Below are 56,122 nucleotides of genomic sequence, written 5' to 3'. Positions count from 1 at the left end.
GGAGCGCTATCCGCTCGGCGCCGCGCGTGCGCAGCTGCACGCGAACTATATCGTCGCCCAGACCGAGGACGGCCTGGTCATCGTCGACCAGCACGCGGCGCACGAGCGCCTCGTCTTCGAGACGATGCGCAATGCCCTGCATTCGCGGCCGGTCGCGGCCCAGACCCTGCTGATCCCCGAGATCGTCGACCTGCCGGAGGACGACTGCGACCGCCTGATCGCCCAGGCCGACAATCTGGCAAGGCTGGGGCTCGGCATCGAGCGCTTCGGTCCCGGTGCCATCGCAGTGCGCGAGACGCCGGCGATGCTCGGCGAAATGGATGCGGCCGGCCTGGTGCGCCAGCTCGCCGACGAGCTGGCGGAATGGGACACGGCGAGCGGGCTGGCAAACAGGCTCGAATACCTGGCGGCGACGATGGCCTGCCACGGTTCGGTGCGTTCCGGACGGCGCATGCGGCCGGAGGAGATGAACGCGCTGCTTCGGCAGATGGAGGCCACGCCGGGCTCGGGCCAGTGCAACCATGGCCGGCCGACCTATATCGAACTCAAGCTCGCCGATATCGAGCGACTGTTCGGGCGAAGCTGAAAATGCTGGAAATTGCGCCTGCGTCGCGATATGGCACACGAATGGTCGCCGCCTTCCCGGCAGGGCTGCGGCCGCATGGCCGCCGTGGCGGAAGATGAACGGATCGCGACGCCCCTTTCCAGCCGCCCGGCGCCGTCGCCAACAGGAGACGCGGACGATGAACCGACTTGAAGGAAACGGAAGCCGCGAGGCGAAGATCCGCTACCTGGATGCCGACTTCCAGATCCTGATGCCCGGCTCCTACGTTCTCTGTGCGGTCACCGGCGAGCAGATCCCGCTCGACGAACTGCGCTACTGGAGCGTGGCACGTCAGGAGGCCTATGTGGATGCCGCCGCGTCCCTGAAGGCAGAGCTGCAGGCCGGTAACTTTTCCACCAGAGGCTGATAAGCAGCCCCCCTCGATCCAAGACGCTCCCATCGAGTTGACGACGTCTCCGGCACCGCCGCGTCAGACGGGCTAGCGTCAGGCGGGCTTTTTCTCCTGCAGCCTGCGTTTGCGCGCAGACGCCAGTGCGGCGTCGATGATCTTGTCCGGCGCCCTCGGATCGTCGAAACGGATTTCGACCTCGATCACCCGGCTCCGTTCCTTCAGTTCGGCCGCGCGCCCATGCTCGCCGGCAAGACGGGCGCTGTCCTTCGCCGTCGTCACGATCGCATAGTCGTGCGCCTCGGCATGGTCGAGGAGTTCCTCCATCTCGTCTTCACTCAGATGATGATGGTCGGCGAAGCTGCGGGTGGCATAGAGGGTGGCGCCCGTCCCCTCGACGGTTCGGAAGAATTTCTCGTTGTCGGCAAGCCCCGACCAGGCCATCACTGCCTTGCCGGCAAGGTCGGAGACGTCGAGCGTTGCGAGGCGTGCGGTGTTCACCGCCTTGCCGCGCCGGGCAGCCTGCCGGATCAGGGCGTCGGCCGCATTGCCGTCGCCAATCACCAGCAGCGATGAGGCCTGGTGCATCTGTTCGGCGAGCGGTGCGCGCACGGGGCCGCTCGGCACCAGATAGCCGTTGCCGATGCCGCGCCGGGAATCGACGACCAGCAGCGCATAGTCGAAGACGAGCCGGGCGCTCTGGAAGCCGTCATCCATGATGATCAGGTCGACACCCTCCTCCACCAGCCTCCGGGCACCGCCGATGCGCCGCCGCGAGATGACCGTCAGGGCTTCCTTCGCCAGAAGCAGCGGCTCGTCGCCGACATCACGGGCGCGGTGCTTGCCGGGATCCACCACGGTGATGACGTCGAGCGAGCCGCCATAGCCGCGGCTCAGGAAACCGGGGCGCAGGCCGCGGGCTTTTGCGGCGCGGGCAAGCGCGATGGAGGTTGGTGTCTTGCCGGCGCCGCCGACCGTGAAATTGCCGACGCAAATGATCGGAACCGGCACTGTCGCCCGGCGCGCGCGCCGCATCCGAGCGCCGGCGACCAGACCGTAGAGCCTCGAGACCGGCCACAGCGCATAGGCGCGCCAGTCCGGCTTCGTCCACCAGAAAGGTGGCGCTTCAGAAACCATGCCGTCCCCCGATCCGCTCCGCCTTTCGGCGGCACACCCCCGACATCAAAGACCCGCATATCCCCATGCAGGTCTGGCCGCCGACAAGAATGCCCGGAAATCGAAGCAATGCAATGGCTTCAGGCCGCAGCACGGCGCGGCGCTCCGCCATCGGGGAGAAGTGTCGGCAGTTCGGTTATGTCATTGAGGCAATAGTCGGACGCTGCCGAAAGCGACTGCCGCGAACCGGTTCCGGTCAGCACCGCCACCGTCAGGCCTGCGCCGGCGGTCCGCCCCATGTGCAGGTCGTGATTGTTGTCGCCGACGACGGCGATCTCGTGCGGATCGAGGCCGGTCGCGGCACAGAAGCCAAGCACCATGCCCGGCTCGGGCTTGACGCCATAGCCGCTGTCATAGCCGGCGACATAGTCGAGATATTGCTCGAAGCCGAAGCGGCTGGCTGTCTGGCGGATCGACTGCTCGTTGTCGCTGGAGGCAACGCCGAGCCGGTATCCCTTGGCATGGAGGGCTGCGAAGAAGCCGGCGAGATCGGTCACGGCAACGGCCATGGACGCCGACTGGGCGAACAGGCCGTCGAACAGGACAGAGAGCTCGGAGACCGCAATCGGAGAACCTGCGGCCACCATGCCTTCGGCGATCTCGACCGTGTTGCCCGCCGCCAGAAGCGTATCGGGTGCGACATGACCGGTGTCCGGATCCATTCCGCCGGCCACGAGCAGGCGACGCGCCAGCTCCTCGTCGCCCATTGCGGCGATGCGGGCAAGCTCGTAGTTCACCGGCACCCAGCTCTTGGCATAGTCGAGCAGCGTTCCGTCCTTGTCGAACAGGATGCCGGAAATGGCGTTTGCCTTCGTCATGGTGCTGCCGTCCGTCACGTTTCGCGCGGATGCAGCCGCGCCTTCACCGTCAGGGGATTGAGGTAGGGTTCCAGGCCGCGAAGCGTGTCGACGAGTGCGCCGCGCATCTCGTGAACCGTATCCTGGCCGGCGTCGATCATGCGGCGGCGCATCTCGTCATGGGCGAGAAGATAACCAACGCCCTTTGCCAGCATCTCCACGTCGCGCACCATCTTGGCGCCCCCGCTCTTGGCAAGGCTCTGATAGCTGTCTCGAAAATTCTGGACGTTCGGTCCGGACAGGACCGCACAGCCGAGCATGGCCGGCTCGATCGGGTTCTGCCCGCCCTCGCCGAGCAGCGAGCGCCCGACGAAGGCGATCTCGGTCATGCGCAGGTAAAGTCCCATCTCGCCGATCGTGTCCCCCAGGAAGATGTCGGTGTCTGCGGTCAGCGGATCATTGCGCGTCCGGCGCGCGACCTTCAGTCCCTTGGCGACAAGCGCTGCCTCGATGACGTCACCGCGTTCGGGATGGCGCGGCACCACGATCGTCAGGAGGCCGGTGCGCTCCTTGAGCATCCGGTGGACGGCGCCGGCTGCGATCTCCTCTCCCTCGAAGGTGGAGATGGCGGCCCAGGTCTTGCGGTCACCGAGCTGGCCGAGATAGCCGGCCAGCGTGGCCGGATCGTAGGGCGGCGCGTCGGTCTCGACCTTGAGATTTCCGGTCACCAGCACCGGCAGGGCGCCGAGCGTACGGAAACGTTCGGCATCGACATCGGACTGGGCAACGACCAGCGAGAACTTCTCGAACAGGGCATCTGCGATCGCCGGGCGCTTCTTCCAGCGCGCGAACGAACGGTCGGACATGCGGCCGTTGACCAGCACCTGGGCGATTTGGCGCGCGCCGAGCTCGATGATCGTCATCGGCCAGATCTCGGATTCGGCCATGACCGCCAGGTCCGGCCGCCAATAATCGAGGAACCGGCTGATCGTCGGCTTCAGGTCGAGAGGAACATATTGGTGGATCACCGTGTCGCCGAGGCGATCGCGGGCAACGCGGGCCGAGGTCACGGTTCCGGTCGTCAGGATCACATTGATGCCGCGCCTGCGGACCTCCCGGATCAGCGGCGACACCGCGTTGGTTTCGCCGACGCTCGCCGCATGGAACCAGACCAGCGGACCGGCAGGCCTCTCGACGCTGGCGTGGCCGAAACGCTCGCGCCGACGGCCGCGCTCTTCCTTGCCCTTCGCCGCGCGGATGGCGAGATAGGGCCGCATGACCGGGTAAAGCCCGAATCCGACCCAGCGATAGGCCGAAAGGGCCACGCGCGCCAGAGCACTGCTCATCGGCGCCACCTGGCAGCAACGGTCCGTCTAGACGACTTCATGAAGGGGATCCGGTCATCGTTTTGCCCGCGGCGTCCGGCGACGCCGATGGGCGAAATGGGCTTCAGGCTTCTTCGGGATCGAGCAGCCGGTGCATGTGTACGATGAAGTAGCGCATATGGGCGTTGTCCACGGTCTGCTGCGCCTTGCCCTTCCAGGCCGCGAGCGCGCTCGCATAGTCGGGGTAGATGCCGACAATGTCGAGCTTGTCGAGGTCGCGGAACTGGACGTCCTTGAGGGTCGTCAGCTCGCCGCCGAATACAAGATGCAGGCGCTGCCTGTCGTCGCCGGTTTCAGTCATCTTCGTCTCTCAATAGTGATATTTTTCACACAGGGTTTGCGGCATCCGCGACTAAAGGTCAATGGCCGGAAAGGCCAGTCGACGAGCTTATCAACCTTCCGAGCCAGCCGCTCCCGGCGGCACACAGGATGCCGTGGCGAACGTCCGGGCGATTGTAGACCAGCGGCTGGCCGTCCAGCGTCACGAGGCCGCCGCCGGCATTGGCCAGGATGAGGTCCGCCGCGGCCAGGTCCCAGTCGTGGGAGTTGGTCTTGACCAGCGTCCCATCGATGCGGCCATCGGCCGCCATTGCGATGCGATAGGCGAGCGAGGGCACATGCGGCATGCGCTGGACGTCGCCGAGATGAGCCCGGTCGAGCCGCGAAAGCATATCCTCGGCGGCAGCAAGCCTGAAGACCTGCGCGTCCTGCGGGCTTGCCACGCTGATCTCGGTACCGTTCTTCAGCGCCGGACCGCCGGCAAAGGACGCATAGACCTCGCCGAGCGCAGGCGCGACGAGGACGCCGGCTACCGGGCGTCCGCGGTGAACCACCGCCGCGCTGACACACCAGACATCCTTGCCGGCGATGAACGAGCGCGTGCCGTCGATCGGGTCGATGACAAACAGGGTCTCGCAGGACAGGCGCGCGGGATCGTCGTCGGTTTCCTCCGACAGCCAGCCGTAACTGGGGCGGGCGGTCAGCAGCATCGCCTTCAGCGTGTCGTTGGCGGCGAGGTCGGCCGCACTGACGGGCGAACGGCCCTCGTTCTTCCACCACACATCCGGCTCGCGGCCGAAGAACTCCATCGCCCTGGCGCCGGCCGCATGCGCGGCGCGCTCCAGGAGGCGCAGGTCCTCCTCCCAGTGCGATTGCTCTCTTTCGGCGGCCACGTCCATCTGTCGGTTCCTTGCAGCGGAGCGAGGTTGCGGGCTCCACGGAATAAGATGACGCTCGAATAGCGCCAATGAAGGCTTATTCAAGACGAAACGCATGGACTGGATCCTGTTTACGCCCTGCCGGCGGAAAACCTAGCGTCCGGCCAGCGTCATGCCTTCGATCGCAAGCGTGGGGGCCGCGACGCCGAACTTGCGATCGATGTCGCTTGCCGGCGTGATGCGCATGAACATGTCGACCAGGTTCGAGGCGATCGTGACCTCCGAGACCGGGTAGGCCAGCTCGCCGTTCTCGATCCAGAATCCGGTGGCGCCGCGGCTGTATTCACCCGTCACCATGTTGACGCCCTGGCCGATCAGCTCCGTCACGTAAAAGCCGGTACCGACCGAGCGGATCAGCTCCGCGGGCGAAACCTTGCCCGGCTCGAGCGCCAGGTTGGTGCTCGCCGGACTGACGGACGTGCCGCCGCGCACGCCGCGGCCATTGGTGGAAAGGCCGAGCTCGTTTGCCGTCGATGTCGAGAGGAACCAGTGGTTCAGCACGCCGTCCTCGATCATGACCAGGCGCTCGCCGGTAATGCCCTCGCCATCGAAGGGGCGGGAGGAGGAGCCGCGCACCACCAGCGGATCATCGGTGACGGAAAGGCCGGTCTTCAGCACCTGCTTGCCCATCTTGTCGCGCAGGAAGCTCGTCTTGCGAGCGACCGACGCACCGTTGATCGCACCCGCAATATGGCCGGCGATGCCGCGCGCCATGCGGGGATCGAAAACGACGGTCACGTTCTTCGACGTCGGCGCCTGGCGCGGGTTCACACGCTTGATTACGCGCTCGCCAGCGGCCCGGCCGATTTCGGCAGGATCGCGAAGGTCGGCGAAATAGAGGCGGCTGTCGAAGTCGTAGTCGCGCTCCATCTTCGTCCCCTCGCCGGCGATAACGCTGACCGAGCGGCCGAAGCGGCTGGCGCTGTAGGAGCCGGAGAAGCCGTGCGAGGTGACGAGAACAAGGCCACCCATTCCGGCCGACGCACCCGCACCGCTCGAATTCATGACGCCCTGCACGCCGAGGGCGGCGGCTTCCATTGCAAGGGCCGCCTCGGTCAGGCTGTCGGCGCCGACTTCCGTCGGGTCGTACAATTCGAGATCGGGCCAGTTTTTCGCAAGGCGCTCGGGATCGGCCAGCGAGGCATAGGGGTCTTCCGGGGAAGCCTTGGCCATGGCAACGGCACGCTCTGCAAGCTGCTGCAGGTCGAAACCGGGATTGGCGGATACGCTCGCCACTCGCTTGCCGACGAATACCCGGAGCGAGAAATCGTCGCTCTCGGAGGCTTCCGTTCCCTCGACCTTGCCCAGCCGGACGGAAACGGAGCTGGAGCGGCCCCGCACGACCACCGCGTCGGCAGCCTCCGCACCGGCCTTCATGGCACGGTCGATCAGTTCGCCGGCGCGGTCCAGAAGGCTTTCAGAATCGATGGTCTCGGACATGATTTGGCCTTTCATTCCTGCCCCATTTATTGTGCAGTGACGGCGGCATCAAGGGCTGGCCAGTGATTCTCGCCTTCCGCCATCCACATATACCGGAAGGAACCTCTTTCGCATGGCAAACACGCATGCCCTGTTCTCCGAAGCATTGCTACTCCTCGGAGGAGCCGTCCTTGCCGCGCCGATTTTCAAGAGGCTCGGGCTCGGGACGATTCTGGGCTACCTTGCCGCCGGCCTCGTCATCGGCCCGATCCTGAACTACATCCGTGATGGCGAAGAGATCCTGGGGGTCGCCGAACTTGGCATCGTTTTCCTGCTGTTTCTGATCGGGCTGGAACTGCAGCCGTCCCGCCTCTGGCAGATGCGCCGGGAAATCTTCGGCCTCGGCTCACTGCAGGTGGTCGCCACCGGCATCACGCTGGCGGCACTCGCTCTGCTTCTCGGCGTCGAGGGGTGGCAGGCCGCGCTGATCATCGGCTTCGGGCTGGCGCTGTCATCCACCGCCTTTGCGCTGCAGATCCTCGACGAGAAGGGCGAAACCAACACCCGATACGGCCAGCGGTCCTTCTCGCTGCTGTTGTTCCAGGACCTGGCGATCGTGCCGCTATTGGCCTTGATCCCGCTTCTCGCCAAGCAGGCTCCCGAGGATACCACGACCGCCTTTCAGGACTTCCTCGTCGCCATCGCCGCGATCCTGTCCATGCTTGCGATCGGCCGCTACGTACTCAATCCGCTGTTCCAGATCATTGCGCGCACGGGCGCCCGCGAGGCGATGATCGCAGCCGCACTCTTCGTCGTACTCGGCTCGGCAACGCTCTTGCAGTACGCCGGCCTTTCGATGGCAATGGGCGCGTTCCTGGCCGGCGTTCTGCTGTCGGAATCCTCCTACCGCCACGAACTGGAGGCCGATATCGAGCCCTTCCGCGGTATCCTGCTGGCGCTCTTCTTCATGGCGGTTGGCCTGTCGCTCGATATCGACGTGGTGTTCCGCAACTACCAGATCATCCTCATCGCCGTTCCCGCCCTGATGCTGGTCAAGGCGATCGTGATCTATCTGATATGCCGCCTCGGGCACTCACCGCACAACGACGCCGTGCGGGTGGCGCTGCTTCTGCTGCAGGGCGGCGAGTTCGGCTTCGTGCTTTTCACGGCGGCGTCGGCTGCCGGAATCTTCTCGTCCGCCGTCGCCTCGCTGCTGGTGGTGATCGTCACCGTCTCCATGGCGCTGACGCCGATCGCCTCGCTCCTTTCGCGCTACCTGATGACGGAGGATGCGCGCGAGGAGATCGAGGAGGATTTCGAGGGTGCGGGATCGGACGTGCTGATGATCGGCTTTTCCCGCTTCGGCCAGATCGCCTCGCAGATCCTTCTGGCCAGCGGCCGCGACGTGACCGTCATCGACTATTCGGCCGACCGCATCCGGCAGGCTGCGAGCTTCGGCTTCCGCATCTATTTCGGCGACGGCACCCGCAAGGAGGTGCTGCGCACCGCCGGCATCGAGCGCGCCAAGATCGTCGCCGTCTGCACGCACAAGGCTGACATCACCGACAAGATCGTCGATCTCGTGCAGTCCGAATACCCCAATGCGCGGGTGTTCGTGCGCTCCTACGACCGCATCCACACGCTGTCGCTCAGGGCGCGTGGTGTCGACTTCGAAGTGCGCGAGACGCTGGAATCCGGTCTCCTGTTCGGCCGCAAGGCGCTCGAGGAGCTCGGCATGAGCGACGAGGAAGCACTGGCGATCACGAACGACATACGCCGCCGCGACGAAGCGCGACTGGCGCTGCAGGCAGCCGAAGGCCTTGCCGCCGGGCGCGACATGCTGCATTCGCGCCCGGTTCGCCCCGTACGGCCGGAACCGCTGATCAAGCCCAGGCACACCGAGCAGGTCGAGGAAGACGAAGACGAGGGCGGCATCGGGGCGCTGGCGGCCGGGCAGCCCACCGCCGACTGAGGGCCGATTTCCCGAGGCCCTGCCCCTATTCCTTTGCGCGGGCGTGACGCTCGAACTGTTCGTCGAGCGCGCGCTTGAGCTCTTCCCGCACGCCCGCGGTATGATCCAGGATTTCCCTGGCGCGCAGGAAGTCCAGCACCCGGAAGCGGCCGACCTCGGGGCGCAGGAAGATATCCGGGGCGCCCTGCTTCAACTTCAATGCGATCATCGAACGCATGGTCAACTGGCTGGCGCCGTAGAGGCTGTCGACGCTGTTGGGGATCTGGCCGTCGTCGCCGGTCGGCCGGCCGACGACGTCGACGCCGATCGTGATATCCGCCGTCCCTTCCAGATGATCGAAGGGCACGGGATTCCAGAGCCCGCCGTCGATCAGCACGTGCCCGTCGATCCGCACCGGCAGGAAGACTGCCGGGAGCGCCGCGGATGCGGCGAGTGCGGGATAGAGCGCACCGCTTTCGCAGATATGCTCGCACTGCTGGTAGAAATCCGAGGTGACGACCTTGAGGGGGATGCGCAGTTCCTCGAAACGGTCGGGAATGTCGCCATGCAGGAAGGCGCGCAGGATCCGCTCCAGATTGAACTGGCTGACGCGTAGTCCGGACGCCCAAATGTCCGAAAGGGTAGCGGGCCGCAGACCCCAGATCCGGGAGAGTGCCTCCGCCGGCTGCCCCACGGAAGCAAGCGTGTGCTCGCGGATTTCGCGGCCGCTGAGGTCGGCGGCCATCGCGGCCCCCATGAGGGCACCGATCGACGCGCCTGCGATCAACTGCGGCCGGATGCCGAGTTCGTCGAGCACTTCGATGACATGGATATGCGCCAGTCCGCGCGCCCCGCCGCCGCCGAACGCGATCGATACGGTGGGCGTCGCACCAGTGGTTGCTGCAGGGATATCGTCCGGCATCGGGTCTCCTTGCATGTCACAAGCGTTCACGATCGCCATGCCCCGCAAGGTGGGGACCGGCCGCTGGCCCCGACCACAGCAGGAACCCGCCCTCAGGCGGCACTGCCTCAGGCCGGCACGTAGCGATAGAAATGCATCCGCGTGTCGCCGAAGGTGCGCACCTCCAGCATCTCGTAGCCTTCGACCGCTGCCGGCGTCACGTCGGCGCGCTCTTCCAGAATCGCAAGCGCCCCCGGCACCAGCCAGCCGCCTTTCGCCGCCGCCTCCATCGCCTTCTCGCCAAGCCCGCGACCATAGGGCGGGTCAGCAAACAGCAGGTCGAACGGCTCCATGGTGCCGACCGCGCCGAGCGCCGTGGCATCGCGGCGGAAGATCTTGGCCTTGCCCTGCAGACCGAAGGTCTCGATGTTGGTGTGGATCAGGCCGCGCCCTTCCACGCCCTGCTCAACGAACAGCGCCGCGCGGGCACCGCGCGAAATCGCCTCGAGGCCCACCGCGCCGGTGCCGGCAAACAGGTCGAGGACGCGCGCGCCGTCGAGATGTTGTGCGTAGCCGTGACCGAGAATGTTGAACAGGCTTTCCCGCGTCCGGTCGGTCGTGGGCCGGATGTCGTCGCTCTTCGGCGTCGCCAGCGCGCGGCCGCGGAAGGTGCCCCCGACTATTCGCACGCGTCAGTTTCCCCGGCCACGCGGCTTACCTCCGCCCGGGCGCCCGCCACCCGGCTTGCCGCCGGGCTTTCCCCCTGCCCTGCTACCGCCGGGCTTGCCGAAGGAAGGCTTGCCGCCAAAGGATTTTCCACCCGGCTTGCCGCCAGCTGACTTCCCAAAGGAGGGCTTGCCGCCGAAGGACTTGCCGGCCGGCTTGCCACCGAAACCGCGTTCGCCGTCTCGACCGCCGCCGCCGGATCGGTCATCCGACCTGTCGCGGGGTGGGCGGTCGCCGAAGGACCGCTCCGAAGAGAAGGACCTGCCCCGTGACGGGCGGTCCTCACGCCCCCCACGATCTTCGCGCGGCGGCCGATCGCCGAAACCGCGCGGCCCTCTGTCACCGCCGCCACCGAAGCCTCCGCGGCCGAAATCACGGCCACCTTCATCACGCGAACGCTTTTCGGGCTCGCTGGCGCGAATCCAGTCGCCGCCATCCTCGGCTCCGAGAACGCGCGCCTTGCGCTCGCCGCGCTCCGCGCCCGGACGGGCCGCAGCGGCACGCCCCGGCGCCTTCTTGCGGTCGGGATCGAACTTGTGGGTCGATCGGGTGGCCTCGCCGTCGCGGTTGCGGCCGTATCGCTTCGACTTCGGCGCGCCCTCTGGCCGGACGCGAGGCTCCCGCTTCGCCGTTTCGTCGCCTTCGGCGGCGTGCGCCTTCTTCTCGGCGACGGGGCGGGCGCCGGGCGCCATCCAGACGTTGGACTTGCGCGGGCGGTTGCCCGGTTCGCGCTTCGGACGGTCGGAGAAACGGTCGTCGTCGCGGCCGTGCCTGTCGCCACCGTGCCTGTCGCCGCCTCTATCGTCGAAACGGTCGCCACCGCGGCTATCGCGCCGCGTATCGAGACGGGCGCGCGCCTTTTCGCGGCGATCGCCGTCCTTCTCGCGGAAATCGCGGCCTTCGCGCTCACTGCGGCCTTCGCGTTCGCCGCGGCCGAACCGCTCGCTCTGCGCGGGCCTGTCTTCCTTCTCGCCCTGCCCCTGGTCGAACAGCGGCGCCTCGAAATTCGCCTTGGCCTCATCGATCAGGCGCGGGCCAAGCTGGTCGCGCAGCGTGCGGCCGCGGATTTCCTGGGCGTGCCCCTCCGGCAGCTCGCCGAGCTGGAACGGACCGTAGGAAATGCGGATCAGGCGGTTCACGTCGAGACCAAGCGCGCCGAGCACGTTCTTGATTTCGCGGTTCTTGCCCTCGCGCAGCCCCATGGTGATCCAGACGTTGGAGCCCTGGACCTTGTCGAGCGTCGCTTCGATGCCGCCATAGAGCACGCCCTCGACGGCGATGCCGTCCTTGAGCTTGTCGAGCGCTTCCTGCTCGATCTTGCCGTGGGCGCGCACGCGGTAGCGGCGCAGCCAGCCGGTGGCCGGCAGTTCGAGCACGCGGGCAAGCCCGCCGTCATTGGTCAGAAGCAGCAGGCCCTCGGTGTTGATGTCGAGGCGACCGACCGACATGACGCGCGGCAGGTCCTCCGGCAAGTGTTCGAAAACCGTCGGGCGGCCTTCCGGATCGGCATTGGTCGTCACCAGCCCTGCGGGCTTGTGGTAGAGCCACAGGCGGGTACGCTCGATGCCGCGGATCGGCTGGCCGTCGACCTCGATCAGGTCGGCGAAGGTGGCGTTGAGCACGGGCGTGTCGAGCACGGTGCCGTTCACGCTGACGCGGCCTTCCATGATCATGCGCTCCACGTCGCGGCGCGATGCGACGCCGGCGCGGGCCAGCAGCTTGGAAATACGTTCGGGTGCGGCGGCGCCGCCATCGGCGGACGCGCGCTCTGCCGGTGCCGGCCGTGCCCTATCGGGCTTGCCGGAGCCGCCGCGCGCCTCCTTCTTCACGCCGGCCTTTGCGGGGCCGCGCTCGGTCTTGGAGAAGCCGCCGGACTTCGCGCCCGCTGCGAAAGGCTTCTTGCCTCCCGGCTTGCGGTCGCCGTCGCGTGGCTTGCGATCACGGTCGAAGGGCTTGGCGCCCGGCCGTTTGGGCTTGTCGTTGGATGTCATTTGTTGTTTGCCTAGCGTTTTGGCGTGTCGTATCAGGTCAGGCCGTCGGGGTTAAGAGGAATTCTGAGCGCGGATGACGAATAGCTTCATGGACGAGGCGCTGATCGAGGCGCGCGCGGCGGCGGAACGGGGCGAAGTGCCGATCGGCGCCGTCGTCGTGATCGACGGCGTCGTCGTCGGACGAGGCGGCAACCGCACCCGTCAGAACAACGACGTCACCGCCCACGCCGAGATCGAAGCCATCCGACAGGCCTCGGCCACGCTGGGACAGGAACGCCTGACCGGCGCCGACCTCTATGTGACGCTTGAGCCCTGCACCATGTGCGCCGCTGCGATCTCCTTCGCCCGCATCCGCCGTCTCTATTACGGCGCCGAGGACCCGAAGGGCGGCGGCGTCGATCATGGCGCACGCTTTTATGCGCAGCCGACCTGCCACCACGCCCCCGAAGTCTACTCCGGCCTGCAGGAGAGGGAAGCGGCGGCGATACTGCGGCAATTCTTCAAGGACCGTCGCGACGAGGATTGAGACGGGGGCGCGCTTCAGCGTGGACCGGGCAGGCTCAGGCGGCAGCCGAGTTGACCTCGCGCCCGTCGATGACGATGCGGTTACGGCCGCCGGTCTTGGCGCTGTAGAGATCGGCATCCGCCCGCCGGAACAGCTCCATGGGCTCGAACGGCCCGTGCCCGCAGGCGACGCCTATGCTCACGCTCAACGGCACCGGGCGGCTGTCGGATACGAGGATGGCGCTTGCGACCGAACGGCGGATGCGCTCGGCCACCTGAAGCGCCTGGGCCCGGTCGTGCCCCGGCAAATAGGCGACGAACTCCTCGCCGCCGATCCTGCCCCACCAGCAGCGCTCGCCGATCGCCCGGGATATCGCCGCCCCGATCCGTCTTAGCGCTTCGTCGCCAACGAGGTGGCCGAAAGTGTCGTTGACATGCTTGAAGTGGTCGGCATCGGCAATCAGGATCGCCACCGGCCCTGCATTGCGGCGGCTTTCCACATCGAGGTCAGAGAAGAACGCACCGCGGTTCAGCCCGCCGGTCATCGTATCCGTGCGTGCCCTCACCTGCAGGTCGGCATGCAACTCCTTCAGTTCCGCGTACGCACTCTCAAGCTTCACATGCATGAGAGCGAGCGCGTCGCGCTGCCTGACGATGGTCTCGCTCTGGTGGAACTGCCAGGCGCTGGCAGGACCGGCAATGACAAGCGGACAAAGGACGCTCATCCAGAAGCCCGGCCCGTCGGGATGCCCGCCGAGCATCGGCACCAGAAGCAATACGATGCCCACGGAAACGGCCACGGACGCCGCCGTCGCCGCCGCGGCCTTCATGGCTGTCTTTCGGCTGATCCTGAACATGCGAAGAGGGATAGCCGCCGGCGGTTAACGCCAGGTGAGCCGGATTGTGAAATCTGTCGGCATCTGGCTGACAACAGCTCAGCCGGCGGCAAATTGCTTCAGCTTTTCGCCGGAGAGCCGGTAGCGCGTCCACTCGTTCTGCGGCTCGGCGCCGATCGCCTCGTAGACGCGGATCGCCGGCTCGTTCCAGTCGAGCACGCTCCATTCGAAACGGCCACACCCCTCTTCGACAGCAATCCTGGCAAGGTGGCGCAGCAGCATCCTGCCAAGCCCCGCCCGACGGTGCTCCGGCGTCACATAGAGATCTTCGAGATAGAGCCCGTTGCGGGCCTGCCAGGTGGAATAGCTGAGGAACCAGACGGCAAAGCCCGCGGGCTCGCCAGCCTCGGTCTCGCAAATCACGGCGCGCGTGACGGAGCCTACGCCAAAGAGGGAAGTGGCAATGGTCTCGACCGTCGCCTCAACCTCATGCCCGGCCTTTTCGTAGACGGCAAGCTCGGTGATGAAGCGCAGGATGACGCCTGCATCCGCAGGCGTCGCGTTGCGGATGCGGTAGGTCATCGGGCTTAGAACGGCCACCACTTCTTCGTGCCGGAATTGGCCATCTTCGCCTCCTTCTTCCGGCGAATTTCCTTCTTGCGCTCCGGCTCGCCGAGGTCGGCCGCCGCTTCTTCCGGAAGCTTGCGATATTCGAGCGGCGGATCGCTCAGGTAGCGGCGCTTGTCGCTATAGAGGCCCTGCTGCAGCTTGCGCGCCTCGCGATACTGCTCCTGCTGTTCCTTGGTAGAAAGCTGGCGCATCGTGTTGTTCTGGCTCTGCAGCGGCGAGTTGTAGCCGATCTTGCGCTCGTTCTCGGTCGCTTCGGCCTTCAGGCGCTCGCGCATGTCCTCCGGGCTTTCCACCCACTGCGGATTGTCGGCGGTGGAGGCCAGCGTCTTCTGCGGCTGGATCAGCGTCGCCTCGTCCTTCGGCACGACCAGCGAGCCGCGCGGCTGATAGGCGATCTTCTTGTCGCCGTTCGGCGGCCGGAGCATCACGGCGTTGCCGAGGTCGTCCATCAGCTGCTCGCCGCTCGTCTTGTCGGTGCCGTAGGTCGGACCGCCAACGCAACCAGAAAGGACGGCGCAGGCGCCAAGCAGCGCTGCAGCGCCGGCCAGTCGAATTTCTCGCGTCATTGCCATGCAAACCCTTCCCGGCCGAGCCGGTGAATCGCGTCGATCATGTTCACCGAATGCCGTGCGGTGACGGAAAAATCCGACGATTTTCGGGCAGGAATACCGGATGAGGCGCCAAAGCGCAATTCATCCGGTAACTTGACCACCTTGTTCACAACCTTTCGTGATTGCGCCACCTCAGGCGGCGGCGCTGAAGCCGATCTCGCGAAGGGCTGCCGCATCACGCGCGGAAACGTCCGGATAGTCCGGATCGGAGCCGACATCGGTGGTGATCCGCCACGAGCGGGCGCACTTGGTGCCTTCGGCCAATTTCGGCTCGACAGCCACACCTGTGACCTCCTGAAGGCGGAAAGCCTCGTCAGGGCCCTCGCCGGACACCAGCGTGATCGCCGACGTGATGCAGATCTCGGCGAAGTCCTCGCCTTCAAGCGCTGCCATCAGTTCCGCATCGGTGACGTAGACGACGGGTGCCGCCTCCAGCGACGAGCCGATCCGCTTCTCGCGGCGCTCGATCTCGAGTGCACCGGTAACGACGGTGCGCACCGTGCGGATCTTCTCCCACTTAGCCTCAAGCGCGTCGTTCTTCCACTCGGCCGCCATTTCCGGGAACTGCTCGAGATGGACCGAGACCGCGTCGGGCTTGCGCGACAGCCAGGCTTCCTCGGCCGTGAACGGCAGCATCGGCGCCAGCCACAGGACGAGGCAGTCGAAGAGCTTGCGGATGACGGCGAGCGCTGCTCGGCGGCGCAGGCTGGACGGCGCGTCGCAGTAGAGCGCATCCTTGCGGACGTCGAAGTAGAAGGCCGACAGCTCGACGTTTGCAAAGTCGATCAGAGCGCGGGCGATCTTCTTGAAGTCGAAGGCATCGTAGCCCTCCCGCACAAGCTTATCGAGTTCCGACAGCCGGTGCAGCATCAGCTTTTCCAGCTCCGGCATGTCGGCATAGGCGATCTCCTCGCCCTTGTCGTGGGCGAGCGTGCCGAGCATCCAGCGGATGGTGTTGCGCAGCTTGCGGTAGGCGTCGATGTTGGTCTGGATGATCGTCTTGCCGAGGCGCTGGTCTTCCCAGTAGTCGGTGGTCATCACCCACAGGCGCAGGATGTCGGCGCCGGCGTCCTTCATCACGTCCTGCGGCGAGACGACATTGCCCTTGGACTTCGACATCTTCTCGCCCTTCTCGTCCATCGTGAACCCGTGGGTGACGACGGCGTTGTAGGGCGCGCGGCCGCGCGTGGCGCAGCTTTCGAGCAGCGAGGAATGGAACCAGCCGCGATGCTGGTCGGAGCCTTCCAGATAGACGTCGGCCGGCCATTTCAGGTCGGGACGGTCCTCGAGCGTAAAGGTGTGGGTCGAACCTGAATCGAACCAGACGTCGAGGATGTCCATCACCTGCTGCCACTTGTCGTGGTCATGATCGTTGCCGAGGAAGCGCTCCTTGGCGCCGTCGGCGAACCAGGCGTCCGCGCCTTCCTTCTCGAAGGCCGCGAGGATGCGCTCGTTGACCGCCTCGTCGACCAGCACGTTGCCGTCCTCATCGGCGAAGATCGCGATCGGCACGCCCCAGGCGCGCTGACGGGACAGCACCCAGTCCGGACGGCCCTCGATCATCGCGCGCAGGCGGTTCTGGCCGGCGGCGGGCACGAAGCGGGTGTCGTCGATCGCAGACAGCGAGCGCGAGCGCAGCGTCGTGCCGTCGCCGAGTTCCTTGTCCATGTAGACGAACCACTGCGGCGTGTTGCGGAAGATCACCGGCTTCTTGGAGCGCCAGGAATGCGGATAGGAGTGCTTCAGCCGGCCGCGAGCGAACAGTGCGTGGCGGGCGATCAGCGCCTTGATGACGCGCTCGTTGGCATCGCCCTTCTTACCCTTGTCGTCGATGACGCGGCCGGCGCCACCTTCCGCATCCGGGCCGAAGCCGGGCGCATCAGTGGTGAAATAGCCGGCGTCGTCGACGGTGAAGGGGATCGCCGACGAGATGCCGCGGGCTTCCAGCGCGCGGGCGGAATCCATCCAGGCGTCAAAGTCCTCGCGGCCGTGGCCGGGAGCGGTGTGCACGAAACCCGTGCCGGCATCGTCGGTGACGTGGTCGCCGTCGAGCAGCGGCACCTTGAAATCGTAGCCGCCGCCGAGACCGTGCAGCGGGTGGGCGCAGGTGATCGCGGCCAGTTCATCGGCCTCGATGTCGCGGACGAAATTGAAGGTCAGCTTGGCCTTGGCGGCGGATTCGTCGGCAAGGCGCTTGGCGAAGATCAGCTTCTCGCCCGGTTGTGGACCAAAATCGTTCTCGGCGGTCGCGACCTCGTAGAGGCCGTAGGCGTAGCGCGAGGAATAGGCGATCGCGCGGTTGCCGGGGATCGTCCAGGGCGTGGTGGTCCAGATGACGACGAAGGTATCGGCGAGCGCGTCGGGGCCCTCCTTCACAGGGAACTTCACCCAGATCATGTCGCTCTCGACGTCGGCGTATTCCACCTCGGCCTCGGCGAGTGCCGTACGCTCGACCACCGACCACATGATCGGCTTGGAGCCGCGGTAGAGCTGGCCGCTTTTCGCGATCTTCATCAGTTCGCCGGCGATGCGGGCCTCGGCGTGGAAGTTCATCGTCGTATAGGGGTTGTCGAAGTCGCCCTCGATGCCGAGGCGCTTGAACTCTTCCGACTGGACCTTGATCCAGCCGGAAGCGAAGTCGCGGCATTCCTGGCGGAACTCGTTGACCGGGACCTCGTCCTTGTTCTGGCCCTTCTCGCGGTACTTCTCCTCGATCTTCCATTCGATCGGAAGGCCGTGGCAGTCCCAGCCGGGGACGTAGTTGGCGTCATAGCCGCGCATCTGGAACGAGCGGTTGATGACGTCCTTGAGGATCTTGTTCAGCGCATGGCCGATATGGATGTTGCCGTTGGCATAGGGAGGGCCGTCGTGCAGGACGAACTTTTCGCGTCCGGCTGCGGAGGCGCGCAACTTCTTGTAAAGACCCATCTGCTGCCAGCGGGCCACCGTTTCCGGCTCCTTCTGCGGCAGGCCGGCGCGCATCGGGAAATCCGTCTGCGGCAGGTAGAGAGTGGAGGAGTAGTCGATCTTCTGAGCTGTATCGGTCATGGCTGAGGCTATCGCTTGATCGCGCGAACGTTCGCGCACAGTAAGGGGATCTGTCGGTGACGGCGGGGACGCGCAGGACACGCCCAAATACCCGGACCTTCCGGCCTCGCTCAGAGCGCGCGGAAGGCCGGGCCACTAATTCGGGATATGAAAATCAACCTGTGTGGCGCCATGGTGGCGGTTGTTTATGCGCTTTTGCCAAAAAAAGGAAGGGGCGCATCCGCAATTGGGCGATCAGAATGCGAGCTTGGCGTCGATCGCGCCCAGCGGGCGCACGCCGGCCAGAAGCGCCCTCGCCTCCTCGGCATCGCGCTTCATCTGCACGACCAGCGCGTCGAGCCCGTCGAACTTCAATTCGTCGCGCAGATGCTCGAAGAAAGTGACGCTACAGATCTCGCCGTAGAGGTCGCCTGCAAAGTCGAAGACGAACGTCTCCAGAAGCGGCGCGCCGTTGCTGTCGACCGTGGGGCGGCGGCCGAAGCTTGCGACCCCGTCATAGAGCGTGCCGTCGGCGCGGCGGAAGCGGACCGCGTAGATGCCGGTGCGCAGGGCGACCTCGGGCGGCAGCTGCATGTTGGCGGTCGGGAAACCGAGCGTGCGGCCGAGTTGCTTGCCGCCGATGACCTCGGCCTCGACGGAATAGCGATAGCCGAGCAGGCCGGCGGCTTCCGTGACAGCACCTTCCGACAGCAGCTCGCGGATGCGGCTGGAAGAAATAACCTCGGCCGCCTCGTCGCGGAAGGCATCGACCAGGGTCACGCCGAAGCCGTACTTCTGGCCGGAGGCGATCAGGAACGCAGGTCCGCCCTCGCGGGCATTGCCGAAATGGAAGTCGAAGCCGGTGACGACGTGGCCGGCGTACAGCCACTCCACCAGCACCTGCTGGACGAAGTCCGCCGCCGACATCTGCGAGAACTGCCGGTTGAAGGGATATTCGATGACCGCGGCAAAGCCCATGCCTTCCAGGATGCGCGCCTTCAGCGGCGCCGGCGTGATACGGAAGACCGGCTGGTCGGGGCGGAAGACGGTGCGCGGATGCGGCTCGAAGGTCAGAAGCAGCGCCGGCATGCCGCGCTCGGCGGCGATATCCAGGGCGCGCTGCAATACGGACTGATGCCCGCGATGCACGCCGTCGAAATTGCCGATCGCCACCACGCCGCCGCGCAGATGCCCCGGCAGCGGCTCCTTCGTCTCGTTGCGATGGAATACGGTCATGGCCTTCGTCCGTCCAGTTATCGCAGGCGCGGCATCCACCACTTCGGCGAAGCCTGCTCGCGCGCCAGGAACGCCTCGAGCTTCGCCTCGTCCGTCCTGCCGTCCGCGACATACTCCTGCGCATGGATACCGCCGGAGATATAGAGGACGTCAAGCCCGAAGGCTTCGGCGCCGCGGACATCGGTCGGCATGCCGTCGCCGATCGCGATCACGCGCGACAGGTCGAACGCGCCGCGCACCTCGCGCGCCTCCTCGATCGTCTTTTCGTAGATCGGGCGGTGCGGCTTGCCGGCGATCAGCGACGTGCCGCCCAGTTCGCCATAGAGTTTTGCCAATGCGCCCGCGCAGGGGATCAGACGGTGCCCGCGCTCGACCACGAGGTCCGGGTTGGCACAGATGAAGGCAAGGTGGCGGGCGGCGAGCTTTTCCAGCTCCGCCCGGTAATCCTCGGCCGTTTCCTGCTCGTCATCGCGGAAACCGGCACAGACGACGATACCGGCCTCTTCCGCGGAGACCACCTCGACACCGAGACCGTCGAGCAGCGGGTGATCCTTCTCCGCCCCGATGAAATAGATCTTTTCCGGCCCGGACGAGATCAGTGCCCGGGTGACATCACCCGAGGTGACGATGCGGTCATAGGCTTCGTCGCGTACGCCGAGGCCGCGGATCTGCACCTTAACGCCCGGATAGGGGCGCGGCGAATTGGTGATCAGCACGACCGTGAGGCCGGCGGCCCGGGCCGCGGCCAAGGCCTCGGAGGCGCCCGCGAAGGCTTCGACGCCGTTGTGCAGCACCCCCCATACGTCGCACAGCACGACATCGTACCGGTCGGTGATTTCGCTGAAAGTGTCGATGCGCTTGGCCATGCTGATATTCCGATGCTTTTCAGAGCCCGGCTGACATCGCAAAGCCGGACAGAGAAAACAAGGGCCTTGGCCGAATTTTGCCGGGCCGTGGCCTAAATGACAGCGGTGAGCGCAAAGCCGGCAACAGCACAGACAAGGAGCGTATAGACAATGCCGAGCCCGAGGCGGAACAGCATGAACGCCGCGGCTACCGTCAGCAGCAACGCCCACACGTCAATTGACGACGGGTCGGGCCAGGCCATCGAGACCGGGCCGGCTTTGAGCGTGCCGACGTGCCGGAACAGCACGTGGAGGCCGAACCAGATCGCGAGATTCAGGATGACGCCGACCACGGCGGCCGAGATCGCGGCGAGCGCGCCCGAGAGGGCCGTATTCGCCCGCAGGCGTTCTACATGGGGAGCGCCGAGGAATATCCAGAGGAAGCAGGGGACGAACGTGACCCACGTCGTCAGGAACGCCCCGAGCAGGCCGGCAACGAGGGGATCGAGGCCACCGGTATCCCGAAAGGCTGCAAGGAAGCCGACGAAGGAGAGTACGAGGACCAGCGGTCCCGGCGTCGTCTCGGCCAGCGCCAGGCCGTCCAGCATCTCGCCGGGCTTCAGCCATTGATAGCTATCGACGGCCTGCTGGGCGACATAGGCCAGCACGGCATAGGCGCCGCCGAATGTCACCACCGCCATCTTGGAGAAGAAGACGCCGATCGCGGCGAAAGCGCCGGGGCCTGAGGGAAGCAGCGGCAGAAGTGCGAAGGGTGCTGCCCAGAGCAGGGCGCCGACAATGATTATACCGAGCGATGCCCCGAGGCTACGCCGCCTGTCAGCAAACGCGTCTCCGATCACAGAGGGCTTGTCTGGCGCATGCGCCCTGTGGCCGGCCGGCGGTTGCAGGAGGTCTGGGGACGACTGCGCGGCAAGGTAGCCGGCGATGCCCGCGACAGCGATAACCAACGGAAACGGCAGTGCCAGAAAGAAGAGGCAGACGAAGGCGAGCGCTGCCAGAAGGCGCGCGAACGGCGTCTTCAGCGCGCGGCCTGCAACCCGGAGCAGCGCCTCGAGGACGATGGCCAGCACCGCAGCCTTCAGGCCGAAGAAGAGATTTGGCAGCCAGTCGGTGCGCTGGAAAAGCGCGTAGGCCGCCGACAGCGCACATATGACGAGAAAACCCGGCAGCACGAACAGCGTTCCCGCGACGATGCCGCCGCGCGTGCCGTGCAGGAGCCAGCCGATATAGGTCGCCAGTTGCTGGGCCTCGGGCCCTGGCAGCAGCATGCAGTAATTCAGCGCATGCAGAAACCGGCTCTCCGAGATCCACCGCCGATCTTCGACCAGTTCCTTGTGCATCAGCGCGATCTGGCCGGCCGGACCGCCGAAGCTCAGGAGACCGATGCGGATCCAGACGCCGAGCGCCTCGCGAAAGGACGGATGCGGCGGCGCCGAAACTTCGGCGCCGCCGGAAAGCGCGGGCTTATCCACGGTCGTCCCTCTTGCGCGGCGTGTGCGAGACCCAGTCGTGCTTTTCGTCGGTGGCATCGCGCGCCCAACGGTAGAGCGCATCATAGACGAGCATGCCCACCTCGAGTTGTTCGAGGTCATCGGCATACGTGCGTGACAGGCCGAGCGAGATCGCAAGCAGACCCGCCGCCTGCGGCGCGAGATCGGGCCGGTTGGTGTCTGCACCACGCACGATCCTGGCAACGTGCTTCAGCGCAGGAAATTCCAGTCCGAATTCATCCACCATCAAGTCGAAACTGCACAGTTCGCCGCGATGGCTCCAGAACACGCCCTCCACATCGAAGGGGGTTGCGGCGAACCGCTCGGCTACCGCCCCCACTTCCGAAGGCGCGACGAAGAGAAATCTTGCCGCGGGATCGACGAACCGCCGGATCAGCCAGGGGCAGGCGATCCGGTCGATCTTCGGACGCGAACGCGTGACCCAGAGCGTGCCGCCGATCGCTCGTTCTTGCGGCAGGCTCTTGACGGGAACGAGCGGCAGGGAAGCCTCCTGCCATGCGGCAAAGCCGCCTTCGAGGATTTCGGCCTGCGCACCGGCTAGACGCAGGAAGGCGGCAACGCCTTCGCTGAGCTTCAGCCCCCGTTGGCAGGTTACGACCACGCAACGATCGCGATAGGCCGCGGCCCAGGCCTCGACATCGGCGTGACCTTTGCGGATTGACGATGGCAACAGGGAGGGCGCGGCGGCGAAATCATCGTCGTCGCGCACATCGATGATAACAGGCGCTTTCGGCGTACCGATCAGTCGCGCGAGTTTGTCGGGAGATATTGCGTTATAGGAGGCCATGATACGTCCCTCTGTGGATATTAAAGGACGCGAAGTTCGGCATGGCGCCTCGTGGGGCATTCGCAAACCCCATGCCACTGTTAAACATAATCCCACCAATCTAGTCAATCGATCGGGGTGACCAACTTTTTTGAGAGCCAATTCTTGACTCCATCCGGACCCAAGCCTATCTCGAAGCCGCTAGCACTCAATAACAGCGAGTGCTAACACCCATCCAACGGGTCGGCTCCCGATCCGGAAATGTCATTTGATCGAGGGATTAGACAATGGCAAGCACCAACTTCCGTCCGCTCCACGACCGCGTCGTCGTACGTCGCGTCGAGTCCGAGGAAAAGACCAAGGGCGGCATCATCATTCCGGACACCGCCAAGGAAAAGCCGCAGGAAGGCGAGATCGTCGCCGTCGGCTCCGGCGCCCGTGACGAAAGCGGCAAGATCGTCGCTCTCGACGTCAAGGTTGGCGACCGCGTCCTCTTCGGCAAGTGGTCGGGCACCGAAGTCAAGCTCAACGGCGAAGACCTTCTGATCATGAAGGAAGCCGACATCATGGGCATCATCGGCTGATCCGGCCGATACCTTCTTTTCCGATTTATCGCTGACACCCCTCTTCAGGAGTTCAAGAAATGGCAGCCAAAGAAGTAAAGTTCGGCCGCACCGCGCGCGAAAAGATGCTGCGTGGCGTCGACATCCTCGCTGACGCAGTGAAGGTCACCCTCGGTCCGAAGGGCCGCAACGTCGTCATCGACAAGTCCTTCGGCGCACCGCGCATCACCAAGGACGGCGTATCGGTCGCCAAGGAAATCGAACTGGAAGACAAGTTCGAGAACATGGGCGCCCAGATGGTCCGCGAAGTCGCTTCGAAGACCAACGATGTCGCCGGTGACGGCACCACCACCGCAACCGTTCTGGCCCAGGCGATCGTTCGCGAAGGCAACAAGGCTGTTGCAGCCGGCATGAACCCGATGGACCTGAAGCGCGGCATCGACCTCGCCGTCAAGGAAGTCGTCAAGGATCTCCAGGCCAAGGCCAAGAAGATCTCCACTTCGGAAGAAGTTGCGCAGGTCGGCACGATCTCGGCAAACGGCGACAAGCAGGTCGGCCTCGACATTGCCGAAGCCATGCAGAAGGTCGGCAACGAAGGCGTCATCACGGTTGAAGAAGCCAAGACCGCCGAAACCGAACTCGAAGTCGTCGAAGGCATGCAGTTCGACCGCGGCTACCTGTCGCCCTACTTCGTCACCAACCCGGAAAAGATGGTCGCCGACCTGGAAGACGCTTTCATTCTCCTGCACGAGAAGAAGCTCTCCAACCTCCAGGCGATGCTCCCGGTTCTCGAAGCCGTCGTCCAGACCGGCAAGCCGCTGGTCATCATCGCTGAAGACGTCGAAGGCGAAGCTCTTGCAACGCTCGTCGTCAACAAGCTGCGTGGCGGCCTCAAGATCGCTGCCGTCAAGGCTCCGGGCTTCGGCGACCGCCGCAAGGCCATGCTCGAAGACATCGCCATCCTGACGGGCGGCACCGTGATCTCCGAAGACCTCGGCATCAAGCTCGAAAACGTCACCCTCGACATGCTCGGCCGTGCCAAGAAGGTCTCCATCTCCAAGGAGAACACCACGATCGTCGACGGCGCAGGCCAGAAGAGCGAGATCGAAGGCCGCGTTGCCCAGATCAAGGCCCAGATCGAGGAAACCACCTCCGACTACGACCGCGAGAAGCTCCAGGAACGCCTGGCCAAGCTCGCTGGCGGCGTTGCCGTCATCCGCGTCGGCGGCTCGACGGAAGTCGAAGTGAAGGAAAAGAAGGACCGCATCGACGACGCGCTGAACGCGACGCGCGCTGCCGTTCAGGAAGGCATCGTACCGGGCGGCGGCGTCGCTCTGCTGCGCGCTTCCTCCCAGCTTTCGGTCAAGGGCGAGAATGCCGACCAGGACGCCGGCATCAACATCGTTCGTCGCGCCCTGCAGGCTCCGGCCCGCCAGATCGCCGAGAACGCAGGTGACGAAGCTTCGATCGTCGTCGGCAAGATCCTCGAGCAGAATGGCGACAACTACGGCTACAACGCCCAGACCGGCGAGTATGGCGACATGATCGCCATGGGCATCGTCGACCCGGTCAAGGTCGTTCGCACCGCGCTTCAGGACGCAGCCTCGGTTGCCGGCCTGCTCGTCACCACCGAAGCCATGATCGCCGAGCTGCCGAAGAAGGACGCTCCGGCAATGCCGGGCGGCATGGGCGGCATGGGCATGGACGGCATGATGTAATTAGACGAAAGTCTAGTCTGCATGCGGATCGGGCGGCCTTCGGGCCGCCCTTTCTGTTTTTGCGTCCGTCATTCGACGCGAAATTACTCAAACCATTAGATTTTTTTGCCGATGGCCCATTGCCGGTTGCAATCAAGCCGGTATAGAAGCTGCAGCGAAGCTGGACTGACGCTGGGGGCATTCCGACGGCACGAGCGGCGACGTCGTTTTGACGTCCAAAGATCTGCATGTCCTTTCCCATCAGCAAAAGCACATCATTCCGGACGTCGGCACGAGACGAAACCAGGTTCGTTGGCATTTGCGAGCGAACAAAAAAACATGTTGGCGCAGACGTCGATCGAGTTTGGCTAGACCGGGAAGCCGCACCTTCCCGGTCAGGCTTTTGGGGGGCGAGGAATGCCGATAGCGGCGCACCTGAACGGGGCGCGCGATATCGGCGACCAGCTGGGGTTCAACGTGTTCAAAATTGCCAAGACTGCCTTCGTTACACCGCTGGTAACGGGAACCGTCGCGTTCGATTCACCCGACAACGATCTCTTGACGCAGTACTGCGCGATCGAGCGCTGGACGGGCGACCTGTCCAACGGGCTTTTTCAGCTCGGCGAGCGGGCGGCGCGCATGCACCGGCTCGAGCAGCGCAGTTGCGGCCTGCTCAATCTCGTTCGCTGTTATACCCCGCAGGATCGCAACCATGTGCTGGAGCTCTTCGAGCAGGCAGCCACGGTTTCCTCCTCCTTCTGCTTCTCCACCACGATCGAGATCGACGGCATCCGGCGCCAGCCGGTTCTGTGCGTCGGGGAATCGACGGGGCTGGAGCACCGATATGCAGGCGCGATCATCGGTGTCTTCATCTTTCCCCGCTTCCAGGTGGAAAATGGGCACGGGATCTCACCGGCACAGTAGCACCTTGTCGCCGCTCCCGGCCGTGACGTAGTGCCAGTCCGGAAGCGGCGAATTCCGCCCGTTAGGCGGCATCCTTCCGCGAAGCACCTTCTCCCACCGGGCCGGGGCGGCCCAGGAAATAGCCCTGCGCCTCGTTGCAGCCTTCCAGCAGCAGGATGTCGAGCTGCTCCCTCGTTTCGACGCCCTCCGCCAACACCGGCACCGAGAGCGTCTGACCGAGGGCCACGATCGCGCGCAAGATCGCCTTTGCCTGTGCGCTCTGCTCCACCTCGCTCATGAAACTGCGGTCGAGCTTGATCTTGTCGAAGGGGAACGAGCGTAGCGTTTCCAGCGACGAATAGCCGGTGCCGAAATCGTCGATGGCGATGGTGACGCCGAGCGCCTTGATCTGGCGGAGGGCGCGCAACGCGCGCTCCTTGTCGCCGATGATCGTCGATTCGGTGATCTCCAGCTCCAGCCGCCTCGGATCCAGACCGGTCTCCTGGAGCACGCGGCCGACCAGGCCGGCCACATCCGCATTGGTCAGTTGCACCGGCGAAAGGTTGACTGCGATCCGGTGCTGCTCCTTCCAGCTCGCCGCCTCGCGGCAGGCTTCGCGCAGAACCCATTCGCCGATCGGAAGGATCGCACCGCATTCTTCGGCGATCGGGATGAATTCCGCCGGCGATACCATGCCCCGTTCCGGATGCCGCCAGCGGAGAAGCACCTCCAGGCCGGTGACGGAGCCGCTGTCGACGGCCTTCTGGACCTGATAGTGCAGGTAAAATTCGTTACGCTCCACGGCCAGCCACAGGTCCTTGGCGATGGCCCGGCGATCGCGGGCGACTTCGTCCATGGACACTTCGTAGTAGCAGACCGTCTGCGTCAGCGCGTCCTTTGCGCGATACATCGCCAGATCGGCGTTGTTCAGCAGCGCCTCGGGATTGTCCGCGTCCTGCGGGTAGATCGCGACACCGAGGCTGGCTCCCGGCTTCAGTTCGTATCCGTCGATCACCACCTCAGACTGGAGGCAACGCTCCAGCCGCTGAATGAAGCCGTTGAGATCGGCGATATCGTCGTACCGCTTGCAGGCGGCGAATTCGTCTCCGCCGAAGCGCGCGACGTTTTCGTCCGGTCCGAGGCAGGCGCGCATGCGATCCGCCAGCGTGACCAGCACCTGGTCGCCGGCCGCATGTCCGCGCGTGTCGTTGATTTCCTTGAATCGGTCCAGGTCTATGCCGATCGTCGCGACCTTTCCGTCCGAACGTCCGGCATGCTCGATGGCCGCCGCCAGCATGTCGTTGAAATGCGCGCGGTTCGGCAATCCCGTCAGGCCGTCATGCCGGGCCATGTGGGCGATCTGTTCCTCGTTGCGCAGGCGCTCGGAAATGTCCTCGAAGGTCGCGACCCAGCCGCCGTTCGGCAAGGTGCGATACTTGACCTGAACCGACATTCCGCCCGGAAGCATCTCCACGATCGCGCCGCCGCCCTCGCGGATGATCTTCCGGTGCCGGGCGTAGAACTCGGGCGCCTTCAGAAGCCAGACCTCGGGCAGTTCGCAGGCTGCGGCGAACGCACCGTCGACTAGCTCACGGAAGCTGAGGCCGACATTCATGCGGCCCGGCAGGTTCAGGAGTTCGGCACAGCGATAATTGGACAGGACCAGCCGCTCGTCACTGTCGAACAGGCACAGACCCTGCGACATGTTCTCCAGGGCCAGATCGAGATTCCGGCTGACCTCGGCGATGCGATCGGCGTCGGCCTTCTCCTTCGTCACGTCCTTGGTGATCTTGGCGAAGCCGACGAGCGTTCCGTCCTCCTCGTGGATGGCATCGATGATCACGTTGGCCCAGAAGCGCGATCCGTCCTTGCGATAACGCCAGCCTTCGGCCTCGTGTTTTCCGTGCTGGCGGGCATTCTCCAGGGCAACGTCAGGCGCGCCGGCCTTGCGGTCTTCCTCACCGTAGAACTGCGAAAAATGCCGACCGACGATCTCGTGGGCCTTGTAGCCCTTGTTCCGTTCGGCGCCGGCATTCCAGTTGGAAACCACGCCCTTGGGATCGAGCATGTAGATGGCGTAGTCCGAGACGCCCTGAACAAGCATCGCGAACTGCCGCATGCTTTCGGTGGCGGCGGATTCGGCCTTTCTTGCAAAAACGGTCGCGATCAGCCCGACCGACAGGAGAGAGAGGGCAACGAGCGCCATCAGCAATGCCATCAGGCCCGGCGAGAGGATTGCTGTGTCGTCCACCGCCATCGGCCCAGGCACGAGTGTCACCGATGCCATGCCCACGAAATGCAGCGAGACCACGCCGAGCGTCATCAGAAGGCCGGCACCGAGGCGAGCGGCAGCACCCGCATGGCGCTCCAATTGCGCAAACGAAGCGCCGCAGAACAGGGCGCCTGCAACTAGCGAAGCGGCTATCAGGACCGGATCCCATTTGATGTCTCCCGGCAACTCCAGCGCAGCCATGCCCAGATAGTGCATCGCGCTAATACCTGCCGCGACGACGATGCCCCCCGCGACCGCGGCAGTGCTTCCGGAGAGATAGGTGGCCAGAGCCGCCCCGAGCCCGGTCAACGCGATCGCGATTAGAAGCGACACCAGGGTCAGTTCCATGCCGTAGCCGACGACCACGCCGGGGTCATAACCCAGGATTGCGATGAAATGCGTCGTCCAAATGCCGAAGCCGCTGGCCACGCCGGCGACGCAAAGCCACAGCGCGCGACCGTTCCCCTCGGCGGATCTGGCGCGCTGGATCAGCGAAACGGCGGTGTAGCAGGAGAGAAAACAGACGAGAGCAGCAAGAAGAACCAGCCGCAGATCATGTTCCACGGCCAGGCAGGTAACGATGCGCAACATGTGAAGTCCGTTCGAGTGCGATTTTACCGCACTCAGCCGGAGAAAGCTGAAGAATGCATGAACTGGCGGCCTGCCGGTGCCCCGTCGTTCTGAGGCAACGTGAAGATACTTAATATACCTGAAACAGGCCCTCCGGTTTCCGGAGCAGGGCGGCTTTATAGCGTCAGCGTCTTGAGGTCCGTCGCAGGATCTTCCAGCGCCGCCCGCTCTGGCGTTCGTCCCTGCTCCAGGAGCTTCTTGCCCACCACATAGGCCTTGGCGTCGTTCACCGCGTCGACGGCGATGAACCGCCCCTGGCGGAAATACCATACGGAGACGCTGCCTTCGCGCTGGCCGGGCCGCACGAGAGTGTCGTCGTAGCCCATGCAGAAGCCGGCGATCTGGAGCTTCACGTCATACTGGTCCGACCAGAACCATGGTTTTGGCACGTAAGGCTCGGTTCCACCGGCGATCACGGCGGCGGCAGCCTCGGCCTGATCCACCGCGTTCTGGACCGACTCCAGCCGCACCTGGCTCCCCTCGAACGGCAGCACCGCGCAATCACCCATGGCAAAGATCGACGAATCGGAGGTGCGCGCATGTTCATCGACGACGATGCCGTTTGCGACCTCCAGGCCGGCCTCGCGGGCGAGCCGATCGTTCGGCGCGACGCCGATGCCGACGATCACGATATCGGCCGGCAGGACGAACCCGTCGGAAAGCTCGGCGCCCGTCACCCGGCCATCCTCGCCGATCAGCCGGACGAGGCCGGTCTTCTCGCGAATGTCGACGCCGCGGGCGATGTGGATCGCCTTGAGGATCGTGGCAGTCGCAGGCGAGGCGACGCGCTGGAGGATGCGGTCGGCCATTTCGATGACCGTGACCTCGAGCCCCCTGCCGCGGGCGACCGCGGCCGCCTCCAGCCCGATATAGCCGCCGCCGACGATCAGCGCCCGGCGCCCTTCCGACATCTCGATGCCGAGCCGGTCGGCGTCCAGATAGTCGCGAACGGTGTAGACACCGTCGAGGTCGCCGCCGATTTCGGCCGGCAGGCGGCGGGGAGCCGCGCCGGTGGCAAAGGCGAGCGTGTCATAGGAAAGCATCGAACCATCGCCGAGCGTGACGGTCTTGGCAGCCCTGTCGACGGAGGTGACCTCGGAGGAAAGCCGCAGGTCGACATCGTGTTCCGGGTACCAGCTTTCGGGCCGGAAATGCAGGCGGCCGAGATCGGCCTCGCCGAGCAGATATTTCTTCGACAGTGGCGGGCGCTGGTAAGGCGGGCTCGCCTCGGCGCCGACGATGGTGATCGGCCGCGCATCCTTCAGCGCCCTGAGCTTTGCAACCAGGGCAAATGCGGCCTGGCCGCCGCCGACGACTACCAATCTTCCCGTCACGATGATGTTCCTGCCCTCGATGCTTTTGCACAAAGAGGTAGCGCGCCCGGACGGCCCGCGTCAACGCGGATGCGCGCCGTCCGGGCGCTTCACTGCGTCACTCCTTGGCGGGAACGTCGAGCCCTTTCTGCGAAGCAGGGCGCGCCATGCAACGATCCAGCCACCCCATCACGGCCGGAAAATCGCCGTAACCGAGCACGTCGCGGCCGCCATAGAAGATGTCCGCGCCGCGCACCCAGGGAAACAGCGCGATGTCGGCGACCGTATAGGTCTCGCCCATGATCCACTGCCGGCCCTGCAGCCGCCCTTCCAGCACGCCGAGCAGGCGCTTTGATTCATCGCGGTAGCGCTCCATCGGATAGGAATTGTTGGCGACCTTGTCGGCGGCGAACTTGTAGAAATGGCCGAACTGACCGAACATCGGGCCGACCCCGCCCATCTGGAACATCAGCCAGCAAAGCGTTTCGTATTTTCCGGCCGGGTCTGAAGGCACAAGCTTTCCGGTCTTTTCAGCCAGATACCAGAGGATCGCGCCCGATTCGAACAGGCCGATCGGCTTGCCGTCCGGGCCGTGCGGATCGATCAGGGCCGGAATCCGGCCGTTCGGATTGAGGGAGACGAATTCAGGCGACTTCTGCTCGTTGCCCCCGAAATCCACCCGATGCGGCTCGTAGGCGAGACCCAGTTCCTCCAGCGCGATCGATACCTTCACGCCGTTCGGCGTCGGCAGGGAATAGAGCTGAATGATATCGGGATTTTTGGCGGGCCATTTCTGGGTGATCGGGAAGGCGGACAGATCGGTCACGGGCTGCTCCTGGAAATTGCGGTGCAGCATAGATAGGACGCCGGCGGCCGTGGGGAAAGGGGCAAGTGGTGGCGTGGCAAGTTGCGGGCCGAAGAGGGTGCGCTGCGGCGGCTCGATCGCATCCAGCGCGATTTCCTTCTCCTCCGTCACACCGGCCCCGAGCCGGTGTCCAGCGGCGCCGCGTCTGCGGCGGGGGAAATGCTCTTTTCGCGCAAGGACTTGCGCGGCTGGACGCCGGATCGGGTCCGGCGTGACGGAACCGGATGAGTGCGCGGCCGTCCTGCAGCCAGGCCGGAGGCCTCAGAGCGCGCCGCGCACCGCTGCGACGATCTCGGCCACCACCGGATCGCTGTCGTGGCTCTCCTTGCGCGCCCGCACCAGGCAGGCCTCGGACTTCAGGATCACCCCGTCCGAGAGGATCTTCAGGTGGTTGGCCCGCAGCGTCGAGCCGGTCGAGGTAATGTCGACGATGATGTCGGCCGAGCCGGAGGCGGGCGCGCCCTCCGTCGCCCCCAGGCTCTCGACGATGCGGTAGAGCTGGATGCCGTGATTGCCGGAGAAGAACTGCTGCGTCAGGCGCCAGTACTTGGTGGCGATCGTCAACCTGCGACCGTGGCGGGCGCGAAAGTCCGCGGCCACGTCTCCGAGGTCGGCCATCGTCTCGACGTCGAGCCAGATCTCCGGCACGGCGACCACGACATCGGCGTGGCCGAAGCCGAGGCGGGCGCAGAACTCGACGCGCTCATCGGCCCGGGCCAGCCCTTCGCGCACCAGATCCTCGCCGGTGACGCCGAAATCGACGGTGCCGTTGCCGATCTCGCGCGAAATCTCGGAAGCCGAGAGGAAAGCGATCTCGATGTCGTCGCGCCCTTCGACGCGGCCGCGGTAGGAGCGGTCGTTGCCAACGGAGGTAATGCGGTAGCCGGCGCGTTCGAGGATCGCCGAGGCGTCCTCCTTCATGCGGCCCTTGGAGGGAAGCGCGATGGTGACGGTCATGCGCGCGCACCTTCTTCGATTGCGTGTTCGATGCGGTCGAGCCACAGGGAAAAGCCGACGGCGGGGATATCGTCGGCGGCCCCCAGCAGCGACATCATGCGGTCGAAGCGGCCGCCGCCGGCGAGCACGCGATGGTCGCCGCGCATGGTGATCTCGAAGACGAGCCCGGTGTAGTAGTCGAGCGGACGGCCGAAGGCGGCCCGCCAGGTGATGTCGGAGAGCTTGACGCCGGCATTGGCAAAGGCGGCCACGCGCGCATCGAAGGCCTTAACTGCGGCGTCAAGCGGCAGGCCGGTGCTCGCCGCAAAGTCGTCGAGAACGCCCGGCGCGTAGCGCAGGCTGACGTTGAGCGACAGGAACTCGCGCAGGATGTCGAGCTTTGCGGCATCGAGCGAGGCTCCCGCCAGCGCCAGCTTGTCCTTCAGGCGGCGGGCGATGTCCTTCGGCGCGCGGCTGGCATTGGTCAGGTAGCCGGTCGCCTGCATCACGCCGTCGATGTGGGCGACAAGCGCCTCGTCGTCGCCGGTCTCCACGAGCGCCTCGATCTCGGGGCTGAGGCCCGTGACATGCTCGGGGCTGGCGAGCCGCAGCATCAGCGCCTCGAGCTGCGACTGCTCGCCGAAGGCGCGCACCAGCCGCTTCTGCCACCCGGCCGGCAGGCCGAGGGCGGCCACGACCGCCTCGAAGACAGCCTGATCGCCCATCGTCACCGTCAGCGGTCGCCCCGGCAGCAGCGTCGTGAGAACGGACATGGCGTCGGCGACGGCCCGCGCATCGGCGAGCGCGAAGTCGCGCGTGCCCAGATCCTCGATGCCCGCCTGATAGAATTCGCTGCCACCCTCGCGGCGCTGGCGGAAGACCTCGCCCAGATAGGCATAGCGCTTCGGCGTTCCGGTCGCCGTCTCGATGTGGCGCAAGCAGACGGGAATGGTGAATTCCGGCCGCAGGCACAGGCTCTCGCCGGTCTCGCTCTGGGTCAGGAAGATGCGGCGGCGCAGGTCCTCGCCGGCGATATCGAGAAACGGCTCGGCCGGCTGGATGACCGGCGTGTCGACGCGCTCGGTATCGAGGCTCTCGAAAGCGGCCAGAAGATCGGGCGCGAAGGCCGGGAGATTGATCAGCGGCATGGGATGGCCTCATTCGAGGCCGTCACCGCCACCTCGCCCCTCATCCCCCTGCCGGCACCTTCTCCCCGCGGGCAGGAAGAAGGACGGACGCCGCGCCTTCCCCGGTTCCCTCTCCCCGCCTGCGGGGAGAGGGCTAGGGTGAGGGGCAGCCTTGGTATTTGGACGCAAGCGGCAGCCATCGCCATCAGCCCCTGCCCGCCCGCTTGCGGTCGTCGGCCTGGTGAGCGAGGATCTCGCGCACGCGCTGGATCATGTCCTCTTCGGAAACGACGACCTGCGCCACCCGCGCCTCGCGCCAGGTGACGTTGTCCTCGATCTCGCCTGCAAGGCGCTTGCCCTCGATCAGGTCCTTGATCTGCACGACGCCGAGCGCACGCTCGTCGCCGCCCTGGATGATCGCGATCGGGCAGTTGCGGCGGTCGGCATATTTCAGCTGGTTGCCGAACTTCTTCCAGTTGCCCTGGTACATTTCGGCGCGGATGCCGGCTGAGCGCAGTGCCTGGGTGAAGCGCTGGTAGCGGCCCATGCTGTCTGTGTCGCCATCCATGACGGTGACGAGGACGGGGGCGACAACCTCGTCCTGTCCGAGTTTGCCGAGGTTCTTCAAAGCCGTCATCAGGCGCGAGACGCCGATGGAGAAGCCGGTAGCCGGCACCGGCTGGCCCATGAAGCGCGAGACGAGCCCGTCATAGCGACCACCGCCGCCGACCGAGCCAAACACGACCTTCTCGCCCTTCTCGTTGGTGACGGCAAACTGCAGCTCCGCCTCGAAGACGGGGCCGGTGTAGTATTCGAGGCCGCGGACGACGGAGGGGTCGATCTTGATGCGATCGCTGTCGTAGCCGGCGGAGGTGACCAGATGGCCGATCTGGTTCAGTTCATCGACGCCTTCCGCGCCCCGTCCAGTCCCGGCGACGAGCTCGGCGAGCTGGGCGGCACTTTCGGCATAGTCCTTGATGCCGACGAAGAAGAGGACCTTTTCGATTTGGTCGGCGCCGAGGCCTGCTCCCTTGGTAAAGTCACCGCTCTCGTCCTTGCGACCTTCGCCAAGCAGAAGCCGCACGCCCTCGGGGCCGAACTTGTCAAGCTTGTCGATGGCGCGCAGAACCGTGAGGCGCCGCCCGGCATTCTCCTCGCCGCCAAGCCCGATCGCTTCCATGACGCCGTCGAGCACCTTGCGGTTGTTAACCCGGATCACGTAGTCGCCGCGCCTGATGCCCAGCGCCTCCATCGTGTCGGCCATCATCATGCACATCTCGGCATCCGCCTGGACGCCGGCAGCACCCACCGTATCGGCGTCGAACTGCATGAACTGGCGGAAACGGCCGGGGCCCGGCTTCTCGTTGCGGAAGACGTAGCCGGCGCGGTAGGTGCGGTAGGGAAGCTGGATTTCCTGGAAATTTTCGGCCACGTGGCGGGCGAGCGGCGCGGTCAGGTCATAGCGCAGGCTCATCCACTGGTCGTCGTCGTCCTGCAGCGAAAACACGCCCTCGTTCGGGCGGTCGGCGTCGGGCAGGAACTTGCCAAGCGCGTCGGTATATTCGAACAGCGGCGTTTCGACCGGGTCGAAACCGTAGCGCTCGTAGACCTCGCGGATCTTCGCGGTCATCTCGTCCACGGCGCGGATGTCGGCAGCCGTGCGGTCGACGAAGCCGCGCGGCAGGCGGGCCTTCAGTTTCTGCGGTTTCTTCTGCTTTTCGCTCATCGGGACGCCCGGAATTTCTGAGAATACATTCGGGTCGCTTCCCTAGCGGATTGGGCCCGACGCGGCAAGGGCGGCGGCCGGTTCGCCGCTCGGAAACGGCCGGGCGCCAAAAATGGCGCAGAGGGCTTTTCCTCGCCCCCGAGCCGTCCTAGATCTTGGACATGAGACGGCTCCTGCTTATCCTCGCGTTCATCGCGGCTGCGCTCTCCGGCTGGACGCCGGTGATGGCCGCGTCGCTGCATGTCGCGACCATGGTGAGCGAGCACGCGCCTCACGACACGGCCAGCGACCGGGCGGCACATTCCGAGCATACCGGTCATGCCGATCGCGAGAGCAAGAAACATGGCGGCGTTCATCCGCTTCTCTGCTCGGCCTGCTTTGCCGTCATCAGCGAAATCGACAGCGTCCGCCCGGCCATACAGCATGAAAGCCGCCGGTTTGGGTCCGGTTCGCCGCTGATCGGCGACGAGATCATGCCGCCGGTACCCCCGCCCCGCGCCCTTCCCCTCTGAAGACGTCACCCCTGCGGAGCGCTCTTTCCGCAGACCGGATACACTGGAATTCAGATAGGACATCACATGAACATCAGACTCTTGGCGCGGGGCGCGGCCCTTGCGCTCCTTTTCGCCATGCCCGCCCTCGCACAGGAACAGTCAAACGGCATGGACCATTCCGGCCATCAGACGATGGACATGGGCGCACCGAAAAGCGATCAGGGACCGGCGAGCCAGGCCTTCGCGCAGGCGAACGCCAGGATGCACGCCGGCATGGATTTCGCGTTCAGCGGCAATGCGGACGTGGATTTCGTGCGCGGGATGATCGCCCATCACCAGGGCGCGATCGACATGGCGCGGGTCGAGCTGGAATACGGAAAGGATCCCGCCATACGCAAGCTCGCCGAAGAGGTGATCCGGGCACAGCAGGGTGAAATCGAAATGATGAAGACCTGGCTGGAGCAGAACGCCAAGTAAAGCGGAAAAGGAACGGGCCCGGCCAACAGGACCGGGCCCGTTCACCTTTGGTCCGCCGATTATTTTCCCGGGTTCGCTTCGATCGTGCTCGATGCCTCGACAAGCGAAGCCGCAATGACCTTGGCGAGCGTCATGCTGTGCAGTCTGATTTCGATATTGTTGCCGTCGCGCGCGGAACGGATGAGATTGAATCCCTCGCGCAACACTATTTCCTGAGCCTTGCTGCAGGCCCAAGCCTCGATTTCTTGGCCGCTATGCGTCATCGTTTCCCCGTTGGCTAAATCATTTAGCTCTGAACGGTGCACCCAGTCCAACGCAGTATTTCCCCCAGTTGAATCAGTCATCTGATCGCCCCGCAACCGGAACGATACATGATTCGTCAGAAAATACACCCGTCACCGCCGCGCCGGGCACGGCGGCGCAACCCTCGCGCAAGCTTCATTATCTCTGAAAAAGGGAATCGCTGCCGTGGACGCCCTCAATTGACGGCGACAGCGCTGAAGGAGCGGTCGAGATCCCGGCGCAGGCTGTCGACTTCCGGCTGGCAGAAACAGCCGGCAAGATGGTCGTTGACCAGCCCCATCGCCTGCATGAAGGCGTAGACCGTGGTTGGGCCGACGAAGGTCCAGCCGCGCTTCTTCAGATCCTTGGAGACGCGCTTGGAGGTCGGCGTGGTCGGATTGGCAATCAGCGTCTCGAAGTCCATCACCGCCGGCCGCTCCGCTGCAGGCGGTTCGTTGTTCCAGAAATAGCGCGCGATCGAGCCGAACTCTTCCCGCATTTCCTGGGCGCGGCGGGCATTGTTGATCGTGGAGACGATCTTGCCGCGATGGCGCACGATGCCTACGTCGGCGAGGCAGCGGGCAATGTCGTCATCGCCAAAGGCCGCCACCTTGTCATAGTCGAAGCCCGCGAAGGCTGCGCGAAAGTTCTCCCGCTTGCGCAGGATCGTCAGCCAGGACAGGCCGGACTGGAAACCCTCCAGGCAGATTTTCTCGAACAGGCGGAAGTCATCGGTGACGGGCCGCCCCCACTCCACGTCGTGATAGCGGCGATAATCCTCGAGGTTGCCATGCCATGCACAGCGCTCGCGCCCGTCGTCGCCCGCAATGATCCCTCGTACCGTCATGTCCCGCTCCATGCGTTTCCTTTTTGTTCCCGTTTACCACTCGTCAACCAGATTTGGAAAGGGGACAATAACCCTACCCGGAGGTTTCCGGCATCGGCGGCCTTCTCATGAAGAGGAATTTACCATTCGCTTCCCGCAGGGTGCGAGCATCGCAACCGAGGCGCCGTGAAGGCGCGCCTTGCTATCCGACATCCGCCGCTCCCCGCGGGCGGCCGTGTCGTCACGCCCGGCGAAAGGTTGAGAGTACGCCCGATGTTGAAAAAATCGCTTCTGATCGCTGCTTGCCTTGCGCTTGCGGCACCGGCCGCTGAGGCCAACGACCGCTATGCGACCCGCCCGCCCGTCGTGGTCAGCCCGGACCTGACCGCGCCCTGGGTGATGCAGTTGACCGGACAGGGCGTGCAGCCCGCCGTCACTTCGCGCAGGATCGTCAACCGCCAGCAGGCGCAGCAGCGCCGCATCATGCGCCAGCAGCCGGCGACGGCGCCGGCAGCGGGCGGCGTGCAACTGGCGGCCGTCACCGGTGCCCGGCCCGTACAGACGCAGCTCGACCCGATGTTCCTGCCGCAGATCGTCGACTACGACACGACGCACAGGCCGGGCACGATCGTCATCGACACGAACAACCGCTTCCTCTACCTGGTGATGGGCGACGGCAAGGCAAAGCGCTACGGCGTCGGCGTCGGCAAGCCGGGCTTCGAATGGGCCGGCACGCACAAGGTCACCGCCAAGCGCGAATGGCCGAGCTGGACGCCGCCAAAGGAAATGATCACCCGCGAAGCCGCCAAGGGCCATTACCTTCCGGCCTTCATGGAGGGCGGCCCGGAAAACCCGCTCGGCTCGCGGGCCATGTATCTCGGTTCGACGCTTTACCGCATCCACGGCACCAATGCGCCGTGGACGATCGGCTACGCGGTCTCTTCCGGCTGCATCCGCATGCGCAACGAGGACGTGATCGATCTCTACGAACGCGTCAATGTCGGGACGAAGGTGATCGTCATCTGACCGGCCCTTCATTCGCGCCCTTCTTCGGACGGCGGCCTCAGGCCGCCGTTTCAGTGTGCGCAGTGGGCAACACCCTTTTCCTTATTGCCGCCTCATTGCCTTCACATTGGCCCTCTATGGCGCCGACCGCTTGAATTGCCGGGAGAGTTCGCTAGCCTTCCCGTGAAATATATTGATCGGAGAGGGTAAAAACATGAGGAAACTCGTCCCCGTGCTGGTCGCGGGCGCTGTTACGCTTTGCGCCGTATTGCCGGCGGCAAACGCACACGCTTTCAACACAAGCCGGCCAGGCGCGCCCGACGCGACGACCGGTGACGTCGTGCAGGTGGCACAGCAGAAGCCTGTGCCGGCGAAGTACCATCGCCGCATGGTGCGGCTGACGACGGACGAACGTCCCGGCACCATCATCGTCGATACCAACAACAAGTTCCTGTACCTCGTGGAGAGCAAGAACCGCGCGATCCGCTACGGCATCGGCGTCGGCCGCGAGGGCTTCGGCTGGTCGGGCGTCGTCAAGGTCGGCCGCAAGGCCGAGTGGCCGGGGTGGACGCCGCCGCCGGAAATGGTCGTCCGCGAGCGCAAGAAGGGGCGGATCCTGCCGGCCTACATGGAGGGCGGCATCAACAATCCGCTCGGGGCGCGTGCGCTCTACCTCTACAACAAGAAAGGCCACGACACGGCGTTCCGCATCCACGGCACGAACGAGCCCTGGTCGATCGGCCTCAACATGTCGTCCGGCTGCATCCGCATGATGAACAAGGACGTCGAGCACCTCTACGCCCGCGCCAATGTCGGCGCCAAGGTGATCGTGGTCGGTCCCGGTGGCCGGGAAGGCAAGGTGAGCTTCGACGACCGCGGCGTGGACGTGCTGCGCACGCTGTTCGGCAGCCTTGGCGGATAAGTCTTCCGCGACTTCGTCGGATCAGATTGCGGGCGCTTCGGCGCCCGTTTTGCTTTCGAGCAGGGGATCGACGAGTCGAAAAGGCAGGTTTCCGATCGTCGTGAAGCATCCGGCGTCTTTCTCCACCTTCTCCCCGGTGGAGATAAGGGAGGGCGGCGGCCGGTCACCTCACCCCAAAAGCGCCGGCTTTTCCCCGCCATAGGCCCAGTCGAGAAGCTCGATCGTGTGGACGATCGGCACCTCGGTGCCGGTGGCGATCTGGGTGATGCAGCCGATGTTGCCGGTGGCGATCACATCGGGCTTGGTCGCCTCGAGGTTCCGGACCTTGCGGGCCTTCAGCTTCTGCGAAATTTCCGGCTGCAGGATGTTGTAGGTGCCGGCCGAGCCGCAGCACAGATGGCCTTCCGCCGGATCGCGCACGGTGAAGCCCGCGTTCTTCAGAAGCGTCTTCGGCAGCATGGTGATCTTCTGGCCGTGCTGCATGGAGCAGGCGGAGTGATAGGTGACGTTGACGCGCTTCATCTCCTGCTGCGGCAGGTCGAGGGTCGCAAGATATTCCGTCACGTCCTTGGCGAGTGCCGACACGCGCGCTGCCTTCTCCGCGTAGGCTGCATCGTGGCGCAGCATGAAGCCGTAATCCTTGATGGTCGTGCCGCAGCCCGAGGCGGTGATGATGATCGCGTCGAGACCGCCGTTGTCGACCTCGCGCAGCCACACGTCGACATTGCGGCGCGCGGCTTCCAGCGCCTGCGCCTCGCGGCCCATGTGATGGACGAGCGAGCCGCAGCAGACTTCGCCGGCAGGCGCCACGACCTCGACGCCGAGGCGCGTCAGGAGGCGGATCGTCGCCTCGTTGATCTCCGGCTTCAGCACCGGCTGGGCGCATCCCGACAGGATCGCCACCCGGCCGCGACGGGCGCCGGCTGCCATGTGCGTGCCGGGACGGGCGCTCGGCGAGGGCCGCGGAACCTTGCGCGGCGCCAGGTCCAGCATGGCGCCGAACGCCTCCAGCCCCTTCACCTTTTTCAGGAAGCCGGCCAGGGGTCGGCCAAGGGCTGCGGCGTGCAGGGCCATGCGGAAGCGCGCGGGATAGGGCAGAACGGCGGCAAGCACGTTGCGCGTCACGCGGTTCCAGAACGGCCGCCGATAGGTGTTTTCGATATGCATACGGGCATGATCGACGAGGTGCATGTAGTCGACGCCCGAAGGACAGGTGGTCGCGCAGGACAGGCACGACAGGCAGCGATCGATGTGGGTGACGACCTGCTCGTCCGCCGGACGGCCGTTCTCCAGCATGTCCTTGATCAGGTAAATGCGCCCGCGCGGGCTGTCGAGCTCGTTGCCGAGCGTGACATAAGTCGGACAGGTGGCGGTGCAGAACCCGCAATGGACGCATTTGCGCAGGATCTTTTCCGACGTTGCGACGTGCGGATCGGCAAGCTGCTCAGCGGTGAAATTGGTCTGCATCAGTACCGCGCCCCGGTCGCGACATTTCCGGCGAAGATCCCGGCCGGATCGAATTTTTCCTTGATCCGCGCATTCAGCGCCTCGATCGCCTCGCCTTGTGGCTGGGTGACCTGCGTCGCCGCCATCACGTCTGCTGCGGCGCGAAGCAGGGTGGCATGCCCTCCCCCCAGCGCCTTGATGTAGCGGCGAACGAGTTCCGCTTCTGGATCGGCCTCCATCCGCAGCCATACCAGGCCGCCCTGCCAGTCATAGAAGGCATCGACACCGGTTTCGAGCCGCAGGGCTGCGACCAGTTGGTGGCCCGCGGTCGGGGCGACGGATATGCGCCAGACCGGCCGCGCGGTGCCGTCGGCGAAAGCGTGGACGTCGCGGATCTCGCGCCAGAGCTGGGCGGTATCGGCGGGATCCAGCGTGCCGACCGGACCAAAGGAGGCCATCGCGGCCGTCAATTTCTCGGCCCTCACGGAAACGGAGGCGGAAAGCCCTTCCAGCCGAAGCACGGTGGCGGCACCATCGGCGAGCCGCCCGCCGAGGAAACGCCCGCGCACGCTTTCGGGCAGGTGCGCCGCTCCCGACACTTCCACCGACATCGACATGGCCGTCGCCATGGCGGCCGCCGCCTGTGCATCGTTGAGGTCCGAGACCACGACGGTGAGCGCGGTTTCAGGCACCGGCAGGAGGCGGAAGGTGACTTCCGTCATAAAGGCAAGCGTGCCGAACGAACCCGCCATAAGCTTGGCAAGGTCCAGGCCGGTGACGTTCTTCATCACCCGGCCGCCGGCCTTGACGATCTCGCCGGAGCCGTTGACGAAGCGAACGCCCAGCAGGCTGTCGCGGGCCGCACCGGCGACGAAGCGACGCGGGCCGGAGGCATTGGTGGCGAAGACGCCGCCGATCGTGGGAATGCCGCCGGTACCGAGCAACGCCCGGACGTCCAGCGGCTCGAAACTGAGCATCTGCCGGCATTCAGAAAGGGCTGCCTCGACGTCGTCGAGGGGCGTTCCGGACTTGGCCGTCATGGTCATTTCGGCCGGATTGTAGGCGACGATGCCCGACAGGCTGGCGGAAGAGAGAATATCGTGGCCGGCACCGCCGGCAGACAGCGTGCGCGTGCCGCCACCACGGATTTCCAGCGGAGAGGATGCGGCCACGGCGGCACGGATGATCCGGGAGGTGGCCTCCTCGGACAGGGGATCGTGGATGACGCTCATGCGGCCGGCCGCCCTTCCAGGGGGAAGACTTTCGAGGGATTGAGGATCCATTGCGGATCGAAGGCCGCGCGCACGGCCATTTGCTGGTTCAGGTCGACCTCGGCATACTGATGCCGCATCAGGTCGCGCTTCTCGATGCCCACGCCGTGCTCGCCGGTCAGGCAGCCGCCGACATCGACGCAGAGCTTGAGGATCTCGTTGCCCGCCTGCTCGGCACGCGCCGCATCCTCGGGATCGTTGGCGTTGAACAGGATCAGCGGGTGCATGTTGCCGTCGCCGGCGTGGAAGACGTTGGCGACGCGCAGGCCGTGGCGCTCGATGATCTCGGCGGTGCCGCGCAGCACATGCGGCAGCTGGCTCAGCGGCACCGTTCCGTCCATGCAGATATAGTCGGCGACCCGCCCGGTAGCACCGAAGGCCGACTTGCGGCCTTTCCAGATCAGCGCGGCCTGGGTGGCGGACTGGCTCTCCTTGACCACCTTGACGCCATGGCGCCGGGCGATCTCGATGATCGCCCTGAGCATGTCGTCCATCTCCGTCTCGGAGCCCTCGACCTCGACGATCAGCAACGCCTCGACATCGTCGGGGTAGCCGGCGCCGGCGAAGGCCTCGCAGATGGAGATCGCCGGCCTGTCCATGAATTCGATCGCGACGGGAATGATGCCGGCGCCGATGATGTCGGCCACGCAGGCGCCGGCGTCCTCCGAACTGTCGAAGCCGAAGAGCACCGGCCGCGCTCCTTCCGGCTTGGCGATCAGCCGAACCGTCGCCTCGGTGACGATGCCGAGCTGGCCCTCCGAGCCGCAGACGATGCCGAGCAGGTCGAGGCCGGGCGCGTCGAGCGCCTTGCCGCCGAGTTCGATCACGGTACCGTCCACGAGCACCATTTTCACGCCGAGCAGGTTGTTCGTCGTCACGCCGTATTTCAGGCAATGGGCGCCGCCGGAGTTCATGCCGATGTTGCCGCCGATCGTGCAGGCAAGTTGCGAGCTCGGGTCAGGCGCATAGAAATAGCCGTCGGGCGACACGGCATCGGAGATCGCAAGGTTGGTGACGCCGGCCTGCACCGTCGCGGTGCGGTTGGCATAGTCGATATCGATGATGCGCGACATCTTGGAAAGGCCGATCACGACCGCGTCTTCCTGCGGAATGGCGCCGCCGGCGAGCGAGGTGCCCGCGCCGCGCGGCACCACGGGTATGCCGTAGCGATGACAGTACTTCATCACCGCGGCCACCTGCGCCGTCGTCTCCGGCAGGGCAACTGCGAGCGGGACGCGCCGGTAGGACACGAAGGCATCGGTCTCGAAGGGAACGAGCTCGCGCGGCTCGTGCACCAGACAGCCTTCCGGAAGCAGATCCAGCAGGTCGCCGACGATCTCGTCGCGTCGCGCCAGCACTGCTGCCTTAGGCGGCAGAAAGCCGATCTGCTCCATCCCCGACCTCCCGATTGATATCAAAATGGTATTTTTTCTTTACCACTTTGCGGAGGGGCAGGCAAATGCTAAGCACCTTTTCCACTACGGCGAAAGTGGAGCGCATTTGTGACAAACCTGGGCGACCTCGAAATTTTCTCGCGCGTGGTGACGACCGGCAGCATGTCTGCGGCCGGGCGCGCGCTCGGCCTTTCGCCGGCCGTCATCTCCAAGCGCATCAAGCGCCTGGAGGAGCGGCTCGGCACGCGGCTCTTGCAGCGCACAACCCGGCAAATCTCGCTGACGGAGGCCGGCCAGGGCTTTCATCAGCGCATCCTCGGCATCCTTGCCGGCATCGAGGAGGCGGAAGCGTTCGCGTCGGGGCGCGCCGGCGCGATGAAGGGGATGCTGAAGGTTTCGGCGCCCACCTCTTTCGGCCGCCTGCACATCGCGCCGCACCTGAAGGGGTTCATGGATGCCAACCCGGAACTGGTCGTCAATCTTCTGCTGACCGACGATTTCTCCGACATCGTCGGCGAAGGGCTGGATCTGGCGATCCGCATCGGCGACCTCCAGGACTCCTCGCTCGTGGCGCGGCGGCTGGCGCCCGTCAGACGCATCCTCGTCGCCGCCCCTTCCTATCTCGAACGGCATGGCGCGCCGGATGGCATCGCCGATCTCGGAAGCCACGTCTGCATACCGCCGCACAGCCAGGACGTCTGGCGGCTCGAGGGGCCGGACGGTCCGGTCTCCTACCGTCCGCAGGGATCGCTGATCACCAATTCCAGCGAAGTGGTGCGCGAGGCGGTGATCGCCGGCATGGGGATCGCGCTGCGCTCGACCTGGGACATTGGCGAGGAACTTCGCGACGGCAGGCTCGTGCAGGTGCTGCCGCAATACGAAGGCTCGCGTAACGTCGTGCTCTCGGCAATCTACGCCAGCCGCCAGTTCCTGCCGGCCAAGGTCCGCGTGTTCATCGACTACCTGGCCGACCTCTACGGCCCGGCGCCCTACTGGGAGACGGGAGCGGCGGTACGCTGAGCGCAGGCTTCACGCGGCAGACTGCAACATGTCCGCAACGGGTCCCGAATGCCGACGTCGCCGCGCCTGCTTCGCGCCAAAAGGAGCCGTCTCCCGCGGGGGATAGAGTCGGTCTTTATCGGTCAAGGCAGGACGGCCGGCGTGCTCTCGCGGCAGCAACGTGACGTCAATCGGTTGCCCGACCCCGTTCTAGAGATAACGGCAGTCGCGTCCTCAGGTCTTTTGGCAGACCGGAGACATTTAGTCCAACCCAACTCAGCATAAAATGGCACCGGCCGCTTCGCGCCAATAGGAGACATCATCCATCATGCAACGACCGGCTGGATCGGGGCCGAGAGACGTCTGCCGCTCAACGCCGAAGCGGTCATCGTGATCCTGTACTTGGGACCTTCTCATGAAAACTATTCATGGAAGCGATAAGGGCGGCAAGCTCGATTTGACGCCTTAGCTGCGATATCGTCGGTCCGCTCAGATATTCAAGATTATCCATCGCGCCGAGACCTTCCCGTTGCGCGGCAATCGGCCAGTCGAAAAGGTTCTCCATGTTGCTGCTCGATGCGGACGCAATCCACCCAATCACTCTACCTGACGGCAGAGTCTATTCGGACACGGTTTACCTGAAGAACGTTATTGACCATCCGCGTATTGAGGTCGGCGACTTCAGCTATTTCACGCATTCTGGAACACCGGAAGAAACGGCCCAGATACTGGCACCCTATCTCGGTCACGCATGTCGCGAGCGGCTGGTGATTGGCAAATTTGTGCAGATTGCTCGGGGCAGTTATTTCATAACCAGTTCGGCCAATCATCCAATGACTGGTTTCACGACATATCCATTTCGGATCTTCAAGCCCGAGACATTTGGCTACAAGGACCTGCCTGTCAGAGACACGGTCGTCGGCCATGACGTGTGGATCGGCCACGACGCAGCAATCATGCCAGGCGTGCGCATTGGTGCGGGCGCAATCGTGGCCGCAGCCTCGGTTGTCGCTCGCGATGTACCACCTTATGCAGTGGTTGGTGGCAATCCGGCCGCCGTTATTAGAATGCGTTATCCCGCCGAGGTGATAAACGACCTTCTCGAAATTGCCTGGTGGGATTGGTCGATCGAGAAGATCGAAGCCAATTTGACATCCTTGAGCAATGGTGACCTGGCCGCTCTCAAGATCGCTTAGCGTCGGAACTGCCGTCTCGTCGCGTCTCCTTTGGGCCTTCTAGCGGTCGTTGTCCGGCAATGAATGCTTTCAGAGAAGACACCTACCTACTTCACGTGCCCGATGATGCGGAAACCTTGCTCGGTTGTTTCAATGGGGAAGAGCTTTCCCGTGGCTTCGATCGCGGCTAGCATAGCATCGATGTCTTGCGGTACGCGTTCCGCAGCCACATTGTTCGGCCGCTCTTTAACCACGATACGCCTAAACTCAATCCGCTCGATCTCCACCAAGGGATAAATATTCAAAGGCGAAAATCTATATAGTCATGAGGCGAATACAATCCTGGAAATACAGGAGACCATTCCTTTTGATTGCCGACGAATTATACTCCGACGCCTTTTACATCGATATCCGCGGCCGCCAACACTTCGAAAACCGTTCGCCATTTTGTGCTGGACATGAGAGAAGCCGCATAGCTTTTTGCTACCTCTTTCTTCGCGCTTGGTCGGAGCGCGTTCAAATCTATCGGCGGTTCGCGTCTCTTTTTCATCAGGTCCCCTGATCGTCCTATGTCACCCGCTCTCGATGTGTCGATGATCGCACGCGCTTCAGGAATTTCCGGCCAAGCTGTGCTGTCTCGATTTCTGTTCGGGTGTGCCATCATGACAGCGACCAAACGTCTGCAGCCGCGATCAGTGCGCGTCCTCTTCTGCATGCTTGCGCCGGATAGCGCGCACCAGCAGCCACATGCCTAACACCACCACAGGGACCGACAACCCGGTCAGCGTCTCCGGCTTGACGGGCAGGCCGAGGCCGTGCGCCGCCTTCGCCAGATAGCCGAACAGGCCGACGACGTAATAGGAGATCGCCGCGACCGACAACCCCTCCACCGTCTGCTGCAGGCGCAGCTGCAGCTTGGCGCGCCGGTCCATCGAATTCAGCAAGGTGGCGTTCAGTTGCTCGAGCTCGACGTCGATCCAGCTTCGCAGAAGCGCGGTCGCACGAGCTAGCTTGCGCGAAAGGTTCGCCTGGCGCTCCTCCACCGACTGGCAGGTGCGCATGGCGGGTGCCAACCGGCGCTCCAGGAAGAAGCCGAGCGTCTCGTAGCCCGGCGTGGCGACTTCGGCGAGCGTGCGCACGCGTTCCTGGACGATGCCGTAATAGGCGCGGCTGGCGCCAAACCGATAGAGGCTGAGGGCGGCATTGGCCTCCAGCTCGGCAGCAAGCCGCGTAATCTCCGTCAGCATCGTATCCGCCTCGTCACGGGCGTGCTGCTTCATGCGCTGGGTGACGGCGGTCAGCCCGTCCTCGATACGGCGGATCTCCGGCGACAGCGACTGAGCCAGCGGCAGCCCCATCATCGCAAGCGTGCGGTAGGTCTCGATATCCAGCAGTCGCTGGACCAGTGCGCCGCGTCCCGCCTCACTCATGCCGCGGTCGATGACGAGGATCTGCGTCAGCCCATCGCCGTTCTGGCGGAAGTCGGTGACGATGACCGCCTGCCCGTCCTTCACCTCGCTGTAGCAGAGGCTGGTCGGATCGAAGACCGAGATCGCATCCCGCGTCTGCGGCGTATCCGGGCGGATTTCCAGGCGGATGCCGGAGATCAGCGTGCCGGGCGGCGAAAAGCTGTCGCCGAAGGGATGCACCGGCACCACGTCGCCGAACCGCTCCGGCACCGGGCAATCCCAGAAATAGGTCGAGAACTCGGTGTGCCGCTCCCAGCGCAGCGTGCCCTGCCCCCAGCTCATTGCGTGATGGCTGGCGTCGCGGGCCGGCGGCGAGACCCCGCGCGAGCGCGACAGGTCCGCGAGAACCGCATGGTCCACCGTCGATCCGCCTTCGGTCAGGAAGGCGAGCTGGAAGATGACGCGCGGCGACGGCACCAGGGTGTAGGGTCTTGCGTGTATCTCGCCCAGCGCCTGGGCGCGCTGCGCCGCGGGCGGAAAAGCAAAGCTTCCCTTTGTCATGCCTTGTCGTCCCCTCTCGGCATCGTCTGCCGCCTGTTTAGCAAACCGCAATTCGGGAAGGAAACGGCGCTTTGACGCATCCAGAGAAATTCCTGCTGGACAAGTTTATTGACCAGTCGTTCCCGGCTGCTATCTTTCGCACATGGAGACCTCGTCCGCACGCCACGCCCTGGATCTGTTCGCCCGCGTCAGCCACGGCCGCACGGCGGACGAAGTGGTGCGCCAGATCGAGCTTCTGCTGCTGGAAGGCGTGCTCCGGGACGGCGACCGGCTGCCCGGTGAACGCGAACTGTCGCAGCGCTTCGACGTGTCGCGCCCGATCCTGCGCGAGGCGCTGAAGGAACTGGAGGCGCGCGGCCTGCTCGTCAGCCATCACGGCGGCGGCACTTACGTTGCCGACATCATCGGCCAAGTCTTTTCGCGCCCGGTCGTCGAGCTGATCGCACGCCACCAGCGCGCCACCGCCGACTACCTCGAATACCGGCGGGCGCTGGAGGGGATCACGGCGGAGCTTGCCGCGCAGCGCGCAACCGACATCGACCGCCAGGTGCTCAAGGGCATCGTCGCGGACATGCGCAGGGCCCATGCGAGCGGACGCTTCGAAGACGAGCTTGCGGCGGACGTCGATTTTCATAATGCCATAGGCGAGGCCGCCCACAACATCATCCTGCTGCACACGCTGCGGTCCTGCTACCGGCTTCTCGAACAGGGCATTTTCTTCCACCGCCACCTGGTCTTCGCCTCCGATCATGCCCGCAGCCAGCTTCTTTCCCAGCACGAAGCGATCTGCGCGGCGATCGTGCGCGCCGACCCGCCCGCCGCCCGGGCGGCCGCAGAGGCCCATATCGACCATATTGCCGAGGCGATCCGCGAGGCGGAGCGCACCGGTGAGTGGCAGCGGATCTCGCAACTCAGGATGCAGCAGCGCAACGCTGCGGGAAAAAGCGACTAGCACCGCCGTTTTTTGCCCGTTTTTTCCGCCTATCGCAAATCGCGACCTGAGCGCGGCGTTTACAGGCACGCAAATGCGCTCATACTTCAGCCATCCTGCGTCAACGAATCAGCCTGACAAGCGGCTGGAAAGGAATGAAGAAAAAAGTGAGCCTCGTGCACCGTATCGCCAGCGACGTGCGACTGATGTTCCGGCGGCCCGCGCGGATGCAATATTCGGCGCTCTGCTACCGCTACAAGAAGAAGCGTGGCCAGATCGAAGTGCTGGTGATCACCAGCCGCGACACGGGCCGGTGGGTGATCCCAAAGGGCTGGCCGATGGAGGGCAAGCCCGCATGGGCAGTGGCCGAGCAGGAGGCCTACGAGGAGGCCGGCGTCAAGGGCACGGTCCACCAGGAAGCGATCGGCTACTACATGTACGACAAGGGAATTTCCAAGGGGCTGACAGTTCCCTGCAAGGTCAACGTCTACGCACTGGAAGTGGACGACCTGTGCAAGAACTTTCCCGAAAAGAGCCAGCGCAAGCTCGAATGGGTCACCTGCGCGGAAGCCGCCGCGCGCGTGGCGGAACCGGGCCTCAAGCAGCTTATCCGCCGGTTCGAGGAAGCCTTTCAGGCGGCGCAGCCGCTCCCCGCGGCGAAAAAAGCGTCGGCGTGAACCTTACACGCGTATTGCTCTCGCGGTCCTGAGGCATTAGTGCACCGTGACCTTGGAGCACTCCATGCAGAATTCCCCCAAACGGCTGACCAAGCCCACACTGGACAAGGACCTCGACAAGCTGACGCGTGTCGAGGAGGCGGCGCATTTCGTCTCGCGCGGCCTCGTTGCCCCCGGCATCGGAATGATCTTCCTGGCGCTTGCGATGATCGTGGCCGGCTCCTACGTCATCGATCTGCCGGGGGCTGCCATCATCGTCGCCGGCGCGGCACTCGCCGCCTACATGGCGATGAACATCGGCGCGAACGACGTCGCGAACAATGTCAGCCCCGCCGTGGGCTCGCGCGCGCTCACCATGGGAGCTGCGCTGGTCATCGCGGCGATCTTCGAGACGCTCGGGGCGATGATCGCGGGGCAGAATGTCGTCGCAACGATTTCGGAAGGCATCATCCCGCCCTCGTCGATGCCGGCGTCGACGCTCATCTGGGCGATGCTGGCCGCATTGCTGGCGGCTGCGGGCTGGATCAACGTCGCAACACGCCTGGGAGCGCCGATCTCGACGACGCACGCCATCGTCGGCGCCGTCATGGGCGCGGGCATTGCGGCCGCCGGGCCCACCTCGGTCGACTGGGCGCTGATGTCCGGCATCGCCACGAGTTGGGTCGTCTCGCCGCTGCTGGGCGGCATGATCGCCGCGCTGTTCCTCTTCTTCATCAAGGAAACGATCGTCTACCGCGACGACAAGATCGTCGCGGCACGGCGCTGGGTGCCAGTGTTGATCGGCCTGATGACCGGCAGCTTCGCCGCCTATCTCCTGATCAGCCCGCTGGCGCACATGACGGATCTCGGTCTTGGCCAATCACTGCTTGTCGGCGTTGCCACCGGCGGGCTCGTCTACGCGGTAAGCATTCCCTACATCGCCCGCCAGTCGATCGGGCTTGAGAACCGCAACCAGTCCCTTCGCACCCTTTTCCGCGTGCCGCTGATCTTTTCCGCCGTCCTGCTCTCCTTCGCCCACGGCGCAAACGACGTTTCGAACGCAATCGGGCCGCTGGCGGCTATCGTGCACGCGACGGACAACCTGCAGGCGGCAAGCGGCGACGGCCTGCCGCGATGGGTGATGCTGATCGGCGCGCTCGGCATCGCAATCGGCCTCTTGCTGTTCGGGCCGAAGCTGATCGACATCGTCGGCAAGGACATCACCAAGCTCAACCCGATGCGGGCCTACTGCGTCGCACTTTCGGCCGCCGTCACGGTGCTCGTGGCAACCGCCCTCGGCATGCCGGTGAGTTCGACGCACGTCGCAGTTGGCTCCGTCTTCGGCGTCGGCTTCTTCCGTGAGTGGTACACAAGACACGCGCGGCGGCGCCTCGACTACATCCGCAAGCGCGGCGGGATGGTCGCAAGCGAAGACCCGGAAGACAACAATCCCGAGGAAACTCGGCGGCGCCGGCTGGTGCGCCGATCGCACTTCATGACCATCATCGCCGCATGGATCATCACGGTGCCGCTGACTGCAATGTCGGGGGCGATCGTGTTCGGCATCCTCAATGCGCTCTTCGGCTGACGGAAAACACAATGCGCGCCAACTACCGTATGCAACGCCTCTTCGTGGAAGCAGATCTTGCCGCCGGCACCGCCTTCGAAGCGTCGAAGGACCAGTTCCACTATCTCGCCAACGTGCTGAGGCTGGAGGAAGGATCGGAACTGCTGGTCTTCAACGGCCGGGACGGCGAATGGACGGCCGCGGCCTCCTATCCGACCCGAAAACGCCTGCTGCTGACCGCCACTCTGCAGGTGCGGCCGCAGCCCGCGGCCTGCGACCTGCACTATCTCTTTGCGCCGCTGAAGGTCGGCAGGCTCGACTATCTCGTCCAGAAGGCGGTGGAGATGGGCGCCGGCCTGCTGCAGCCCGTCATGACGCAGCACGTGCAGGGCAAGATCACCAGCATCGAGCGCATCGAGGCAAACGTCGTGGAAGCGGCCGAGCAATGCGGCATCCTCTCCATTCCCGCCGTGGGCGCGCCGAGAAAACTCGAGGAGCTGCTGCAGGACTGGCCGCAGGATCGCCGTCTCATCTTTTGCGACGAGGGGCACGACAGCCAGAACCCGCTTGCCGCGCTCAAGGCGATCACTGAACGCAAGCTCGCCCTTCTCGTCGGCCCGGAAGGCGGCTTTTCCGACGCAGAACGGAGTTTGCTGCGCGGACTGCCTTTTGTGACCGCGATCCCGCTCGGCCCGCGCATCCTGCGGGCCGATACCGCCGCCGTCGCCGCGATGGCGGTGATCCAGGCGACCATCGGCGACTGGAAATAGCCGGCCGCATGCCGCCTCGAAATGGCCCACCAACCGGCTGCGACAACGGCTGGTCCGCGAACGGTGTTTCTGTTTTTTTGAAGGCATCTTGAAAGAAATTTGCTTGCACCGCACTTAATTACGGTTCAAGCACCCTCACCTGCCTGACCTTCCGGTCCGGCTCCACCTCTTTAAGAAGACGCCCATGGCTCGCGATACCACCGACCAGACGCCGGTTCGCTCGACGGCGGAATTGACCGACTATCTCGCCTCCGGCTGCAAGCCGAAGGCGGATTTCCGCATCGGAACGGAACATGAGAAGTTCGTCTTCTTCACCGCCGACAACAGCCCCGTTCCCTATTTCGGCGAACGCAGCATCTCGGCGCTCTTGACCGGCATGCAGGCCAAGACCGGCTGGGAACCGATCATGGACGGCGACAACATCATCGGGCTTGCAGGGCCCTCCGGCGCCGGCGCGATCTCGCTGGAGCCGGGCGGCCAGTTCGAGCTTTCCGGCGCGCCGCTCGCAAACCTCCACCAGACCTGCAAGGAATCCAACCAGCACCTGGCGACGCTGCGCGAGATTGCCGAACCGCTCGGCATCCGCTTCCTCGGCATGGGCGGCAGCCCGAAGTGGACGCTGGCAGAGACGCCGGTCATGCCCAAGTCGCGCTACGAAATCATGACGCGCTACATGCCGAAGGTCGGCAGCCACGGCCTGGACATGATGTACCGCACCTGCACGATCCAGGTGAATCTCGACTTCTCCTCCGAAGAAGACATGCGCCGCAAGATGCAGGTGTCGCTGAAACTGCAATCGCTCGCGACCGCGCTTTTCGCCTCGTCTCCGTTTACCGACGGCAAGCCGAACGGCCTGCTTTCCTGGCGCGGCGAGATCTGGCGCGACACCGACAACAATCGTTCCGGCATCATCCCCTTCGCGTTCTCCGCCGATTTCGGCTTCAAGGACTATGTCGAGTGGGCGCTGGACGTGCCGATGTACTTTGTCGTGCGCGACGGCAAGTATCACGACTGCACGCATGTCACCTTCCGCCAGTTCATGGCAGGCGCCTTGAAGGGCGAAATCGCCGACTGGGAGCCCAACATGGGCGACTGGACCAACCACCTCTCGACGTTGTTCCCCGACGTACGACTGAAGCGCTTCCTGGAAATGCGCGGCGCCGATGGCGGCCCCTGGCGACGCATCTGTGCGCTGCCGGCCTTCTGGGTCGGGTTGCTCTACGACGACACCGCACTTCTCGCCGCCGAAGACCTGACGCGCGACTGGACCGTGGACGAGGTTTCGGCCCTGCGTGACGCAGTCCCTTCGCAGGGGCTGAACGCGCGGCATCGCGGGATTGCGCTGTGGGACATCGCCCGCGAGGTGATTTCGATCTCCCGTTCCGGGCTCGCGGCGAGAAACCGCCTCAACGGCGACGGCGTGGACGAAACGATCTTCCTCTCGCCGCTGGACGAGGTCCTGGCCAAGAAGTCGACGCTCGCCGAGGACATGCTCGCCCTCTACAACGGCCGCTGGAACCGCTCCGTCGAGCCGGTCTTCACCGACTATCAGTACTGACGCCGCTGCGGCCGGGCTGCCTCAAGAATCCGGTTCCAGTCATCTCCGTTGTCGTTATAGTGCAAGGACATGCATCTGCATGTGCCGGGGCGCGAACCCGCCCGCACAATGACGAAAGGATCGGCTATGATCGCACTGTACGATTTGATGCTGAAGGCCCAGAACGGCAGTGCTCTGGACGTGATGGCAAAGCAGTTCGGGCTGGCGCAGCAACAGGCGAACGAGGCGATCTCGGCGCTGATGCCGGCCTTTTCCGAAGGCATGAAGCGCAGCACCATGAACCCCTACGATTTCGGCGGCTTCATGAAGGCGCTGTCTTCGGGTGATCACGTCAAGTATTTCGAGGACGTGACGAAGGCTTTCAGCCCCAAGGGCATCGCGGAGGGCAACGACCTGCTCGGCCAGTTCTTCGGCTCCAAGGACGTGTCGCGGGCGATTGCCGCCCAGGCGGCACAGATGACCGGCATTGGCCAGGAAATCTACAAGCAGATGCTGCCAGTCGTCGCCAACACGCTGATGGGCGGATTGTTCAAGCAGTCGACGGCGCCGTTCCTCGGCGCCCCGCAACCGGGCGCGGACAATCCCTGGGCTGTCGTCATGCAGCAATGGATGGAAGCGACCGGCATGGCGAAGAAGCCCGACCCCCAGGGCTTCGCCAACCCGTTCAACAATCCCTTCACGCAGGCTTTCTTCGGGACAGGGACCGAGAAGAAAGCACCTCAGGATCCCTTTGCGGACAATCCCTTCACAAAGGCGTTTTCCGACATGATGACGGCGATGAGTGGCGGAAAAACCGAAAGCCCGCCCGCGCCGGAGAAGGGCGCAACGCCGGCCGATTCGCTGACGACCTTCGTCAACACCCTGTTCGATGCGGGTCTGGAGATGCAGAAGGACTATCAGAAGAACATCGAAAACATCTTCAACACGATGAACAAGGCGCAGGAGAGCGACGCTGCGTCGAAGGCGGATCCGAAAAAGGGCGCGCCCGACAAGGACAAATAGTCCGGGCATGAAAAAACCCGGCGGGACCGCGAACGGTCACACGCCGGGCAAGCGGCAGGGTTATTGGCTCTCACCCTGCGGGGAAGCTGGGAACGGCCTCAGTCGCGGCGACCGTTCCGGAGATAGCGTTGCGCGCGTTCGCGCGATGCGATCGTCAGATGCAGGCCGGGATCGGCAAAGAACGTCGACGTCAGCGCGTCCTTCACGTCCGACCGCTCGAGCCCGATGTCGCGCAGCTGCCAGTCGTCGAAATCGTGAAGCCGGTTCACGGCGGCACGGTTTCGCCATGTACGCATCGCACGGACGGCAAACAGGAAAAGGCGAGAGGTCCGCGAGGGAGCGGGCCCGCGCGCGGCGGCGATGTCGAGGTCTATACGGCTGTCGATGGTGCGCATGGCATTTTCTCCTTTCCGGTGCGCTGCGCCGCATTGGGCCCAATTACGCACGCGTGATGTGTTCACCGGCCGCGGATCGGCAGGCGTCAAAAGATTTAGGTCTTCGCAAATAAGTCCCATCCCGGCTGGAGGCCGTACGGGATTGTATTCGTCCCCAAGATTGTCATCGCTGATGCGCTGTTCACCTTGCCGACCCTTTGTCGCAAAATGACATTGATCAGTCCAACGAATGTTTTTAATAGTATCTATCAAACCCTCTGATGGAACATGGCCATGTCCGCTCCGCTAGACATCGATCAACTGCAGACCTTCGTCGCAATCGCCGATACCGGATCCTTCACGAAGGCCGCGGATCGCGTATTCAAGACCCAATCCGCCGTATCCATGCAGATGCGCCGGCTGGAAGAGCGCATCGGCAAGCAGCTGTTCATGAAGGACGGCCGCGGCAACCGCCTGACCGCGGAGGGGGAGCGGCTTTTGAACTTCGCGCGGCGGATGATCCGCCTCAACAACGAGGCGATCGCGGCCTTCGACGACAACCGTCTCGAAGGCACCCTGCGCATCGGCACGCCCGACGACTATGCCGACCGCTACATGCCCGAAATCATCATGCGGTTTGCCAAGACGCATCCCAATGTCGAACTCTACATCGTCTGCGAGCCGTCCGTGGATCTGGCCGAGAAGATGAACAAGGGCGAACTGGACATCGCGCTCGTGACGCATAACCCGCGGCTTCGCCATTCGGACGTGGTCCGGACGGAGCCGCTTTGCTGGGTCATGTCCGCAAACCACCCGCTGCCGGAAAATACACCTGTGCCGCTCGCCGTCGGCCGGCGCGACTGTCAGTGGCGGCAGATCGCCTGCGGCGCGCTCGATTCGGTGGGGCGTGAATACCAGGTGCTGTTTACGAGCTGGTCATCGACGGTCGTCGCTGCCGCCGTCATGGCCGGCATGGCCGTCTCCGTGCTGCCGGAATCGGCACTGCGGCCGGGCATGCGCGTGCTGACGCAGGCCGACGGTTTCCCGCCGCTGGCGCCGGTGCAGATCGGCATCATGAAGCGCGCGGGCATGTCGACATCGCTGATGAACGCAATCACCAGCCACATCACCGCCTGTCTCGACAACATCTCCCCGCTTGCCGTCAACGACGACCTGCCCGATGCCGAGGTCAAGACTTTCCCGCGCCTGCCGCGGCTGCGACCGGGGCACATCCTGCCGGGCTGGTAAGCGGCGGGCAGGCGGCGCCCTTACCGGGCACATTGATGGTGTTCGCATCGAGCAGGCCGGTCTTGCCGGCAGAGGTCCCACGCAACCTCCCACGCCATCCAGTCATGCAAAAAGCCGGGCCTTGCGACCCGGCTTTCTTCTGTCTCACATCTGCCGTCGGCGCACGGAACGGGTGCTTGCCTACTCGGCGGCCGTGCTGATCGTGTCTGCCTCGTAGCCGTGTGCGGATTTCAGCGCGGCGCGCACGCCGGCCTCATAGTCCGGATGCACCTGCTTGTAGTGCGCGAGCTGGCGTTCGATGATGGCGCCCGGCACGCCGCCCATGGCGGCTGCGATGTTCGAGAACAGGCGCGCCTTCTGCTCGTCGTTGAACAGATTGAAAAGCGCGCGTGGCTGCGAGTAGTCGTCGTTGCCGATGCGGTGGTTGTAGCGGTCCATGTCGCCGGAGACCTTCAGCGGCGGCTCCTTGGCCGACGGCAGCTCGGCGGCCGACCCCGAGACCGAGTTCGGCTCGTAGTAGGCATCGACATTGCCGGTCTTCTGGCCGAAGAAGTTCATCTGCCCGTCCTTGTGGTAGTGATGGACGGGACAGCGCGGGGCGTTGACCGGAAGCGCCTCGTAGTGCGTGCCGAGCCGGTGGCGGTGGGCGTCTGCATAGGAGAATACGCGCGCCTGAAGCATCTTGTCCGGCGAATGGCTGATGCCGGGAACGATGTTGGAGGGCGAAAACGCCACCTGCTCGATCTCGGCGAAATAGTTCTCCGGGTTGCGGTTCAGCTCCATCACGCCGACGTCGATCGGCGGATAGTCCGCATGCGGCCAGACCTTGGTGAGATCGAAGGGGTTATAGGGCGTCTTGTCCGCGTCGGCTTCAGGCATGATCTGCACCTGCAGCGTCCAGCGCGGGAACTCGCCTTTCTCGATCGCGCCGAAGAGCGCTTCCTGGTAGCCCTCGCGGGTTTTGCCGATGACGCCTTCGGCGACTTCGTTGGTGTAGTGCTCGTGGCCCTGCTGGGTCTTGAAGTGGAACTTTACCCAGAAGCGCTCGCCGGCATCGTTCCACAGCGAATAGGTGTGCGAGCCATAACCGTTCATATGCATCGGGGTGACAGGCAGGCCGCGGTCAGAGAACAGGATCGTGGTCTGGTGCAGGCTTTCGGGCGACAGCGACCAGAAGTCCCACATCGCGGTCGGCGAACGCAGGTTGGTCTTCGGATGGC

Annotated in this window: 54 protein-coding genes (2 of these 54 running past the window's edge); 20 read left to right on the top strand and 34 right to left on the bottom strand. The window is 64.7% G+C overall.

The genetic code is table 11. From position 1 onward, the window contains the following. Both mutL and HV823_RS13390 read left to right on the top strand, forming a co-directional pair. Window positions 1-586: the 3' end of a DNA mismatch repair endonuclease MutL gene (gene mutL, locus HV823_RS13395; protein WP_425487660.1), read on the top strand. Its footprint begins 1,358 nt before the window's first position; the window shows 586 of its 1,944 coding nt (coding positions 1,359-1,944); the start codon falls outside the window, past its left edge; its stop codon occupies window positions 584-586. A 157-nt stretch (window positions 587-743) separates the two neighbouring features. Next, window positions 744-971 carry a DUF2093 domain-containing protein gene (locus HV823_RS13390; protein WP_176950222.1) on the top strand — a complete coding sequence of 76 codons (228 nt, stop codon included), beginning with the start codon at window positions 744-746 and terminating at the stop codon, window positions 969-971. Between the two features lie 78 nt (window positions 972-1,049). Here HV823_RS13390 and lpxK read toward each other — a convergent pair whose 3' ends face one another. The 6 genes from lpxK to HV823_RS13360 all read right to left on the bottom strand — a co-directional run bounded on the left by lpxK (window position 1,050) and on the right by HV823_RS13360 (window position 6,968). Further along, window positions 1,050-2,090, bottom strand: coding sequence for a tetraacyldisaccharide 4'-kinase (lpxK, locus tag HV823_RS13385; RefSeq protein ID WP_176950221.1), 1,041 nt, complete (start codon window positions 2,088-2,090; stop codon window positions 1,050-1,052). Between the two features lie 119 nt (window positions 2,091-2,209). After that, window positions 2,210-2,947 carry an HAD family hydrolase gene (locus HV823_RS13380; RefSeq protein ID WP_176950220.1) on the bottom strand — a complete coding sequence of 246 codons (738 nt, stop codon included), beginning with the start codon at window positions 2,945-2,947 and terminating at the stop codon, window positions 2,210-2,212. Between the two features lie 14 nt (window positions 2,948-2,961). Next, window positions 2,962-4,272, bottom strand: coding sequence for a lipid IV(A) 3-deoxy-D-manno-octulosonic acid transferase (gene waaA, locus HV823_RS13375; RefSeq protein WP_176950219.1), 1,311 nt, complete (start codon window positions 4,270-4,272; stop codon window positions 2,962-2,964). Window positions 4,273-4,375: 103 nt separating this feature from the next. After that, window positions 4,376-4,612 (bottom strand): DUF4170 domain-containing protein, encoded by a 237-nt coding sequence (locus HV823_RS13370; RefSeq protein ID WP_176950218.1) that lies wholly within the window; start codon window positions 4,610-4,612, stop codon window positions 4,376-4,378. A 58-nt stretch (window positions 4,613-4,670) separates the two neighbouring features. Beyond that, a complete protein-coding gene (locus HV823_RS13365; protein WP_176950217.1) occupies window positions 4,671-5,489 on the bottom strand; it encodes a 3'(2'),5'-bisphosphate nucleotidase CysQ in 819 nt (272 codons plus the stop codon). 132 nt (window positions 5,490-5,621) lie between these two features. Beyond that, window positions 5,622-6,968, bottom strand: a complete 1,347-nt coding sequence (locus HV823_RS13360) for a TldD/PmbA family protein (RefSeq protein WP_176950216.1) — start codon at window positions 6,966-6,968, stop codon at window positions 5,622-5,624. Window positions 6,969-7,080: 112 nt separating this feature from the next. On the opposite strand from HV823_RS13360, the gene HV823_RS13355 reads away from it, so the two are divergent. Then, a complete protein-coding gene (locus HV823_RS13355) occupies window positions 7,081-8,919 on the top strand; it encodes a monovalent cation:proton antiporter-2 (CPA2) family protein (RefSeq protein ID WP_176950215.1) in 1,839 nt (612 codons plus the stop codon). 25 nt (window positions 8,920-8,944) lie between these two features. Here the strand turns inward: HV823_RS13355 and HV823_RS13350 are convergent, their stop codons facing one another. The 3 genes from HV823_RS13350 to HV823_RS13340 all read right to left on the bottom strand — a co-directional run bounded on the left by HV823_RS13350 (window position 8,945) and on the right by HV823_RS13340 (window position 12,516). Continuing rightward, window positions 8,945-9,820: a patatin-like phospholipase family protein gene (locus HV823_RS13350; RefSeq protein ID WP_176950214.1), complete on the bottom strand. Its 876-nt coding sequence runs from the start codon at window positions 9,818-9,820 to the stop codon at window positions 8,945-8,947. 107 nt (window positions 9,821-9,927) lie between these two features. Next, on the bottom strand, window positions 9,928-10,488 hold the full coding sequence (gene rsmD, locus HV823_RS13345) for a 16S rRNA (guanine(966)-N(2))-methyltransferase RsmD (protein WP_176950213.1): 561 nt from the start codon (window positions 10,486-10,488) through the stop codon (window positions 9,928-9,930). 3 nt (window positions 10,489-10,491) lie between these two features. After that, a complete protein-coding gene (locus HV823_RS13340; protein ID WP_176950212.1) occupies window positions 10,492-12,516 on the bottom strand; it encodes a pseudouridine synthase in 2,025 nt (674 codons plus the stop codon). A gap of 73 nt (window positions 12,517-12,589) precedes the next feature. On the opposite strand from HV823_RS13340, the gene HV823_RS13335 reads away from it, so the two are divergent. Then, window positions 12,590-13,042 (top strand): nucleoside deaminase, encoded by a 453-nt coding sequence (locus HV823_RS13335; protein ID WP_246301309.1) that lies wholly within the window; start codon window positions 12,590-12,592, stop codon window positions 13,040-13,042. A gap of 34 nt (window positions 13,043-13,076) precedes the next feature. On the opposite strand, the gene HV823_RS13330 is transcribed toward HV823_RS13335, so the two are convergent. The 9 genes from HV823_RS13330 to HV823_RS13290 all read right to left on the bottom strand — a co-directional run bounded on the left by HV823_RS13330 (window position 13,077) and on the right by HV823_RS13290 (window position 22,524). Beyond that, a complete protein-coding gene (locus HV823_RS13330; protein WP_343051861.1) occupies window positions 13,077-13,820 on the bottom strand; it encodes a GGDEF domain-containing protein in 744 nt (247 codons plus the stop codon). A gap of 135 nt (window positions 13,821-13,955) precedes the next feature. Next, window positions 13,956-14,438: a GNAT family N-acetyltransferase gene (locus HV823_RS13325; protein WP_176950350.1), complete on the bottom strand. Its 483-nt coding sequence runs from the start codon at window positions 14,436-14,438 to the stop codon at window positions 13,956-13,958. A 5-nt stretch (window positions 14,439-14,443) separates the two neighbouring features. Next, window positions 14,444-15,058, bottom strand: coding sequence for a hypothetical protein (locus HV823_RS13320; protein WP_176950210.1), 615 nt, complete (start codon window positions 15,056-15,058; stop codon window positions 14,444-14,446). Beyond that, the gene (locus HV823_RS13315; protein WP_176950209.1) at window positions 15,049-15,207 is read right to left on the bottom strand and encodes a hypothetical protein; all 159 of its coding nucleotides are present in this window, start codon (window positions 15,205-15,207) and stop codon (window positions 15,049-15,051) included. The genes HV823_RS13320 and HV823_RS13315 overlap by 10 nt, the downstream gene beginning before the upstream one ends. 22 nt (window positions 15,208-15,229) lie before the next feature. Then, the gene (gene ileS / locus HV823_RS13310) at window positions 15,230-18,145 is read right to left on the bottom strand and encodes an isoleucine--tRNA ligase (protein ID WP_176950208.1); all 2,916 of its coding nucleotides are present in this window, start codon (window positions 18,143-18,145) and stop codon (window positions 15,230-15,232) included. A 234-nt stretch (window positions 18,146-18,379) separates the two neighbouring features. Next, window positions 18,380-19,360 carry a bifunctional riboflavin kinase/FAD synthetase gene (locus tag HV823_RS13305; protein ID WP_176950207.1) on the bottom strand — a complete coding sequence of 327 codons (981 nt, stop codon included), beginning with the start codon at window positions 19,358-19,360 and terminating at the stop codon, window positions 18,380-18,382. A gap of 17 nt (window positions 19,361-19,377) precedes the next feature. Continuing rightward, the gene (locus tag HV823_RS13300) at window positions 19,378-20,226 is read right to left on the bottom strand and encodes a TIGR01459 family HAD-type hydrolase (protein WP_176950206.1); all 849 of its coding nucleotides are present in this window, start codon (window positions 20,224-20,226) and stop codon (window positions 19,378-19,380) included. 92 nt (window positions 20,227-20,318) lie between these two features. Further along, entirely contained in the window at window positions 20,319-21,755 is a 1,437-nt protein-coding gene (gene chrA, locus HV823_RS13295) for a chromate efflux transporter (RefSeq protein ID WP_176950205.1), read from the bottom strand. Then, complete coding sequence (locus HV823_RS13290) at window positions 21,691-22,524, bottom strand: chromate resistance protein ChrB domain-containing protein (protein WP_176950204.1); 834 nt, start codon at window positions 22,522-22,524, stop codon at window positions 21,691-21,693. Before HV823_RS13290 ends, chrA begins: the two co-directional genes overlap by 65 nt. A 266-nt stretch (window positions 22,525-22,790) precedes the next feature. Here HV823_RS13290 and groES point away from each other — a divergent pair, with 266 nt between their 5' ends. The 3 genes from groES to HV823_RS13275 all read left to right on the top strand — a co-directional run bounded on the left by groES (window position 22,791) and on the right by HV823_RS13275 (window position 25,687). Then, the gene (gene groES, locus HV823_RS13285; RefSeq protein WP_097135412.1) at window positions 22,791-23,087 is read left to right on the top strand and encodes a co-chaperone GroES; all 297 of its coding nucleotides are present in this window, start codon (window positions 22,791-22,793) and stop codon (window positions 23,085-23,087) included. A gap of 59 nt (window positions 23,088-23,146) precedes the next feature. Then, the gene (gene groL / locus HV823_RS13280) at window positions 23,147-24,784 is read left to right on the top strand and encodes a chaperonin GroEL (RefSeq protein WP_176950203.1); all 1,638 of its coding nucleotides are present in this window, start codon (window positions 23,147-23,149) and stop codon (window positions 24,782-24,784) included. A gap of 396 nt (window positions 24,785-25,180) precedes the next feature. Beyond that, the gene (locus HV823_RS13275) at window positions 25,181-25,687 is read left to right on the top strand and encodes a hypothetical protein (RefSeq protein ID WP_210270782.1); all 507 of its coding nucleotides are present in this window, start codon (window positions 25,181-25,183) and stop codon (window positions 25,685-25,687) included. 61 nt (window positions 25,688-25,748) lie between these two features. On the opposite strand, the gene HV823_RS13270 is transcribed toward HV823_RS13275, so the two are convergent. The 6 genes from HV823_RS13270 to hisS all read right to left on the bottom strand — a co-directional run bounded on the left by HV823_RS13270 (window position 25,749) and on the right by hisS (window position 34,535). Next, on the bottom strand, window positions 25,749-28,529 hold the full coding sequence (locus HV823_RS13270) for a bifunctional diguanylate cyclase/phosphodiesterase (protein ID WP_176950202.1): 2,781 nt from the start codon (window positions 28,527-28,529) through the stop codon (window positions 25,749-25,751). 155 nt (window positions 28,530-28,684) lie between these two features. Continuing rightward, on the bottom strand, window positions 28,685-29,902 hold the full coding sequence (locus HV823_RS13265; protein ID WP_176950201.1) for an FAD-dependent oxidoreductase: 1,218 nt from the start codon (window positions 29,900-29,902) through the stop codon (window positions 28,685-28,687). A 97-nt stretch (window positions 29,903-29,999) separates the two neighbouring features. Then, complete coding sequence (locus HV823_RS13260; protein ID WP_176950348.1) at window positions 30,000-30,707, bottom strand: glutathione binding-like protein; 708 nt, start codon at window positions 30,705-30,707, stop codon at window positions 30,000-30,002. Window positions 30,708-31,007: 300 nt separating this feature from the next. Continuing rightward, a complete protein-coding gene (gene hisG, locus HV823_RS13255) occupies window positions 31,008-31,703 on the bottom strand; it encodes an ATP phosphoribosyltransferase (RefSeq protein WP_176950200.1) in 696 nt (231 codons plus the stop codon). Then, window positions 31,700-32,830: an ATP phosphoribosyltransferase regulatory subunit gene (locus tag HV823_RS13250; RefSeq protein WP_176950199.1), complete on the bottom strand. Its 1,131-nt coding sequence runs from the start codon at window positions 32,828-32,830 to the stop codon at window positions 31,700-31,702. The genes hisG and HV823_RS13250 overlap by 4 nt, the downstream gene beginning before the upstream one ends. Window positions 32,831-33,014: 184 nt before the next feature. After that, entirely contained in the window at window positions 33,015-34,535 is a 1,521-nt protein-coding gene (hisS, locus tag HV823_RS13245) for a histidine--tRNA ligase (RefSeq protein WP_176950198.1), read from the bottom strand. A 161-nt stretch (window positions 34,536-34,696) separates the two neighbouring features. On the opposite strand from hisS, the gene HV823_RS13240 reads away from it, so the two are divergent. Then, a complete protein-coding gene (locus HV823_RS13240) occupies window positions 34,697-35,047 on the top strand; it encodes a hypothetical protein (RefSeq protein ID WP_176950197.1) in 351 nt (116 codons plus the stop codon). A 66-nt stretch (window positions 35,048-35,113) separates the two neighbouring features. Beyond that, entirely contained in the window at window positions 35,114-35,506 is a 393-nt protein-coding gene (copM, locus tag HV823_RS13235; protein WP_176950196.1) for a CopM family metallochaperone, read from the top strand. A 59-nt stretch (window positions 35,507-35,565) separates the two neighbouring features. Here copM and HV823_RS13230 read toward each other — a convergent pair whose 3' ends face one another. Continuing rightward, entirely contained in the window at window positions 35,566-35,850 is a 285-nt protein-coding gene (locus HV823_RS13230) for a hypothetical protein (RefSeq protein ID WP_176950195.1), read from the bottom strand. Window positions 35,851-35,984: 134 nt separating this feature from the next. Next, window positions 35,985-36,635 carry a DNA-3-methyladenine glycosylase I gene (locus tag HV823_RS13225; protein ID WP_176950194.1) on the bottom strand — a complete coding sequence of 217 codons (651 nt, stop codon included), beginning with the start codon at window positions 36,633-36,635 and terminating at the stop codon, window positions 35,985-35,987. 252 nt (window positions 36,636-36,887) lie between these two features. Here HV823_RS13225 and HV823_RS13220 point away from each other — a divergent pair, with 252 nt between their 5' ends. Both HV823_RS13220 and HV823_RS13215 read left to right on the top strand, forming a co-directional pair. Beyond that, on the top strand, window positions 36,888-37,640 hold the full coding sequence (locus HV823_RS13220) for a L,D-transpeptidase (protein WP_176950193.1): 753 nt from the start codon (window positions 36,888-36,890) through the stop codon (window positions 37,638-37,640). 193 nt (window positions 37,641-37,833) lie between these two features. Beyond that, complete coding sequence (locus HV823_RS13215) at window positions 37,834-38,541, top strand: L,D-transpeptidase (protein WP_176950192.1); 708 nt, start codon at window positions 37,834-37,836, stop codon at window positions 38,539-38,541. A gap of 168 nt (window positions 38,542-38,709) precedes the next feature. Here HV823_RS13215 and glcF read toward each other — a convergent pair whose 3' ends face one another. Genes glcF through HV823_RS13200 form a run of 3 tightly spaced genes read right to left on the bottom strand, consistent with a single transcriptional unit; the run spans window position 38,710 to window position 42,652 of the window. Then, entirely contained in the window at window positions 38,710-40,008 is a 1,299-nt protein-coding gene (glcF, locus tag HV823_RS13210) for a glycolate oxidase subunit GlcF (RefSeq protein WP_176950191.1), read from the bottom strand. Continuing rightward, window positions 40,008-41,219: an FAD-binding protein gene (locus HV823_RS13205; protein ID WP_176950190.1), complete on the bottom strand. Its 1,212-nt coding sequence runs from the start codon at window positions 41,217-41,219 to the stop codon at window positions 40,008-40,010. The genes glcF and HV823_RS13205 overlap by 1 nt, the downstream gene beginning before the upstream one ends. Further along, window positions 41,216-42,652: an FAD-linked oxidase C-terminal domain-containing protein gene (locus tag HV823_RS13200; RefSeq protein WP_176950189.1), complete on the bottom strand. Its 1,437-nt coding sequence runs from the start codon at window positions 42,650-42,652 to the stop codon at window positions 41,216-41,218. The genes HV823_RS13205 and HV823_RS13200 overlap by 4 nt, the downstream gene beginning before the upstream one ends. 108 nt (window positions 42,653-42,760) lie before the next feature. On the opposite strand from HV823_RS13200, the gene HV823_RS13195 reads away from it, so the two are divergent. Continuing rightward, entirely contained in the window at window positions 42,761-43,672 is a 912-nt protein-coding gene (locus HV823_RS13195) for a LysR substrate-binding domain-containing protein (protein WP_176950188.1), read from the top strand. Between the two features lie 364 nt (window positions 43,673-44,036). On the opposite strand, the gene HV823_RS13190 is transcribed toward HV823_RS13195, so the two are convergent. Continuing rightward, window positions 44,037-44,216, bottom strand: coding sequence for a hypothetical protein (locus tag HV823_RS13190; RefSeq protein ID WP_176950187.1), 180 nt, complete (start codon window positions 44,214-44,216; stop codon window positions 44,037-44,039). On the opposite strand from HV823_RS13190, the gene HV823_RS13185 reads away from it, so the two are divergent. Further along, window positions 44,215-44,847: a CatB-related O-acetyltransferase gene (locus tag HV823_RS13185; RefSeq protein ID WP_176950186.1), complete on the top strand. Its 633-nt coding sequence runs from the start codon at window positions 44,215-44,217 to the stop codon at window positions 44,845-44,847. The genes HV823_RS13190 and HV823_RS13185 overlap by 2 nt on opposite strands. An 86-nt stretch (window positions 44,848-44,933) precedes the next feature. Here the strand turns inward: HV823_RS13185 and HV823_RS13180 are convergent, their stop codons facing one another. Both HV823_RS13180 and HV823_RS13175 read right to left on the bottom strand, forming a co-directional pair. Then, window positions 44,934-45,131, bottom strand: a complete 198-nt coding sequence (locus tag HV823_RS13180; RefSeq protein WP_176950185.1) for a hypothetical protein — start codon at window positions 45,129-45,131, stop codon at window positions 44,934-44,936. 387 nt (window positions 45,132-45,518) lie between these two features. Further along, window positions 45,519-46,796 (bottom strand): DUF3422 family protein, encoded by a 1,278-nt coding sequence (locus HV823_RS13175; RefSeq protein ID WP_176950184.1) that lies wholly within the window; start codon window positions 46,794-46,796, stop codon window positions 45,519-45,521. A gap of 142 nt (window positions 46,797-46,938) precedes the next feature. Between HV823_RS13175 and HV823_RS13170 the strand changes: the two genes are divergently transcribed. From HV823_RS13170 to HV823_RS13145, 6 genes are all read left to right on the top strand, one after another. Then, a complete protein-coding gene (locus HV823_RS13170) occupies window positions 46,939-47,748 on the top strand; it encodes an FCD domain-containing protein (RefSeq protein WP_176950183.1) in 810 nt (269 codons plus the stop codon). Between the two features lie 134 nt (window positions 47,749-47,882). After that, window positions 47,883-48,404: an NUDIX hydrolase gene (locus HV823_RS13165; protein WP_246301300.1), complete on the top strand. Its 522-nt coding sequence runs from the start codon at window positions 47,883-47,885 to the stop codon at window positions 48,402-48,404. A gap of 64 nt (window positions 48,405-48,468) precedes the next feature. After that, window positions 48,469-49,971, top strand: a complete 1,503-nt coding sequence (locus tag HV823_RS13160; RefSeq protein WP_176950182.1) for an inorganic phosphate transporter — start codon at window positions 48,469-48,471, stop codon at window positions 49,969-49,971. An 11-nt stretch (window positions 49,972-49,982) separates the two neighbouring features. Continuing rightward, on the top strand, window positions 49,983-50,720 hold the full coding sequence (locus HV823_RS13155; protein WP_176950181.1) for a 16S rRNA (uracil(1498)-N(3))-methyltransferase: 738 nt from the start codon (window positions 49,983-49,985) through the stop codon (window positions 50,718-50,720). 184 nt (window positions 50,721-50,904) lie between these two features. Next, entirely contained in the window at window positions 50,905-52,278 is a 1,374-nt protein-coding gene (locus HV823_RS13150; protein WP_176950180.1) for a glutamate--cysteine ligase, read from the top strand. 126 nt (window positions 52,279-52,404) lie between these two features. After that, the gene (locus HV823_RS13145) at window positions 52,405-53,280 is read left to right on the top strand and encodes a DUF937 domain-containing protein (protein WP_176950179.1); all 876 of its coding nucleotides are present in this window, start codon (window positions 52,405-52,407) and stop codon (window positions 53,278-53,280) included. A 98-nt stretch (window positions 53,281-53,378) separates the two neighbouring features. On the opposite strand, the gene HV823_RS13140 is transcribed toward HV823_RS13145, so the two are convergent. Beyond that, a complete protein-coding gene (locus HV823_RS13140; protein ID WP_176950178.1) occupies window positions 53,379-53,675 on the bottom strand; it encodes a YjiS-like domain-containing protein in 297 nt (98 codons plus the stop codon). A gap of 273 nt (window positions 53,676-53,948) precedes the next feature. Here HV823_RS13140 and HV823_RS13135 point away from each other — a divergent pair, with 273 nt between their 5' ends. Then, entirely contained in the window at window positions 53,949-54,902 is a 954-nt protein-coding gene (locus HV823_RS13135) for a LysR substrate-binding domain-containing protein (RefSeq protein ID WP_176950177.1), read from the top strand. Between the two features lie 180 nt (window positions 54,903-55,082). Here HV823_RS13135 and katA read toward each other — a convergent pair whose 3' ends face one another. Further along, on the bottom strand, window positions 55,083-56,122 hold the 3' portion of the coding sequence (gene katA / locus HV823_RS13130) for a catalase KatA (RefSeq protein WP_176950176.1). It continues 445 nt past the right edge of the window; 1,040 of the gene's 1,485 nt are visible here — the last part of the coding sequence; its start codon lies off the right edge, out of view; it ends in the stop codon at window positions 55,083-55,085.

Origin of the sequence: Mycoplana rhizolycopersici (assembly GCF_013378445.1) — a bacterium.
Classification (GTDB): Bacteria; Pseudomonadota; Alphaproteobacteria; order Rhizobiales; family Rhizobiaceae; genus Mycoplana; species Mycoplana rhizolycopersici.
This window is presented reverse-complemented; position numbering and strand designations above follow the sequence as displayed.

What these genes read in the sequence shown, in the direction of transcription:
- HV823_RS13390 (WP_176950222.1), top strand. Translation starts at nt 744, where the DNA reads ATGAACCGACTTGAAGGAAACGGAAGCCGCGAGGCGAAGATCCGCTAC.
- lpxK (WP_176950221.1), bottom strand. Translation starts at nt 2,090, where the DNA reads ATGGTTTCTGAAGCGCCACCTTTCTGGTGGACGAAGCCGGACTGGCGC.
- HV823_RS13380 (WP_176950220.1), bottom strand. Translation starts at nt 2,947, where the DNA reads ATGACGAAGGCAAACGCCATTTCCGGCATCCTGTTCGACAAGGACGGA.
- waaA (WP_176950219.1), bottom strand. Translation starts at nt 4,272, where the DNA reads ATGAGCAGTGCTCTGGCGCGCGTGGCCCTTTCGGCCTATCGCTGGGTC.
- HV823_RS13370 (WP_176950218.1), bottom strand. Translation starts at nt 4,612, where the DNA reads ATGACTGAAACCGGCGACGACAGGCAGCGCCTGCATCTTGTATTCGGC.
- HV823_RS13365 (WP_176950217.1), bottom strand. Translation starts at nt 5,489, where the DNA reads ATGGACGTGGCCGCCGAAAGAGAGCAATCGCACTGGGAGGAGGACCTG.
- HV823_RS13360 (WP_176950216.1), bottom strand. Translation starts at nt 6,968, where the DNA reads ATGTCCGAGACCATCGATTCTGAAAGCCTTCTGGACCGCGCCGGCGAA.
- HV823_RS13355 (WP_176950215.1), top strand. Translation starts at nt 7,081, where the DNA reads ATGGCAAACACGCATGCCCTGTTCTCCGAAGCATTGCTACTCCTCGGA.
- HV823_RS13350 (WP_176950214.1), bottom strand. Translation starts at nt 9,820, where the DNA reads ATGCCGGACGATATCCCTGCAGCAACCACTGGTGCGACGCCCACCGTA.
- HV823_RS13340 (WP_176950212.1), bottom strand. Translation starts at nt 12,516, where the DNA reads ATGACATCCAACGACAAGCCCAAACGGCCGGGCGCCAAGCCCTTCGAC.
- HV823_RS13335 (WP_246301309.1), top strand. Translation starts at nt 12,590, where the DNA reads ATGACGAATAGCTTCATGGACGAGGCGCTGATCGAGGCGCGCGCGGCG.
- HV823_RS13325 (WP_176950350.1), bottom strand. Translation starts at nt 14,438, where the DNA reads ATGACCTACCGCATCCGCAACGCGACGCCTGCGGATGCAGGCGTCATC.
- HV823_RS13320 (WP_176950210.1), bottom strand. Translation starts at nt 15,058, where the DNA reads ATGGCAATGACGCGAGAAATTCGACTGGCCGGCGCTGCAGCGCTGCTT.
- ileS (WP_176950208.1), bottom strand. Translation starts at nt 18,145, where the DNA reads ATGACCGATACAGCTCAGAAGATCGACTACTCCTCCACTCTCTACCTG.
- HV823_RS13305 (WP_176950207.1), bottom strand. Translation starts at nt 19,360, where the DNA reads ATGACCGTATTCCATCGCAACGAGACGAAGGAGCCGCTGCCGGGGCAT.
- HV823_RS13300 (WP_176950206.1), bottom strand. Translation starts at nt 20,226, where the DNA reads ATGGCCAAGCGCATCGACACTTTCAGCGAAATCACCGACCGGTACGAT.
- chrA (WP_176950205.1), bottom strand. Translation starts at nt 21,755, where the DNA reads ATGCCACCGACGAAAAGCACGACTGGGTCTCGCACACGCCGCGCAAGA.
- HV823_RS13290 (WP_176950204.1), bottom strand. Translation starts at nt 22,524, where the DNA reads ATGGCCTCCTATAACGCAATATCTCCCGACAAACTCGCGCGACTGATC.
- groES (WP_097135412.1), top strand. Translation starts at nt 22,791, where the DNA reads ATGGCAAGCACCAACTTCCGTCCGCTCCACGACCGCGTCGTCGTACGT.
- groL (WP_176950203.1), top strand. Translation starts at nt 23,147, where the DNA reads ATGGCAGCCAAAGAAGTAAAGTTCGGCCGCACCGCGCGCGAAAAGATG.
- HV823_RS13275 (WP_210270782.1), top strand. Translation starts at nt 25,181, where the DNA reads ATGCCGATAGCGGCGCACCTGAACGGGGCGCGCGATATCGGCGACCAG.
- HV823_RS13270 (WP_176950202.1), bottom strand. Translation starts at nt 28,529, where the DNA reads ATGTTGCGCATCGTTACCTGCCTGGCCGTGGAACATGATCTGCGGCTG.
- hisG (WP_176950200.1), bottom strand. Translation starts at nt 31,703, where the DNA reads ATGACCGTCACCATCGCGCTTCCCTCCAAGGGCCGCATGAAGGAGGAC.
- HV823_RS13250 (WP_176950199.1), bottom strand. Translation starts at nt 32,830, where the DNA reads ATGCCGCTGATCAATCTCCCGGCCTTCGCGCCCGATCTTCTGGCCGCT.
- hisS (WP_176950198.1), bottom strand. Translation starts at nt 34,535, where the DNA reads ATGAGCGAAAAGCAGAAGAAACCGCAGAAACTGAAGGCCCGCCTGCCG.
- HV823_RS13240 (WP_176950197.1), top strand. Translation starts at nt 34,697, where the DNA reads ATGAGACGGCTCCTGCTTATCCTCGCGTTCATCGCGGCTGCGCTCTCC.
- copM (WP_176950196.1), top strand. Translation starts at nt 35,114, where the DNA reads ATGAACATCAGACTCTTGGCGCGGGGCGCGGCCCTTGCGCTCCTTTTC.
- HV823_RS13230 (WP_176950195.1), bottom strand. Translation starts at nt 35,850, where the DNA reads ATGACTGATTCAACTGGGGGAAATACTGCGTTGGACTGGGTGCACCGT.
- HV823_RS13225 (WP_176950194.1), bottom strand. Translation starts at nt 36,635, where the DNA reads ATGACGGTACGAGGGATCATTGCGGGCGACGACGGGCGCGAGCGCTGT.
- HV823_RS13220 (WP_176950193.1), top strand. Translation starts at nt 36,888, where the DNA reads ATGTTGAAAAAATCGCTTCTGATCGCTGCTTGCCTTGCGCTTGCGGCA.
- HV823_RS13215 (WP_176950192.1), top strand. Translation starts at nt 37,834, where the DNA reads ATGAGGAAACTCGTCCCCGTGCTGGTCGCGGGCGCTGTTACGCTTTGC.
- glcF (WP_176950191.1), bottom strand. Translation starts at nt 40,008, where the DNA reads ATGCAGACCAATTTCACCGCTGAGCAGCTTGCCGATCCGCACGTCGCA.
- HV823_RS13205 (WP_176950190.1), bottom strand. Translation starts at nt 41,219, where the DNA reads ATGAGCGTCATCCACGATCCCCTGTCCGAGGAGGCCACCTCCCGGATC.
- HV823_RS13200 (WP_176950189.1), bottom strand. Translation starts at nt 42,652, where the DNA reads ATGGAGCAGATCGGCTTTCTGCCGCCTAAGGCAGCAGTGCTGGCGCGA.
- HV823_RS13185 (WP_176950186.1), top strand. Translation starts at nt 44,215, where the DNA reads ATGTTGCTGCTCGATGCGGACGCAATCCACCCAATCACTCTACCTGAC.
- HV823_RS13190 (WP_176950187.1), bottom strand. Translation starts at nt 44,216, where the DNA reads ATGGAGAACCTTTTCGACTGGCCGATTGCCGCGCAACGGGAAGGTCTC.
- HV823_RS13175 (WP_176950184.1), bottom strand. Translation starts at nt 46,796, where the DNA reads ATGACAAAGGGAAGCTTTGCTTTTCCGCCCGCGGCGCAGCGCGCCCAG.
- HV823_RS13170 (WP_176950183.1), top strand. Translation starts at nt 46,939, where the DNA reads ATGGAGACCTCGTCCGCACGCCACGCCCTGGATCTGTTCGCCCGCGTC.
- HV823_RS13165 (WP_246301300.1), top strand. Translation starts at nt 47,883, where the DNA reads ATGAAGAAAAAAGTGAGCCTCGTGCACCGTATCGCCAGCGACGTGCGA.
- HV823_RS13160 (WP_176950182.1), top strand. Translation starts at nt 48,469, where the DNA reads ATGCAGAATTCCCCCAAACGGCTGACCAAGCCCACACTGGACAAGGAC.
- HV823_RS13155 (WP_176950181.1), top strand. Translation starts at nt 49,983, where the DNA reads ATGCGCGCCAACTACCGTATGCAACGCCTCTTCGTGGAAGCAGATCTT.
- HV823_RS13150 (WP_176950180.1), top strand. Translation starts at nt 50,905, where the DNA reads ATGGCTCGCGATACCACCGACCAGACGCCGGTTCGCTCGACGGCGGAA.
- HV823_RS13145 (WP_176950179.1), top strand. Translation starts at nt 52,405, where the DNA reads ATGATCGCACTGTACGATTTGATGCTGAAGGCCCAGAACGGCAGTGCT.
- HV823_RS13140 (WP_176950178.1), bottom strand. Translation starts at nt 53,675, where the DNA reads ATGCGCACCATCGACAGCCGTATAGACCTCGACATCGCCGCCGCGCGC.
- HV823_RS13135 (WP_176950177.1), top strand. Translation starts at nt 53,949, where the DNA reads ATGTCCGCTCCGCTAGACATCGATCAACTGCAGACCTTCGTCGCAATC.